This is a genomic window from Bacteroides caccae, from assembly GCF_002222615.2.
Classification (GTDB): domain Bacteria; phylum Bacteroidota; class Bacteroidia; order Bacteroidales; family Bacteroidaceae; genus Bacteroides; species Bacteroides caccae.
This window is the reverse complement of record NZ_CP022412.2, coordinates 3051486-3109156: the sequence shown is the minus strand read 5'-3', so window position 1 is coordinate 3109156 and position 57671 is coordinate 3051486. Positions and strand designations below refer to the sequence as shown.

45 protein-coding genes and 6 tRNA genes (1 of these 51 only partly in view) are annotated in these 57671 nt (G+C 42.9%); 12 read left to right on the top strand and 39 right to left on the bottom strand.

The features are described from left to right. The 12 genes from atpA to CGC64_RS12570 all read right to left on the bottom strand — a co-directional run. Window positions 1-368: the 5' portion of a F0F1 ATP synthase subunit alpha gene (gene atpA, locus CGC64_RS12625; RefSeq protein WP_005676087.1), read on the bottom strand. The gene continues 1216 nt to the left of window position 1, outside the view; only the first 368 of its 1584 coding nucleotides appear in the window; it begins with the start codon at window positions 366-368; its stop codon lies beyond the left edge, outside the window. Beyond that, the gene (locus CGC64_RS12620; protein WP_005676089.1) at window positions 368-928 is read right to left on the bottom strand and encodes a F0F1 ATP synthase subunit delta; all 561 of its coding nucleotides are present in this window, start codon (window positions 926-928) and stop codon (window positions 368-370) included. The genes atpA and CGC64_RS12620 overlap by 1 nt, the downstream gene beginning before the upstream one ends. Before the next feature lie 5 nt (window positions 929-933). Continuing rightward, window positions 934-1437, bottom strand: a complete 504-nt coding sequence (gene atpF, locus CGC64_RS12615; RefSeq protein ID WP_005676090.1) for a F0F1 ATP synthase subunit B — start codon at window positions 1435-1437, stop codon at window positions 934-936. Window positions 1438-1493: 56 nt separating this feature from the next. Continuing rightward, window positions 1494-1751, bottom strand: coding sequence for an ATP synthase F0 subunit C (gene atpE / locus CGC64_RS12610; protein WP_004295758.1), 258 nt, complete (start codon window positions 1749-1751; stop codon window positions 1494-1496). Window positions 1752-1808: 57 nt separating this feature from the next. Then, a complete protein-coding gene (gene atpB / locus CGC64_RS12605) occupies window positions 1809-2942 on the bottom strand; it encodes a F0F1 ATP synthase subunit A (RefSeq protein ID WP_005676093.1) in 1134 nt (377 codons plus the stop codon). Further along, window positions 2926-3360 carry a hypothetical protein gene (locus tag CGC64_RS12600; RefSeq protein WP_005676095.1) on the bottom strand — a complete coding sequence of 145 codons (435 nt, stop codon included), beginning with the start codon at window positions 3358-3360 and terminating at the stop codon, window positions 2926-2928. The genes atpB and CGC64_RS12600 overlap by 17 nt, the downstream gene beginning before the upstream one ends. A 71-nt stretch (window positions 3361-3431) precedes the next feature. Further along, entirely contained in the window at window positions 3432-3677 is a 246-nt protein-coding gene (gene atpC, locus CGC64_RS12595) for an ATP synthase F1 subunit epsilon (protein WP_005676097.1), read from the bottom strand. A gap of 11 nt (window positions 3678-3688) precedes the next feature. Beyond that, the gene (atpD, locus tag CGC64_RS12590; protein ID WP_005676098.1) at window positions 3689-5206 is read right to left on the bottom strand and encodes a F0F1 ATP synthase subunit beta; all 1518 of its coding nucleotides are present in this window, start codon (window positions 5204-5206) and stop codon (window positions 3689-3691) included. Between the two features lie 546 nt (window positions 5207-5752). After that, on the bottom strand, window positions 5753-6919 hold the full coding sequence (gene purT / locus CGC64_RS12585) for a formate-dependent phosphoribosylglycinamide formyltransferase (RefSeq protein WP_005676099.1): 1167 nt from the start codon (window positions 6917-6919) through the stop codon (window positions 5753-5755). Between the two features lie 61 nt (window positions 6920-6980). Continuing rightward, window positions 6981-8294 carry an acyloxyacyl hydrolase gene (locus CGC64_RS12580; RefSeq protein WP_005676100.1) on the bottom strand — a complete coding sequence of 438 codons (1314 nt, stop codon included), beginning with the start codon at window positions 8292-8294 and terminating at the stop codon, window positions 6981-6983. Window positions 8295-8330: 36 nt separating this feature from the next. Further along, window positions 8331-8954, bottom strand: coding sequence for a chloramphenicol acetyltransferase (locus CGC64_RS12575; RefSeq protein ID WP_005676101.1), 624 nt, complete (start codon window positions 8952-8954; stop codon window positions 8331-8333). Between the two features lie 123 nt (window positions 8955-9077). Next, window positions 9078-10595, bottom strand: coding sequence for a DUF4301 family protein (locus tag CGC64_RS12570; protein ID WP_005676102.1), 1518 nt, complete (start codon window positions 10593-10595; stop codon window positions 9078-9080). Between the two features lie 106 nt (window positions 10596-10701). Here CGC64_RS12570 and CGC64_RS12565 point away from each other — a divergent pair, with 106 nt between their 5' ends. Continuing rightward, window positions 10702-12918, top strand: coding sequence for a RelA/SpoT family protein (locus CGC64_RS12565; RefSeq protein ID WP_005676103.1), 2217 nt, complete (start codon window positions 10702-10704; stop codon window positions 12916-12918). Between the two features lie 96 nt (window positions 12919-13014). Here CGC64_RS12565 and CGC64_RS12560 read toward each other — a convergent pair whose 3' ends face one another. The 3 genes from CGC64_RS12560 to CGC64_RS12550 all read right to left on the bottom strand — a co-directional run bounded on the left by CGC64_RS12560 (window position 13015) and on the right by CGC64_RS12550 (window position 15834). After that, entirely contained in the window at window positions 13015-14172 is a 1158-nt protein-coding gene (locus tag CGC64_RS12560) for an MFS transporter (protein WP_005676104.1), read from the bottom strand. Window positions 14173-14180: 8 nt separating this feature from the next. Beyond that, entirely contained in the window at window positions 14181-15002 is an 822-nt protein-coding gene (panB, locus tag CGC64_RS12555) for a 3-methyl-2-oxobutanoate hydroxymethyltransferase (RefSeq protein WP_005676105.1), read from the bottom strand. A 184-nt stretch (window positions 15003-15186) separates the two neighbouring features. Further along, entirely contained in the window at window positions 15187-15834 is a 648-nt protein-coding gene (locus CGC64_RS12550; RefSeq protein ID WP_005676106.1) for an HAD family hydrolase, read from the bottom strand. A 154-nt stretch (window positions 15835-15988) separates the two neighbouring features. Here CGC64_RS12550 and CGC64_RS12545 point away from each other — a divergent pair, with 154 nt between their 5' ends. Further along, window positions 15989-17347, top strand: a complete 1359-nt coding sequence (locus CGC64_RS12545; protein ID WP_005676107.1) for an MATE family efflux transporter — start codon at window positions 15989-15991, stop codon at window positions 17345-17347. A 31-nt stretch (window positions 17348-17378) separates the two neighbouring features. On the opposite strand, the gene CGC64_RS12540 is transcribed toward CGC64_RS12545, so the two are convergent. The 3 genes from CGC64_RS12540 to CGC64_RS12530 are packed head-to-tail and all read right to left on the bottom strand — an operon-like array spanning window position 17379 to window position 22711. Then, on the bottom strand, window positions 17379-19703 hold the full coding sequence (locus CGC64_RS12540) for an ABC transporter permease (protein WP_032854976.1): 2325 nt from the start codon (window positions 19701-19703) through the stop codon (window positions 17379-17381). A gap of 14 nt (window positions 19704-19717) precedes the next feature. Then, window positions 19718-20392 carry an ABC transporter ATP-binding protein gene (locus CGC64_RS12535; RefSeq protein ID WP_005676109.1) on the bottom strand — a complete coding sequence of 225 codons (675 nt, stop codon included), beginning with the start codon at window positions 20390-20392 and terminating at the stop codon, window positions 19718-19720. A 36-nt stretch (window positions 20393-20428) separates the two neighbouring features. Further along, a complete protein-coding gene (locus CGC64_RS12530) occupies window positions 20429-22711 on the bottom strand; it encodes an ABC transporter permease (RefSeq protein WP_005676110.1) in 2283 nt (760 codons plus the stop codon). A 297-nt stretch (window positions 22712-23008) separates the two neighbouring features. Here CGC64_RS12530 and CGC64_RS12525 point away from each other — a divergent pair, with 297 nt between their 5' ends. The 3 genes from CGC64_RS12525 to CGC64_RS12515 all read left to right on the top strand — a co-directional run bounded on the left by CGC64_RS12525 (window position 23009) and on the right by CGC64_RS12515 (window position 25526). Continuing rightward, on the top strand, window positions 23009-23812 hold the full coding sequence (locus tag CGC64_RS12525) for a metallophosphoesterase family protein (protein ID WP_005676111.1): 804 nt from the start codon (window positions 23009-23011) through the stop codon (window positions 23810-23812). Beyond that, window positions 23793-24596 carry a hypothetical protein gene (locus tag CGC64_RS12520; protein WP_032838089.1) on the top strand — a complete coding sequence of 268 codons (804 nt, stop codon included), beginning with the start codon at window positions 23793-23795 and terminating at the stop codon, window positions 24594-24596. The genes CGC64_RS12525 and CGC64_RS12520 overlap by 20 nt, the downstream gene beginning before the upstream one ends. Window positions 24597-24746: 150 nt before the next feature. Then, entirely contained in the window at window positions 24747-25526 is a 780-nt protein-coding gene (locus tag CGC64_RS12515; protein ID WP_005676113.1) for a Cof-type HAD-IIB family hydrolase, read from the top strand. Window positions 25527-25573: 47 nt separating this feature from the next. Here CGC64_RS12515 and CGC64_RS19340 read toward each other — a convergent pair whose 3' ends face one another. Beyond that, a complete protein-coding gene (locus tag CGC64_RS19340; protein ID WP_005676116.1) occupies window positions 25574-25792 on the bottom strand; it encodes a flavodoxin in 219 nt (72 codons plus the stop codon). Here CGC64_RS19340 and CGC64_RS12505 point away from each other — a divergent pair. The 4 genes from CGC64_RS12505 (at window position 25774) to hcp (ending at window position 30861) form a co-directional block, all read left to right on the top strand. Beyond that, complete coding sequence (locus tag CGC64_RS12505; protein WP_005676115.1) at window positions 25774-27117, top strand: sigma-54-dependent transcriptional regulator; 1344 nt, start codon at window positions 25774-25776, stop codon at window positions 27115-27117. The genes CGC64_RS19340 and CGC64_RS12505 overlap by 19 nt on opposite strands. Further along, entirely contained in the window at window positions 27114-28430 is a 1317-nt protein-coding gene (locus tag CGC64_RS12500; RefSeq protein WP_032854977.1) for a sensor histidine kinase, read from the top strand. Before CGC64_RS12505 ends, CGC64_RS12500 begins: the two co-directional genes overlap by 4 nt. An 11-nt stretch (window positions 28431-28441) precedes the next feature. Continuing rightward, on the top strand, window positions 28442-29110 hold the full coding sequence (locus CGC64_RS12495) for a Crp/Fnr family transcriptional regulator (protein WP_005676118.1): 669 nt from the start codon (window positions 28442-28444) through the stop codon (window positions 29108-29110). A gap of 119 nt (window positions 29111-29229) precedes the next feature. Beyond that, a complete protein-coding gene (gene hcp / locus CGC64_RS12490) occupies window positions 29230-30861 on the top strand; it encodes a hydroxylamine reductase (protein WP_022041436.1) in 1632 nt (543 codons plus the stop codon). Between the two features lie 98 nt (window positions 30862-30959). Here the strand turns inward: hcp and CGC64_RS12485 are convergent, their stop codons facing one another. Then, entirely contained in the window at window positions 30960-32144 is a 1185-nt protein-coding gene (locus CGC64_RS12485; RefSeq protein ID WP_005676120.1) for a uracil-xanthine permease family protein, read from the bottom strand. A 167-nt stretch (window positions 32145-32311) separates the two neighbouring features. Between CGC64_RS12485 and CGC64_RS12480 the strand changes: the two genes are divergently transcribed. Together CGC64_RS12480 and CGC64_RS12475 are read left to right on the top strand one after the other, a co-directional pair. After that, window positions 32312-33778: a potassium/proton antiporter gene (locus CGC64_RS12480; RefSeq protein ID WP_005676121.1), complete on the top strand. Its 1467-nt coding sequence runs from the start codon at window positions 32312-32314 to the stop codon at window positions 33776-33778. Window positions 33779-33901: 123 nt separating this feature from the next. After that, on the top strand, window positions 33902-35566 hold the full coding sequence (locus CGC64_RS12475) for a long-chain fatty acid--CoA ligase (protein ID WP_005676122.1): 1665 nt from the start codon (window positions 33902-33904) through the stop codon (window positions 35564-35566). Window positions 35567-35752: 186 nt separating this feature from the next. Here CGC64_RS12475 and CGC64_RS12470 read toward each other — a convergent pair whose 3' ends face one another. The 10 genes from CGC64_RS12470 to nspC all read right to left on the bottom strand — a co-directional run bounded on the left by CGC64_RS12470 (window position 35753) and on the right by nspC (window position 42372). Next, window positions 35753-37762: a glycoside hydrolase family 97 protein gene (locus tag CGC64_RS12470; protein WP_005676123.1), complete on the bottom strand. Its 2010-nt coding sequence runs from the start codon at window positions 37760-37762 to the stop codon at window positions 35753-35755. Between the two features lie 181 nt (window positions 37763-37943). Then, window positions 37944-39116, bottom strand: a complete 1173-nt coding sequence (gene nagA / locus CGC64_RS12465; RefSeq protein WP_005676125.1) for an N-acetylglucosamine-6-phosphate deacetylase — start codon at window positions 39114-39116, stop codon at window positions 37944-37946. A gap of 21 nt (window positions 39117-39137) precedes the next feature. Continuing rightward, window positions 39138-40304 (bottom strand): N-acetylglucosamine-6-phosphate deacetylase, encoded by a 1167-nt coding sequence (nagA, locus tag CGC64_RS12460; RefSeq protein WP_005676127.1) that lies wholly within the window; start codon window positions 40302-40304, stop codon window positions 39138-39140. 189 nt (window positions 40305-40493) lie between these two features. Beyond that, window positions 40494-40569 (bottom strand) — tRNA-Gly (locus CGC64_RS12455). 37 nt (window positions 40570-40606) lie between these two features. Continuing rightward, window positions 40607-40691: transfer RNA gene (locus tag CGC64_RS12450), tRNA-Leu, on the bottom strand. 32 nt (window positions 40692-40723) lie between these two features. Beyond that, window positions 40724-40796 (bottom strand) — tRNA-Gly (locus tag CGC64_RS12445). 20 nt (window positions 40797-40816) lie between these two features. Then, window positions 40817-40900: transfer RNA gene (locus CGC64_RS12440), tRNA-Leu, on the bottom strand. Window positions 40901-40924: 24 nt separating this feature from the next. Beyond that, window positions 40925-41006: transfer RNA gene (locus CGC64_RS12435), tRNA-Leu, on the bottom strand. Window positions 41007-41040: 34 nt separating this feature from the next. Continuing rightward, a tRNA-Gly gene (locus tag CGC64_RS12430) sits at window positions 41041-41113 on the bottom strand. 119 nt (window positions 41114-41232) lie between these two features. Next, window positions 41233-42372, bottom strand: coding sequence for a carboxynorspermidine decarboxylase (gene nspC, locus CGC64_RS12420; protein WP_032854978.1), 1140 nt, complete (start codon window positions 42370-42372; stop codon window positions 41233-41235). A 178-nt stretch (window positions 42373-42550) separates the two neighbouring features. Between nspC and CGC64_RS12415 the strand changes: the two genes are divergently transcribed. Further along, window positions 42551-43108 (top strand): NAD(P)H-dependent oxidoreductase, encoded by a 558-nt coding sequence (locus tag CGC64_RS12415; RefSeq protein WP_005676129.1) that lies wholly within the window; start codon window positions 42551-42553, stop codon window positions 43106-43108. A 50-nt stretch (window positions 43109-43158) separates the two neighbouring features. Here CGC64_RS12415 and CGC64_RS12410 read toward each other — a convergent pair whose 3' ends face one another. The 9 genes from CGC64_RS12410 to CGC64_RS12370 all read right to left on the bottom strand — a co-directional run bounded on the left by CGC64_RS12410 (window position 43159) and on the right by CGC64_RS12370 (window position 57444). After that, a complete protein-coding gene (locus CGC64_RS12410; protein ID WP_032855042.1) occupies window positions 43159-46404 on the bottom strand; it encodes an efflux RND transporter permease subunit in 3246 nt (1081 codons plus the stop codon). A 102-nt stretch (window positions 46405-46506) separates the two neighbouring features. Then, complete coding sequence (locus tag CGC64_RS12405; RefSeq protein ID WP_394798204.1) at window positions 46507-48066, bottom strand: TolC family protein; 1560 nt, start codon at window positions 48064-48066, stop codon at window positions 46507-46509. Between the two features lie 17 nt (window positions 48067-48083). After that, on the bottom strand, window positions 48084-51170 hold the full coding sequence (locus CGC64_RS12400) for an efflux RND transporter permease subunit (RefSeq protein WP_005676133.1): 3087 nt from the start codon (window positions 51168-51170) through the stop codon (window positions 48084-48086). A 31-nt stretch (window positions 51171-51201) separates the two neighbouring features. Then, entirely contained in the window at window positions 51202-52302 is a 1101-nt protein-coding gene (locus CGC64_RS12395) for an efflux RND transporter periplasmic adaptor subunit (RefSeq protein WP_005680902.1), read from the bottom strand. A gap of 59 nt (window positions 52303-52361) precedes the next feature. Further along, complete coding sequence (locus tag CGC64_RS12390; RefSeq protein WP_005680901.1) at window positions 52362-52685, bottom strand: hypothetical protein; 324 nt, start codon at window positions 52683-52685, stop codon at window positions 52362-52364. Between the two features lie 85 nt (window positions 52686-52770). After that, a complete protein-coding gene (locus CGC64_RS12385; protein WP_229030956.1) occupies window positions 52771-53970 on the bottom strand; it encodes a 6-bladed beta-propeller in 1200 nt (399 codons plus the stop codon). A 65-nt stretch (window positions 53971-54035) separates the two neighbouring features. After that, window positions 54036-54920: a signal peptidase I gene (gene lepB / locus CGC64_RS12380; RefSeq protein WP_005676137.1), complete on the bottom strand. Its 885-nt coding sequence runs from the start codon at window positions 54918-54920 to the stop codon at window positions 54036-54038. Further along, a complete protein-coding gene (locus CGC64_RS12375) occupies window positions 54917-56563 on the bottom strand; it encodes an O-antigen ligase family protein (protein ID WP_005676138.1) in 1647 nt (548 codons plus the stop codon). The genes lepB and CGC64_RS12375 overlap by 4 nt, the downstream gene beginning before the upstream one ends. Before the next feature lie 14 nt (window positions 56564-56577). Then, complete coding sequence (locus CGC64_RS12370) at window positions 56578-57444, bottom strand: DUF1573 domain-containing protein (protein WP_005676139.1); 867 nt, start codon at window positions 57442-57444, stop codon at window positions 56578-56580. Window positions 57445-57671: the final 227 nt, after the last annotated feature.

The following is a 57671-nucleotide window of genomic DNA, read 5'->3' as shown; positions in this document are numbered from 1 at the left end:
ATTAAGCCTTTACCGTCGAGCGGTTCACCCAGCGGGTCAATGACACGCCCCAACATACTTTCTCCTACGCGGATAGAAGCAATATGCTTGGTACGCTTCACAATAAAGCCTTCCTTGATTCTGTCAGTCGGTCCCAACAACACAGCACCCACGTTGTCCTCTTCAAGGTTCATCACGATAGCCTTAATGCCGTTGTCAAACTCCAGTAACTCGTTAGCCTCGGCATTCCGCAGTCCATAGATACGCACCACACCATCGCTCACCTGAAGCACCGTACCGATTTCGTCAAGCTGCACATGGGTATTAATACCTTCGAGCTGTTTACGCAATATATCGGAAACCTCGCTTACTTTAATATTTTCAGACATTATACAATTCTCCTATTCTTATCAATAAACTGTTGTTTTACTCGCTTCAACTGCGTAGCAATGCTTGCATCCAGTCGATAATCATTAATATCGAAGATGAATCCGCCCTCGATAGACGGATCTACCACAGTCTCCAGTTCCATTTGCGCATGCAGGATATGCGCTGCTGCGGAGCGGATACGGTCTTCCGTCTCCTTGTCCACAGGAACAGCCGTAATCAGTTTGCCTACCCCGATATGCTTTAGTTTCCGGTAAAGATCCAGATACATCAGGCTGATAAACTGTAAATATCCCTCACGCCTGTTTCGCAGTACCAAAGTAATAAAATGGACAAACTCTCTGGTGGATTTACCGTTGCCATCGGCAGCCGTACATACCAGCGCCAATTTCTCTTTGGTTGAGATAACAGGGTTATCCAGTGCTTCGCGCAAACCCGGTTGGGCGCAAAAGCAATAAGACAGTGTGAGGAACTCTTGGTAGAGCTTGTCCTCCACTCCTTTCTCCTGTGCGTATTCAATCATCGCTTTGGCATATCGCATTGAGAGTATTCCGACTTCCATTTTCCTTAGTTCTTATTAGGGGTTAATACTTCATCCAGCATACGGTCAATCATGCCCATTTGAGCTTCTTTGTCCTGAAGACTCTTACGGAGCACTTTTTCGGCAATATCGACAGAAAGCACAGCCACCTGACGACGGATGTCGCGGATAGCTTCGTCTTTCTCCACCTGGATTTGTTGTCTCACCGCATCCAGTTCCTTCTGTGCGGCTATCTCGGCTTGCTTACGGGCCTCGTGAACAATCTTGTCACGTTCTTCCATTGCTTCCTTCAAGATGCGTCCTTGTTCCTTGTTGGCGGCAGCCACAAGCGCATCGCCCTCCTGCTTTAGTTTGGAGAGCTGTGCGTTGGCTTCTCTTGCCACCTCCAAAGACTGGTCGATATAGACTTTACGGTCTTCCACCATCCTAATGATGATAGGGAAACCGTATTTTGCCAATATCACAAACACAATCCCGAATGCGACAAACATCCAGAACAACAGGCCACTATCAGGTAATAGTAATGACATTTCTTGTAATTTAGAATGATGAATATTGATTTACAGTTTGTCGGTATTCCACCTGCTTAGAGGAAGAACACCAACAGACATACTACTACCGCCAACAAGGCTACACCTTCAATCAAGGCTGCCGCGATAATCATATTCATACGAATGTCACCTGATGCTTCCGGCTGCCGCGCAATAGCTTCCATAGCCGAACCACCAATCTTACCAATACCCAAACCTGCTCCGATTACTGCAAGACCTGCACCGATAGCTGCACCTAATTTACTTACTCCTACTGCTGCTGCAGTGGCTTGTAACAATACTGATAGTAACATAATTTTCAGTTTTAAAATGGTTTATATTTTTTATTTGCTCTCTTATCTAATTCTCTTTTATTTTTCTTCCGCCTTCACCTTCGCGCCTTCTTGTGCCAGTCCGATAAACACTGCCGAAAGCATTGTAAACACGTATGCCTGGATGAAAGCTACCAACAGTTCAAGCGCATTCATAAAGATATTGAACAGTACGGAAGCCACGGTCAGTGTGCCGTTCAGTGCGGGCCCCATACTTGCAGAGATGAAAATCAGGCAAGTAAGCACCAGCATTGCCATGTGTCCTGCCAACATATTGGCGAAAAGACGAATCATCAATGCAAACGGTTTCGTGAAGATCCCGAAAAACTCGATGAAAGGCATCATCGGCACAGGAACTTTCAGCCACCAGGGTACATCCGGCCAGAAAATATCTTTCCAATAATGTTTGGTTCCGAAAATATTAACCGCAAGGAACGTACAGATAGCCAGTACCATTGTGATCGCAATATTTCCCGTCACATTCGCCCCACCGGGAAAGAATGGGATCAATCCCATTATATTGTTGACAAAGATGAAAAAAAACGCTGTCAGCAGATATGGAGCGAATTTCCGATAATTGGGACCGACACAACTCTTGATGATATCATCGTTCACCATCATAATAAACATCTCCATGAATCCGATGAACCCTCCCGGTGCCAACGCTCCGCGAGGACGTTTTCGATACCAGTGGGCTACACTCAATACAATCACCAGCAACAGCACACTGTTGAACAGCAAAGCAAATGTCACCTTTGTGATAGAAATGTCCCACGGACGCACTTGCTCTCCGGCTGCATTATACTCTACCAGTTTACCTTCGTATTTACTTCCTTCGGGAGCGATGGAAAGCCCTTCATAACTACCCCCGTTCTCTTCAAGACGCGAAGATAGAAAAGTATGCCAACCTGTAGTGCTACTATAAACAATAATAGGTAATGGTATAGTAATGTGTGTTTTACCCCACGTCGTAATATGCCATTCGTATGAGTCACCGATATGCCCGAACACGATCTCTTTCACATCAACCGTATTCTCTTTTTCTTCTTTAGAAGTCATCTCATCCTGCATCTTCGGAGCCGCTTCTTCCTGTTCCTGTGCAAAAACAGGGAAGCCGGCTGCCAACAGACAGAGCAGCACCAACGGGGTTAATATGTTACGCAACTGTTTCATTTTTATTCTTATTTTTCTTTTTCCGTTTCAGGTTCACTTCAAACGAGAAGAAGAACCATGTTTCGTATATCAGATACAGCAAATAGAACGAGATAAACGTCAGCAAGAAAGCTTTAGCTTCTTCACGCACGGCAAGGCAATAAATCAAGACTAGAATTATCGAAAGAATCATCTTTACCATTTTTATTGCCAAATACAGCAGTAACATCTTTTGCGGAGCATGCTGCCGACACGCATCGAACATATAGATACTGAACAAACCAAACAGATAGAAATATGTCGGAATAAACGGATATCCTCCGAAATAATGTCCCGGTAGGGCAACGTGTAAAATCACTGCACCGACTCCTGCACTTAGAATTGCAAATAAAGTGTTCAAGCCGATAAAATTCCGTTTAGTTTTACTAATGTTCATCATGTCACTGTGTTTTTCTACTGTATTTTCTAAATCTCGTTTTTTCCAATTCAACTATATTTCAGGAGGTCCGCCTACGAAACGCAGGCAGAAACCGTCCCGTCACTCAATTCCACAAAACCACCCTGAATATCAAGTGTATGCTCCTCCCCGTCCAGCGTGGTATAACTTAATGTTCCCGCTTTCAATGACGAGACGATAGGCGCATGTCCCGGCAGAATGGAAAACGACCCGATCGTACCCGGCAATGTGACTATCTTCACATCTCCGTCGAATACGCTCTTTTCAGGCGACACTATACTCAAATGCAGTTCTTTCATCGCAACGTTTTTTATTTCTTCGCTTGTTCCAACAATTTCTTACCTTTCTCCATAGCTTCCTCAATCGTACCTACATTCAAGAACGCCTGTTCGGGAAGATTATCCACCTCACCATCCAGAATCATTCTAAATCCCTTGATTGTATCCTCAATGGAAACCATTACTCCCGGAACACCCGTGAACTGTTCGGCAACGGCAAACGGCTGCGAAAGGAAACGCTGCACACGGCGGGCACGGTTCACCACCGTCTTATCCTCCTCCGAAAGCTCCTCCATACCAAGAATAGAAATGATATCTTGTAATTCCTTGTTACGTTGTAGAATCTGCTTCACACGCTGCGCCGTATCATAGTGTTCCTGCCCAACGATGTGTGGATCAAGAATACGAGAAGTAGACGCCAACGGGTCCACAGCCGGATAGATTCCCAACTCCGTAATCTTACGGTCAAGTACAGTAGTCGCATCCAAGTGGCTGAAAGTAGTTGCAGGAGCCGGGTCAGTCAAGTCGTCGGCAGGCACATACACCGCCTGTACGGAAGTGATAGATCCTTTCCGGGTGGAAGTGATACGTTCTTGCATCGCACCCATTTCCGTAGCAAGAGTAGGTTGATAACCCACGGCGGAAGGCATACGCCCCAACAATGCCGAGACTTCCGAACCCGCTTGCGTGAAACGGAAGATATTGTCAATAAAGAACAAAATATCGCGTTTTTCACCTTCACTTCCGGCATCACGGAAAGATTCCGCAACCGTCAGTCCGGACAATGCCACAGAGGCACGTGCACCCGGAGGCTCGTTCATCTGGCCAAATATCAGAGATACCTGCGACTTTTCCAATTCGTTATAATCAACTTTGGAAAGGTCCCAATCCCCTTTCTCCATACTTTCTTTGAATGCTTCGCCATAGCGAATAACACCCGACTCAATCATTTCACGAAGCAAGTCGTTACCTTCACGCGTACGCTCACCTACTCCGGCAAATACAGAGAATCCATTATGTTTCTTGGCAATGTTATTGATAAGTTCCTGAATCAATACGGTTTTTCCGACTCCCGCACCACCGAACAGACCGATCTTACCACCTTTGGCATACGGTTCGAGCAAGTCGATCACCTTGATACCCGTAAAGAGTACCTCCTGCACGGTAGTTAAATCTTCGAATTTGGGAGGATCGCGGTGAATGGAATATGCACCTTTCCGGTCGAGTTCCTTCATACCGTCAATAGAATCGCCGACCACATTCATCAGTCGCCCTTTAATTTGTTCACCAATCGGCATTGTTATCGGACCTCCGGTAGGGCGCACTTTCATGCCTCTCTGAAGTCCGTCGGTACTATCCATAGCCACGGTGCGAACCGTATTTTCACCAATGTGTTGCTGTACTTCTACAATCAGTATTTTGCCGTTTGGCCTTTTTATCTCCAGTGCATCATGTATACTTGGTAACATCACTTCTGCATCTGTACCTTCAAAGTACACATCGACCACAGGGCCGATCACCTGGGATATATGTCCGATAATCTGTGACATAAGCAATCTTTTTTATATTATTCTTTTTCTTTCCTATTGAATCTTAAATAGTATGACAAGGAACGAATGCTTCGCGCTTTATCTGTTTTTACTATTATAATAACAGCTAAGTTCCACTTTTGTTCATCTATATTTTATTTCTGATAAACTATCACCTAAAGAAATAGTTATATAAACAACTGCGCAAATGTAGAAACAAATCCGTGAGATTGTTCTTTCTTTTTTAAAATTTGTCGTTCGATAACACTTGTTAGGCCAATAAAGACTACAAATAGACCAAAATAGAGTTTATAATATTACAAATAGTCAGCAAAAAGTTTCTGTTACTTATAAAATAACAACTGTATATGTTTGATTCTAATAAGTTTTCAGACTCATTGTTTATAATCAGAACATTAGCAAAAAAACAAAATAGTAGCACCGGCAACTAGTTTTGTGTTCGGACACATCCGAAGATACCTACCGATTTAAAAATAAAAGCTCCAACTCGCCGGAATTTATAAATCCGGTGAGTTGGAGCTTTTATATTAAATATCGATCGGATATTTAATATACTTCCACCTTTTCAGCTATTCTCTTTGCCTTATCGCGCAAAGCGTCCAGATCGGAGTCGAGCGGAGCATAACACAGTACCACTCCCATACGACGGTTGACGCGGGTAAACGGCTTACCGAATATACGCAGGTAAGTATCTTCCTCTTTAGTGACTTCTTCCATTCCGCGGTATTGAGGACGTTCTTGGCTGGCTATCGGAGAAAGGATAACGGCACTCGCTCCTATCCTCTCTTGCTTAATGCCCGGAATAGGAAGTCCAAGCACAGCACGCAAATGAAGTTCGAACTCATTCAAATTCTGCGTTCCTGCCAATGTCACCATACCGGTGTCATGCGGACGGGGGGAAAGTTCGGAGAAGTAAACGCCATTCTCATGGCTCAAGAAGAATTCAACTCCCCAAAGTCCGGCTCCCGTCAAAGCGCGGGTCACTTTCTCTGCCATTTCCTCCGCTTCTTTCAGGTGAGCAGGGTCAATGTGCGCAGGCTGGAAACTTTCACGGTAATCGCCTCCTTTCTGCACGTGGCCGATAGGCGGACAGAACAACGTGGGACCGTTCTTTTGAGTAACCGTCAATAGTGTTATTTCACTGTCGAACTTAATAAATTCCTCAATAATGAGCTCGCGGATATCACCACGGCTACCACTGCATCCATACTCCCAAGCGTGTTCAAGTTCGTCGGCATTTTTCACAAGTGACTGTCCTTTACCGGAAGAAGACATCAACGGTTTCACCACACAAGGGAAACCTATTTTAGCAGCGGCAGCTTTCAGTTCGTCTAATGTCTTAGCGTAAAAATATCTGGCAGTTTTCAGTCCGAGTTCTTTAGCAGCAAGATCACGAATGGCTTTACGATTCATCGTGAAGTTAACGGCACGGGCACTGGGAACCACCTGGATACCTTCCTTTTCAAAATCATACAGACGTTCCGTACGGATTGCTTCAATCTCCGGAACGATAATGTCCGGCTGATGTTTCTTAACGATACGCTCCAGTTCTTCGCCGTTCAGCATATCGAATACTTCACATTCGTCGGCTACTTGCATAGCAGGCGCTCCGGCATACGAGTCACAAGCAATAATGTGCTGACCTTTACGCTGGGCAGAAATTACAAACTCTTTTCCTAATTCCCCGGAACCGAGCAACAATATTTTCTTCATTATTTTGAGTGTTTTATGTTAATGATGCAAAATTAGTACATTTCGATGAAATATGGCTTTTTTAGTGACGTACTTTTGGATATTTATTGTGAAAACGGAAACCTAAGCCGAGCATCAGATAATTAGGGGTCTGGAAGTTCTGAAGATTATAACCGATGTGGAGGAAAGTACTGCGGGTAATTCCTATTTTCAGGGCTAATATCTGATAAAGTCCCCGCAAGTCACCACGGCCGAGCACATTGGCTCCGATGCCTACGCCGATTGTAAAATATGGCATCACATACTCTGCACGTCCCGACACGCCGAGTGATAGTTGATGCTGGATGCCCGGTTTCAGAAATTGACGTGGAGGAGGCGTGCCGTTTCCATTCGAATCGACAATATAATCTTCCATATAGGTATATACATTGGCACTACCGTCGTAAACTCCGTCGAGCGAGGCACCAACACGAAATTTATAACCGAGGTTGTACATCGGCGCGAAGTTGAATCCTGCCACCGGATAACTACCGGGCGAGGCAATCTGTCTCCCGTCTCCTATATATACCCCCTTTCGCCGCCATGAGCCGAATAATACCAGATCATAACTTATGTGACGCGGAAAGCGGGGAATAGCCGGCCGAAGCAGAGACTTTGTAAGTTCTTCTTCTGTACGGTTAAAGTTATACACCAATCCGATTTTGGCTCCGGTGGTATTTACCCCTGCATTCGGGAATTTGGTATTGCCATTAGAGAAATGAGTGAAATCACCGCCAATGATTAAGTCGAAATAACGGGAAAATGCCCAGTTCAGATAGATACCGGCATTAATATAGGCATTCATTCGCGAACCGACTGCACCATTATAGGAATTATAATCATTATCATACGGTTTCCAACCGGCGGACAGACCGAAGTTCCATTCGTAGTTGAGCGAAAGACAGGGATTAAACCGGGCAATCCGCGCCCCCTGAAACACATAAAATGAGATAGGATCTCCAAGTTGTTTTTTATCTCCGAAGGTAGTGGCGGACAAGCCGAATCCCTGATAAGCACCACCATAAATACGGTCGGCACAGGTGTTGGGACGGAATTGGAATGAATATTTCAAATGAGCGGCAAAAGAGGTCTGAATGGGTTGCCAGCGTTCGTTTTCTCCCTGCAAGAAGGGATTGGTAGGAAACACATATTGCGGACGGACTTCCACCCCCAGACGATGAATAAAGCGATGAGGAGTATGCACAGAGAGCGTATCAAATCCATACCTCGAGAAACTGCTTTGCCGGATTTCATAAATATCATCCTGCCGAACCTCCTGTGCATTCAAGGAAATCCCCGGAAAAAATAGTATTACGCAAAGAATGATGACCTCCCACTTTAATACCTTTGGTCTCATATATGGTTTGTTTAGTCTTTATAAATTGGTGCGAACCTACAAATCAAGAGATTCGATGAATTTTGCCACATGATAACCGTCCATTAACCCATGGTGACAAGTGACGGAAATAGGTAACATCAACTTCTCCCCTTCCCGAAAGTATTTTCCTGTGGATATTTTCGGTACGCTGTCACCCGAACGCATGTTCGTGGGGTGCTTCATGTCTGTAAAGGTGAGCCAGGGCACTGCCGAATAATGAATGGCATTGGGATGAAAAGTTCCTTCCTTATTCAATCCGGTAGTAGTTTGCAGTCGTTCCATTTCAGCTTTCGCTTTGAGGATAAAGGTCAGTTCATCGGGATCGTATTCAAAGGAAGCGAATGAGAATGTATGGTCGGCACGACCTACGGTAGCTTCGGGCAGGAGACTGTCATAACATACAACTTTTTCTCCTTCGATACGATAACGGAACTCTTCTACTTTGGCGGCAGCCGTGATGATACGATGCAGGAGCAAAAGGGAAAAGGAAACGCCTTTATTTTTGGCTTCCCGGTAAGCACGGGTACAGTCTACATTGACCGTTACACCGAAAAAAGGATCGTCAAAGGCACTAAAATGTTCAAAATGTTCTTTTCTGTTCCAAGTAGCAATATCAATAATCTTCTCAATCTGATTCATCTAAACACTCTTTTTATAGGTCTGTGACATATAAACGACCGCTCAATCCTAAATTATCAAGCGGTCGCTTTCTCTAATATCTATAATTGGCTGTAATTATCATCTTGTTTTTTCAACATCTGATTACTGGTGTTGCTCACGCAACAAGTCATTTACAGTCTTTACCGGATTAAAGGTAGTAAGCGGTACTTCTACGAATACCGTATTCCAGTCACTCATGGCACCATTCCATAAGCCGGGAAGCTCAAGAGCCTTCAAGTCTTTACCATTCTTCGATTTATATGAAATGAAACCGGTTGCTTTATCTACAAATCTCACTAAGTCAAACTTATGTCCTTTGTAATCACGAACAGCACAAACCAAGTCTACCGGATTGAAGTGAGTTCCCTTCTCAAACATTTCCTTTTTTGCAGGGTCATTCATGTCAATCTGAGAACTTTCGAGGATTTGCAGGGAGATTGTTCCGTCGCTATTGTATGCCAGGAACGGACCACCACCCGGTTCGCCTACGTTCTTCACCATACCGCAGACACGCATCGGACGGTTCAACTTCTGTTTCAGATAGATCACCAACTCGGCGTCTTCGAGGTTTTTCACTTCGGGATTCTTGCAGAAAAGTTGTTTTTGCAGGAACTGAAGAATTTCCATAACTTGCTCATGCGTATATTTTCCACTATCAAGCAACTCAAGATACTCGAAAGCTTTTTTCTGCAAAGTTACCAGTACACCGGCAATCAGTTTCTTATAAGTCACTGTGTCAGCTTTCAGTTTATCGGGCACTACATTGTCGATATTCTTGATAAAGATAATATCGGCGTCAAGGTCATTGAGGTTCTCGATTAGCGCACCGTGTCCTCCCGGGCGGAACAACAGTTTACCGTTATCGCGGAACGGTTGGTTGTCCATATCGGCTGCAATAGTGTCCGTGCTCGGTTTCTGCTCGGAGAAGGTGATGTAGTAATCCACTCCGTAGCGTTTCGCAAATTCTCCGGTCTTCTCTTCCACTAGTTTCTTGAATAGTTCGCGATGTTCCGTAGATACAGTGAAATGTACATTGACCTTGCCACTTTTTCCGGCAGCATACATAGCACCTTCAGCAAGATGTTCTTCGAGCGGGGTACGCGGGCCTTCGGGATATTTGTGGAATTTGAGCAGCCCTTTCGGAAGTGCGCCGTAATTCAATCCGGCCGTTTCGAGCAATGCGGCTACCACAGCTTTATAGTTGCCTTCTTCCAGTAGTCCCGGTATGTCTTTTCCGGCAGTACGCTGGCAGGCTACATTCAAATCGTCATAGAAAGCAAAATTCCTGATACCGTCAAAAAATGCCTGTTCGAACTTTGTAGTGGGCTTGTCATATTCGGCAGACAGAAACTCGAACAAGTTCTTGAACATACGACTCGCAGCACCCGAGGCAGGAACGAATTTCACAATAGTCTTATCTGTGTTCTTATATGCGTCCCAAGCAGCTAAATAAGCTTTTTGTTCTTCTGCATCGGGAGCTAAGATACCTTTCTCTATGGAAGCAGCCGCATCCAGTTTCAAAAAAGGGAAACCCGTCTGGAAGCATGCTAGTTGCTCTGCTATTTGCGCTTCCGTGATGCCTTTTTTGGCAAGCAACTCTTTGTCCTGTGTCGTTATCATACTATCTATTTTAATTAATTGATGCCCAAAAATACAAAATGTTATTTACTTCTTACCGAATAACCAAGAAAAAAAGTAATTTTACGTCGAATTAACAAGATTGAATATGGACGACTTTTTTACATCAGAGGAAAAAAAGGAGCTTTTTTCACTCTACCGGCATTTAATGCAATCCGCCGGAGACAGTATTTCCTGGAGGGATTGCCAAAAGTTAAAGAAACATCTAATCAAAGCCGCCCAATGTAACGGGTTGCAACGCAATAACTTCGGGATGAATCCCGTCATCAGAGATTTACAAACGGCTGTTATCGTAGCCGAGGAAATCGGAATGAAAGGTTCGTGCCTTATCGGAATCATGCTGCATGAAATTGTGAAAGCACATATCCTGAGCATTGAGGACGTGAACACCGAATACGGGGAAGATGTAGGCAGTATCATCAAAGGACTAGTGAAAACGAATGAACTGTACTCCAAGAGTCCGGCTATCGAATCGGAGAATTTCCGCAACCTTCTCCTGTCATTTGCCGAAGATATGCGTGTGATCCTGATTATGATTGCCGACCGTGTGAACGTAATGCGCCAGATTAAGGATACCGGAAACGAGGAAGACCGCGTCAAGGTTGCGAATGAGGCAGCATACCTATATGCTCCACTGGCACACAAGCTGGGGCTTTACAAGCTAAAGTCGGAGCTGGAAGACTTATCATTGAAGTACACCCAACGGGAAACGTATTATTATATAAAGGAGAAGCTGAACGAGACGAAAGCTTCCCGCGACAAATATATTGCCGCCTTCATCGAACCGATAAAAAAGAAGGTCGCGGAAGCCGGACTGACGTTCGACATTAAGGGACGCACCAAGTCGATACATTCTATATGGAACAAGATTCAGAAGCAGAAGACTCCGTTTGAAGGGATTTATGACTTGTTCGCTATTCGTATTATCCTGGATTCCGATCCGGAACCCGCTAAGGAAAAGCAGGAGTGCTGGCAGGTGTATTCTATTGTGACGGATATGTACCAACCGAACCCGAAGCGTCTGCGCGACTGGCTCTCGATTCCGAAAAGTAATGGTTATGAGTCGTTGCACATCACCGTCATGGGGCCGGAAGGAAAATGGGTGGAGGTACAGATCCGTACCCGCCGAATGGACGAAATCGCAGAGCGGGGTTTGGCCGCCCACTGGAGATATAAAGGTATCAAAGGCGAGACGGGACTGGACGAATGGCTGACTTCCGTCAGGGAGGCACTGGAAAACGCCGACAACGATTCGATGAAGGTTATGGACCAGTTTAAAATGGACCTTTACGAAGACGAGGTATTTGTATTTACCCCGAAAGGGGATTTATTCAAACTTGCCAAAGGAGCTACTGTACTCGATTTTGCATTTCATATTCACAGTAAGCTGGGATGCAAATGCATCGGCGCCAAAGTGAACGGCAAAAATGTACAGTTGAAACAGAAGCTTAACAGCGGCGACCAGGTGGAAATCATGACATCGAACACCCAGACACCAAAACAGGACTGGCTGAACATCGTGACGACCTCTAAAGCACGCACCAAGATACGGCAGGCACTCAAAGAAATGGTGGCACGCCAGCACGCTTTCGCTAAAGAGACGCTGGAACGAAAGTTCAAAAACCGCAAACTGGAATATGATGAAGCGACAATGATGCGCCTTATCAAGCGTCTGGGATTCAAAAATGTGACGGAGTTTTATCAGAAAATAGCGGACGGAGCGCTGGATGTCAACGAGACGCTGGATAAATATGTCGAACAGCAGAAACGGGATAACGACACGCATGATGAAATTATTTACCGTAGCGCCGAGGGTTACAATTTGCAAGCCGCACAGGAGGAATCAACATCCAAAGAGGATGTGCTTGTGATCGACCAGAACCTGAAAGGACTGGAATTTAAACTGGCAAAATGTTGTAATCCTATTTACGGAGATGATGTGTTCGGATTCGTGACAGTGAGCGGAGGTATCAAGATTCACCGGGCAGACTGTCCGAATGCTACGCAAATGCGCGAGCGTTTCGGCTACCGGATTGTGAAAGCACGTTGGGCGGGTAAGTCGGTAGGTACGCAATATCCTATTACGCTGCGTGTTGTAGGGCATGATGATATCGGTATCGTAACAAATATCACTTCTATCATTTCCAAAGAGAATGGTATCACGCTGCGTTCTATCGGGATTGATTCCAACGACGGGTTGTTCTCCGGAACGTTGACTGTCATGGTAGGTGACACCGGACATCTGGAAGCTCTTATCAAGAAGCTACGGACGGTAAAGGGAGTAAAACAAGTAAGCCGGAATTAAGAACCGAATCTATATAAAAATAGTGACGCTATCCGCAAGTAATAGCGTCACTATTTTTATATCATAGCGTCATAATGCCGTAGGGATAATGACGCCTTATCTCACTTTCTTTTTGATATAATATGGATACGTTATCAGCACAAAGAACAATAAGGCGACCGAAGCAACGATTTGTCCTATGTAAAACATTTGATCGGTATCCGTATCCATATAGCACGCAACAGCAATTCCAAGTGTAATGCCGACTTCACCAGCCAGCAGATGAGTTGTATTGGCTGTACCCCGTTGACAATGGTGAGACAGTTTTACGAACATCACCAGAAATTCCGGCATTATCAGTCCTAATCCCAATCCCAGCAGAACGGAAGAAATACCGCTAGAATAACCTGCTTTCAACAGGCAGATTGCCAGTATCTCCAATCCGAGTCCCATAATCACCAACCTCAGCGTTTTCTCTTTCAGGATAAACAAGCGAGCGATAACCAGGGAAGCCAGATAGCCCATTCCCACTCCGGCGAAAAAGGGCATAGATACACCCGTATCTCCCAGTACGATATCGTTGAGGGAAGGATGTACAAGCGGAATCAGTAACCCCGGTATAAACGTTATCAGGATCAGGTTTATGGCAGGAACCCACCCGCGAAGCAGCAGAAAGCGGTCGAATGAATACAGCTTAGTGACAAACGGTGCACGAAAGGGAACATAAACACCGGCTACTGTCAGAATCCCCAAAGCACCAGTGGTAACGGATACCGTTAGCAAAGTCTTAAATGCATAGTGTTGGTCGAACCAGACGCCGAGGATAATTCCGAGAATCATTCCCAGTCGTGCTATCCATGAAAAACTGACGTTTCCGGCACTACGAAGCGTAGAGTTCGTAATGTCAATGGCTAGCGTAATTCCTGCGGTAGTAGCGATACCGAATGCCAGTCCCTGCACGGTGCTCAGCAGGATAAGTTCCGTAATGTTCGTCACAAAAGCATAACCTACCGTTGCCGCTACCATAAGGGCAAAAGAAAACAGGCATACATTCTTACGTTTGTATGCATCTACCAGATAGGCATGGAAAGGACCGATAAGGAACATTCCCAGCGTGAAAAAGAGAAAGATAACCCCTGTCTCCGTCACCGGCAATCCGAGACGTTCCGACATTTCAATGGGAAGCACCGGAAACAACACGTACAAGGATATAAACAACAGCAAATTAGCTACACATATCCGCATAAAATGTACTGTCCACAATTTAACTGCCATATATTATCTTAATATTGTTCCTTCTCGTTGGGGAAGTAGCAATTCTTCACGTCGGATACGTAACGACTGATCGCGTCGGTCATTACCGTGTATAAATCGGCATAACGGCGAAGGAAACGCGGACGGAATCCGTTGTTCATCCCAAGCATATCCTGAATAACCAATACCTGACCGTCTACATGACCACCGGCACCAATACCGATAATAGGGATTGTCAGTTCGGCAGCTACACGTTCGGCAAGAGTAGCGGGAATCTTTTCGAGAACAATGGCGAAGCAACCCGCTTCTTCAAGCAGATGAGCGTCACGAATCAGTTTGTCCGCTTCAGCATCGTCCTTGGCACGCACAGTATAGGTTCCGTATTTATTGATTGACTGCGGCATTAGTCCCAAGTGTCCCATGACCGGAATGCCTGCACTGATAATACGTTTCACCGTGTCGATGATTTCTTCTCCACCTTCCAGTTTCAATGCGTCTGCATGGCTTTCTTTCATAATACGGATAGCAGAAGCAAGGCCTTCCATTTCATTTCCCTGATAGGAACCGAAAGGCATATCGACTACCACCATAGCACGTTTTACTCCGCGAACCACGGATTTAGCATGATAAATCATCTGGTCGAGAGTGATAGGCAATGTAGTCACATTACCCGCCATTACATTAGAAGCAGAGTCGCCTACAAGGATTACATCCATTCCCGCACCGTCTACAATTTGTGCCATAGTGTAATCATACGCAGTAAGCATAGATATTTTTTCGCCTCTCTGTTTCATTTCAACCAGGCGATGAGTAGTCACTTTTCTTGTATCATCTGATATATAACCAGCCATGTCTTTTAAATTTTAAATTAAAAACTAAAGTACCATAATAGCGTCGGATGCTATCAAAAATTGTGGCAAAGTTATAACATTTAATTCATAACTGGGAAAGAAAAACAAGAAATCCTTTCAATCGTTCTCTAAAATTGCCTTGCAACGATTGAAAGGATAAACTGAAATATTGTAGGAAATAGCGTTAACGTTGCATCGTAAGCAATTTTTCGTAGGTCATTTCCGCAAAGTCATCTATTATATAGTGTGCTTTTCCGGTAATGGCCTTTCGTGTGTTAGTAGTGGCGAGACCGATAACGGTAGCACCGGATGTCATTCCGGCTTGCAACCCGTGGAAAGAGTCTTCAAATACGTAGGTGTTTTCGGGAGTCGCACTGAATACTTCCATACCCAACAGGAAACAATCGGGAGCAGGCTTGGAATGGGCGAACATCTCGCCGGTCAGAATTCGGTCTACCATTCCTTTAAATTCGGGGTGAGCGTTATAAACATTCTGCATCTTATCTTCATTGGAACTGGTCACCACCGCTATCTTTGCACCATGACGGCGAAGGTCAGCGATAAAAGCTTCTACACCGGGAATATATTCGTAGGACATCGCTTTCTCAAAGAGATTGAGGCGGGCGGTTATTTCTTCCTGAGCTTCCAGTTTGTCCGAGAAATATTTCTCATAGATTTGTGTCAATGTTTGCCCTTTAATACAGCGGCCGAAGTCTTCTTCCCCTAGGTACTTATGCCCTTGCTCGTTCCAAAAGACAGTATACTGGGTTTCGGTGTCCATAATCACACCGTCAAAATCGAATAATACTGCAATTATTTTTGTTGTATCCATAGCTAAACTTTCTTTTTACCTTAAACGTTAAACCTTGTGTATTGACTTGTGCAAAGTTCCGAATAATCATCGAATCAGGCAAATTATTCGTACCTTTGCACTACTTAAAAAAACGTAACTTTCGTTTTTCATCCAACATTAAAGATTCAGGCGCATGAGTAAAAACGACCCGCATATATTAGGAAAAGAGAGTATCGGCAAACTGCTGTTGCAGTATTCTATCCCTGCCATTATCGGGATGACAATTACTTCTATCTACAATATTATTGACAGCATATTCATCGGGCACGGTGTAGGCGCCATGGCTATCGCCGGACTGGCGGTGAGTTTCCCTCTGATGAATCTGGTGGTTGCCTTCTGTACACTTGTTTCTGCCGGAGGTTCCACGCTCGCATCTATCCGGCTAGGGCAGAAAGATATGAAAGGGGCTACGGAAATCCTGTCGCACACGTTAATGCTTTGTATCACCAATTCTTTCTTTTTCGGAATATTGTCTTTTATCTTCCTCGATGATATACTAGTCTTTTTCGGTGCCAGCGCAGATACGCTTCCTTATGCCCGCAGCTTTATGCAGGTTATTTTATTGGGAACACCGATCACGTATACGATGATCGGGCTGAATAACGTGATGCGTGCCACCGGATATCCGAAGAAGGCTATGATTACTTCCATGGCAACGGTGCTCTCCAACATCATCCTCGCTCCTATCTTTATCTTTCACTTTGAATGGGGAATGCGAGGAGCTGCCACGGCAACAGTCATTTCACAGTTGATCGGTATGGTGTGGGTAGTGAGCCATTTCTTCAAGCAGGACAGTACGGTACATTTTGAAGGGAAGGTATGGAAGATGAAGCGTAGAATCGTCGGCAATATCTTCGCTATCGGCATGTCGTCGTTCCTGATGAATGTATGTGCTTGTGTCATAGTAATCATTATCAATAACAGTCTACAAAATCATGGAGGCGATATGGCTATCGGGGCATATGGTATTATCAACCGGTTGCTAACGCTTTATGTAATGATTGTGCTCGGATTAACTATGGGAATGCAGCCTATTGTAGGCTACAACTTCGGAGCACAGAAGATAGACCGGGTGAAACAGACGTTGAAACTGGGAATTGTTTCGGGGGTGGTTATCACCAGTAGCGGATTCTTTATCTGTGAACTTTTTCCCCATGCAGTATCGGCCATTTTCACAGACAGCGATCATTTGATCGATCTTGCCGTCGACGGGCTTCGCATCACGGTGATTATGTTCCCATTCGTAGGAGCACAAATTGTTATCGGTAACTTCTTCCAAAGCATCGGCAAGGCTAAAATAAGTATTTTCCTGTCGTTGACACGGCAGTTGCTTTATTTGTTGCCTTGTTTGTTACTTTTCCCTAACTGGTGGGGATTGAAGGGGATCTGGATTAGTATGCCGGTGTCGGATGCGTTGGCATTTATCACGGCGGTAGTCAGTTTAATAATCTATATCAAGAAGGTTTCCAAACAACATCCGATAGCAGAATAAGGTAGTATCTACCCTATTCTGCCTATTATTTCTATTCGTTTTTGATACTCTTTACCGGATTTTCATTGGCAATATACCATGCTTTGAGTACCACACAAAGTATAATCAGCAATTGAACAAATAAGGCTGTACCTATAAAAAGTAACGGATTCAAATCAATCTGTTCTGCAAACTGGTCGAGCCATGCCCGTCCTGCAAAATAAGACACAGCCGTACCTATCAGGATAGAAATGGCGGAAACGCAAAGAATATCGCGTGTCAGTAACCTCAAGATGTGTGAGGCTTCAGCTCCGTTCACCTTCCGGATAGCTATCTCTTTGCTCCGGCGTTGAGTTTCATCGTTCACATAGCCAATCAGTCCCATGATGACAATCAGCAGAATGAAAGCAGAAGTAATCCAGACGGAATTGCGGAAACGATACACATCTTTATATACACCTTTTATTATATCATCAACCAAGACAAAGCGTAAAGCGACATTCGGGAATGTATTTTCCATAAACTTATTCAGACGTTTCAGATTTTCACTATAAGGTTCTTTCAGGCGAACATTGAATGCATGATTCGCATGATACTTCTCATCTCCGATCAGCGCAATGGGAGACTGGGGTGAATAAAAGCTAGTGTTACGGATATCCCGGAAAACACCTACAATCGTTCCCGGAACGTCATTCAACCGCTTCCCCACTGCACCGTCGGTCCACTTCATCAGGCGCACCACTTCTTCATTTACCAGCAGATCGTCCTGCTTTTTCAAATCAGTTCCTTCTATTATTTTGATGCCCATTACTTCAGGATAATTATAATGGCAATAGTTGAAATTGAGTGTAGTAATCCGTTTACCCTCATTATTTATCAGCCCTCGTGTCCAATACTCGCCAAGCACACTATTCGCTGCAACCGTTACTCCTTCTACCATGGGTTGGCGGCGCAATTCATCCTTTATATGCGCTACCGTCTCTCCGGGAAGCCAACTTTCGGCTTGAGTCAAACCAGGCACAACGATCCCCATATCTCGGTTCATAAGATGACTGTACTGTAATAAAGTGACCAATAGTAACCCCAAAACGAAAGATACTCCTGTAAATTGCACAAATAGCAGAGAGCGTTTCCAACCTTTCTTTCCGTCGGTATACCGACGGAACACTTGCGTGACAGGAATACGTGAAAATAGTCGTCCCGGCATGCCGCCCGCCACGATGAAAAGTACAAGGATAGTGAGTAACGGCACCCATAATGTTTCCCATGTAAAAAGCGAGGAAAGCCGGACAGAAAGTAAATCTTCAATCAAACCACGTGTATTGAAAATCAGTAAGAAGCTAAGTAATACGGAGATAATGACAAGGACTCCTGTCTCTACCAGAAACATATTGAAGATATTGGTCGAACTAGCTCCATTACATTTATGTACACCTACTCCTTTCGCACGGCGGCTCAAAGTGGCAATGGATATCAACATATAATTCATGATTGCTACAAAGAAAACAGCAAAGCCGAGGAATCCGTAAATAGCCAGCCGTTTCTGTACTTCAGGAGAGGACAAATGACGCTTCACCAGTGGGATAGCACTAAATTCAACTTTCCAGCCGTCCAAATCCAAAGACGTATATTTTTTAATCACTCGCTGAATATTACTGTTCACCTTATCAATATCCGAAGCATCGCGTAAACGGAGAAAAGCATAAAAGACATCATTTCCTCTCCAACCTGCTCCTCCCTGATAACCACCGTTCCGATGAACAGACACAACAAAGTCGTGAACGAGCATCGTATTTTCCGGTACGTCCTTATATATGCCACGAATGATAAAGTCATGTCGTTTATCTGCCGAAAGCACCTTTCCTATAGGATTTTCATCCCCAAATATTCTACGGGCAAAGCTTTGAGATACAAAAACGCTTCCGGGCATAATCATATCTTTGGGGGTTCCTTTCAGTACCGGTATGCCGAAGGTCTGAAAGAAACAAGTGTCTCCGTAGATGTAATTTATATCAGATAGCAGTTTATCTTCATAATAAATACTAAAACCTGTTTGAGGAAGTACACAACTGGCTGTTTCTATTTCATCGGGCATATCTTGCGCCAAAGTAGCTGCCACCACATCAAAGACGGTATAATCATAGCTATTTTCTCCATCATCCCCTCTTGTCTCTCCTGTACTGGCATTTGTCATCTGACACCGCACAAGAGCCAGACGTTCCGCTTCCGGATAGCATTGTTCATAGCTCAGTTCAAAGGCTATTTGTGAGAAAAGCAGCACACCAATGGTAAGACCTAAAGAGAGGGATATTACTCTTATGATATTCGACCCGCATTCGCGTAACAATGTGCATAAAGTATAGTAGATTTGTCTCATTGTCGATTTTTCATTTAGGCTGTTACACTCGCTACAATACTTCCATCGAACAAATGTACAGTGCGATGAGCAAAACTCGCATCATGCTGTGAGTGAGTCACCATAATAATTGTAGTTCCTTCCTTATTCAGTTCTGTCAGCAGGTTCATTACTTCGGCACCATTCTTTGAATCAAGGTTACCCGTAGGCTCATCGGCAAGAATTAGTTTAGGATTGGTGACAACCGCACGGGCGATTGCCACACGTTGTTGCTGCCCGCCGGAGAGTTGTTGCGGGAAGTGTTTGGCACGGTGGCTGATGTTCATCCGTTTCAGAATATCTTCTACCATTCGGCGACGTTCGGAAGATTTTAGTCCCAGATAAGTAAGCGGAAGTTCTACGTTTTCATAAACATTCAATTCGTCTATCAGATTGAAACTCTGAAATACAAAACCTAACTTACCCTTACGCATATGAGTACGTTCTTTCTCTTTCAGCCCGGCAACTTCCTGCCCCATTAACTGATAGGAGCCTTCGGTAGGATTATCCAAAAGTCCGAGGATATTCAACAAAGTGGATTTACCACAGCCCGAGGGTCCCATAATAGCTACGAACTCTCCTTCTTTTACTTCTAGATTTACATGATTCAATGCAACCGTCTCCACTTCGGAAGTACGGAATACTTTACTGATGTTTTCGATTTGTATCATTTTTCTCAATTATATTTTAAATTCATTATATTTCAATTATTCATTCGCTATGCTGTTCACCGGATTCTCATTAGCAACTTCCCATGCTTTAAGTATTACACAAACTAGTATCACAACTAATACAAACGCTATGACTCCGGCAAATAACCAAATACTCAGATTGACGGATTCACTAAATTGTTCCAACCATTTCATACCTATCCAATAGGCCAGTCCTGCACCGATAAGCACCGCCGGAAGGGCTGTCCACAATACGTTTGCGGAAAACAATTTCAATATGCCACAAGTATCCGCACCATTCACTTTTCGGATAGCAATCTCTTTCCTGCAAAAACGAATCTCGTCACCGACATATCCCAACAATCCCATTAAGGCTATAAAGAAAATAGAGATTGACGCCAAAAGTACTGCATTCCGAAAACGTGTAATATCCGTATATTGCTCATCCAGCTTTTGAGTCAGCGAATAAAAGACAACGTCTTCTGTTGGAAAAGTTTCTGCCATTAATGCATTCAGTTTCTTCAGGTTCTCATCAAAAGGCTCTTTCAATCGTACGTAATGAAGTCCCGGGTTAGAATCACTACCGCTTCCCAACAGTAATACCGGATACTGAGGATGATATACACTTTGAACAGAGAAATTCTTCATTACGCCAACGATTGTAACTTCCTTTCCCCATATAGACAACTGTTTCCCTATCGGCTCATCCGTCCATCCGGCCCGACGTACAAACTCTTCATTCACTAAGGCCTCTTTTGGAGATGTTACATTTTTGCCATGTAATATCTGTATTTTCATCATAGGTACAAAATCATCTCCGATCCACTCAAACCGGCCTTTGATAGTCCGTCCTTCCCCCACATTGAACACCTCTCCCGACCAACTTCTCCAGATGGCCTGCTGACCTACCCCATGTTCCTCAACCATAGGCAAATTCATAAAAAAACTCTTGGCATTTTGCCGGTTACTGCCCAGCTTCTTCCAACCCATTACCACGCGTTCGGGATTATATCCCAAATCTTTGTTCATCGCCATGTGATATTGGCAGAATACAACCATAAGAAAACCTAAAATAAAAGTCATACCGGCAAATTGGATAAACAACAACGGACGTTTCCAAGATGTCTTACGTTCTGCATAACGTCGAAAAACTTGCGTTACAGGAATTGATGCGAATATGCTTGCCGGTATGGCGCCCGCCAAGATAAAAACAACCAAAAGTACGGTCAACGGTACCCAAAGTGTCTGCCACGTAAAAAGTGAACTTAAACGTATACCGGCAATTTCTTCCACAAACTCCCGAAACTGAAAAATGAGCAACATCGTCAGCAATACTGAAATGAAAAGAACAAGAGCTGTCTCTGTCAGAAACATTCTAAAAATACTGTTATCTGTTGCACCACAACATTTGTGTACTCCGATAGACTTTGCCCTCCTGGCTAAAGATGAAACGGCAATGAGCACATAATCAAAAGCTGCAATCAACAAGATTGCAATCCCCAGCACGGACATCATTAATATCATAAGCCGTACTGTCGGATCTGCCGTATGATATTCTAATAAAGGACGGAAAGAAAAACGATGAGATTTCTTTTTATTCGAGGAGTCAGCCATGTATTTCTTAAGCATATCAGGTATTCGTGCTTCCACCGCCTTTATATCTTTAGCAGGATCGCGAAAACGAATAATCGACATATAACTGATATCATATCCCCAGCCCCCACGAGCCAGATTCCACAACTTGCTCATCGGTACCACTACATCAAAATGTATATCTGCGTTTTCACCCATATCTTCAAAGACACCACGTATGCTCATCGGCTCTTTGCGGTCAACGGATAAAGTCTTGCCTATAACACTTTCCAAACTGTTCCCTTCTCTTATTTTTTCCGCCAACGAACGGGATATGAATAAAACATCAGGACGGGTTAGTTCTTCTGCCTTACCGATTAACAGTTTTAAACCCAATGTGGAAAACAAATGCTCGTCAGCATATATCGTAGACTCCGTTAGGCGAACATTTCCATTATAAAAAACATTTGTTCCCATGTCCCTCAATATGGTGGCATCCTCCACTTCTTTCGGGAAGTTCTCACGCATAGCCGCTGAAAAAGGACTATAAGTAAAAGGTCCATCCATATATGTGACATATAACTGCTCCGACTGAGGACAAAAATTATAGTAACTCAACTGGAAAGCAACACAGGAAAACAATAAGATACCAACAAATATCCCCAATGTCATTGAGATAATCTTGATAATATTCACGCCTCGTTCATGGAGCAACGTTTGAATCGTATAATAAAAGTGTCTCATCATTAATTTATTTTGTTATATCTTCAATTTGAAAAACAGAAAGTATGCCAAAGTCATCTTTTCACTCATTATCAACCAGTTATACCATTCAACATCAGATAGTTTTTGTCTAATAATTAGACAGTGATGTCTAATTATTAGACAAAGATCAATAGTTCAGTTCTTTCTCATAAAGAATCGAAAGTAGATATTTCCGCCTCTTTATTGTTCTTTTTTTCCTATTTATCATAAGTAATCATCGTTATCTCATTTGAAAACTCTATCTTCGCATCAAGTTTTCAATAACTAAATGTTTTATTTATGTTAAACAAGAATTTATTCACTCTTCTGTCCTGTCTGCTTCTGACCGGGTGTGGTATGATCGACTATCATCCCTATGATGTGCGTATCAGTGGAGAGACAGATGTAAACGCTCATAACATTGAACAAATAGAAGCTGACTGTAAAGGTAAAAAGACAATCCGCTTTGTCACTATGGGCGACTCACAACGGTGGTACGATGAAACGGAGGATTTCGTAAAAGCAATCAATAAGAGAAATGATATCGACTTCGTTATTCATGGCGGAGATATGAGTGACTTCGGAGTTACTAAAGAATTTCTTTGGCAACGGGATATTATGAACGGATTGAGTGTTCCCTATGTAACCCTCATAGGAAACCATGATTGTCTGGGTACGGGGGCAGAAACGTACAAAGCGATATTCGGTCCTACCAACTTCTCCTTTATTGCCGGTGATGTGAAATTCGTTTGTCTCAATACGAATGCATTGGAATATGATTACTCAGAACCTGTACCGGATTTCACCTTTATGGAAAATGAACTGACAAACAGGACAGATGAATTTAACAAAACAGTCATAAGTATGCATGCACGACCGTATACAGACGTATTCAATGACAATGTAGTAAAAATGTTCCAGCATTATGTCAAACAATATCCCGGAATTCAGTTTTGCACTGCCGCCCATACTCATCACTATCGGGATGATGTGATTTTTGATGACGGCATACACTATGTTACCAGTGACAGCATGGACAAGCGTACTTACCTGGTATTTACCATAACCTCGGAGAAATATGAATATGAACTGGTTAAATATTAAATACATCGGACGGGCAGGACTGATAATTATCCTGTTATTCTTTACCTGTCCAAGTTCAGCTACTTGTAAAACAGATACAGTTATCAATACATATAAGCGCGATTCATTATATTTTGCAGTAAAAGCTGACTCAATTATCGCCTTTCATACAGGAGACTCTTTGTTTACTATCATCAAGGCAGACACTGTGCTACCCGTTATACCCAAAGCTGTAAAGAGAACCGGTTATGACAATCGGGTACATCGCTTCCGCAAAAACTGGGAACGGATTATCCCGACTCATGCTAAAATCCAATATGCCGGAAACATGGGATTGCTCTCCTTCGGTACAGGGTGGGATTACGGAAAACGGAATCAATGGGAAACAGATATATTGCTCGGATTCATCCCGAAATATTCGTCGAAAAAGACAAAAGTGACAATGACACTGAAACAGAACTATATGCCCTGGAGTATTAATATAGGAAAAGGATTCTCGACGGAACCTCTTGCCTGCGGACTCTACCTGAACACAGTCTTCGGAGATCAGTTCTGGGTAAACGAACCGGACCGTTATCCTAAAGGGTATTATGGATTTTCGAGCAAAGTACGTATTCATATTTATATGGGACAACGACTGACTTATGACATTGACCCGCAACGCAGATTTTTAGCTAAGTCGGTTACTTTTTTCTATGAAATAAGTACTTGTGACCTTTATCTGGTTAGTGCCGTACAAAATAGTTATCTCCGCCCCCGTGATTATTTGAGCTTATCTTTCGGATTAAAGTTCCAATGGCTATAAAATATTTTTCGTAAATTTGGAAAATTTTTCAAACCTCCTAAAACAAAGGAGGTTTGAAAGAAAGGCTAAAATCGAGGTAACGCAGTCAAACCATTTTGATTCTTGACTGCCAAATCTGTAGTATCACAATAAAAAAAGAAAGGACGTAAAATGAAGACTAAAGCGATTTTTCTTGATGTGGACGGAACTCTAATCAGTTTCAAAACACATAAAATACCACAAACAACGATTGATGCCCTAAATCAGGTACATAACAATGGCATTAAGATTATTATAGCAACAGGCAGAGTGGCGACAGACCTTGGCGAACTGGACGCCATCCCGTATGATGCGGTCGTCTCACTGAACGGTTCCCATTGCCTGCTCCGTGACGGCACTGAAATCACTTCCCGCCAAATCAGTCATGAAGATTTCAGAATAGTCCGTAATCTTGCAGAAAAATATAGTTTCCCTTTGGCATTGGAAGTAGATAAAGGAATACTTGTCAATTATGTAAATGATACCGTTATAGCACTTTCCGAACTTACCAATCATCCGATTCCTCTGGTTGTGGACATAGACAAGGAATTTAATGCGTGTAAGTGTCGCCAACTTTGCATTTATTGTGGTGAAGATGTAGAGAAGGAAATTATGACGCAACTTCCCAACTTGACTGTTTCGCGTTGGAATCCGTATTTCGCAGATGTGAATGTTGCCGATACGAACAAGGCTTCAGGAATGGCTGATATGGCAGATTATTTAGGTTTTTCTTTGGATGAAAGCATGGCATTCGGAGACGGTGGCAACGATATACCCATGCTCCGTGCGGCAGGAACCGGTATTGCGATGGGCGGCGCATCGGATTTGATCAAGAACTATGCCGACTATGTTACAGACGATGTGGACGAGGACGGCATTTATAATGCCCTAGCTCATTTTGGGATAATTTAGGTCAAATATTTATTTAACCATGACAACACAGTTTTTCTGGCCTGTTCCTATGATTTTTGTGCTATTGTTCCCCGTATTGCCAATCCTTTCAATATAGTAGCTCCGCTACATGCTTCTTTCAGATGATTTTCTGTGTCGGACAGGCCACTTCCTTCATGGGTATAAAAAGGAATTACTATTTGTCCCTTCTCATTCGGCTTTTCCAGAGATTTTTTCGTAAGTTTGTACCTGATAAACTTAATCGAATATGAGTAAATCGGGAACAATCATCATTGTAGACGACAACAAAGGAGTACTGACTGCCGTAGAGATCTTGCTGAAAAGTTATTTTTCAAAGGTCGTCACACTTTCTTCACCTGTCACCCTCATCACTGTGATGCAGGAAGAAATGCCGGAAGTGATATTGTTGGATATGAACTTCACTTCGGGAATCAATACCGGTAATGAAGGTTTGTTCTGGTTGCACGAGATAAAGAAAGTACGTCCGGAACTTCCCATCGTACTCTTTACTGCATACGCCGACATTGAACTCGCTATCCGGGGAATCAAGGAAGGAGCGACGGATTTCATCGTGAAACCCTGGAACAACCAAAAACTGGTAGAGACTTTACAAACCGCCGCACAGTCTGTGAGAAACGAAAAAAAAGGAGGAGCAAGAAAGGAATCCGCCGGTGTCCAGCCGATATATTGGGGAGAAAGTAAAGCCATGCAACAACTCCGAATGTTGATTGAAAAGGTTGCCGTTACAGATGCCAACATCCTGATTACAGGTGAAAACGGAACAGGGAAAGAAATTCTGGCACGAGAAATCCATGCGCTTTCCAATCGACGACAAAAGGAAATGATTGCCGTAGATATGGGAGCTATCACTGAGTCACTATTCGAAAGTGAACTTTTCGGCCATGTGAAAGGGTCTTTCACAGATGCGCATACCGACCGGACAGGTAAGTTCGAAGCCGCAGATAAAAGTACGTTATTCCTTGACGAGATAGGAAACTTGCCCTATCATCTGCAAGCCAAACTGCTGACTGCCATTCAACGAAGAAGCATCGTGCGAGTGGGAAGCAATAGCCCGATGCCGATCGACATCCGCCTGATTTGTGCCACCAACCGTAATTTGCAAGAAATGGTAGATAACGGAGAATTCCGGGAAGATTTGCTCTATCGTATCAATACAATCCATATAGAGATACCTTCACTCCGGGAACGGAAAGAAGATATTATTCCTCTTGCCGAAAGGTTCATGATCCGCTTCTGCAAGCAATACGACAAAGAGCCGATGAAATTCAGTTCTGCGGCAAAAGAAAAACTGTCAATACATCCTTGGTACGGAAATATCCGTGAGCTGGAGCACGTTATTGAGAAAGTTGTCATCATTAACGATGAGCCGCTGATTCCTGCTGAGATCCTTCAATTATCTTCCCGGAAAATAGAATCTCCGGAAAGAAACATTTCCACTTTAGAAGATATGGAGAAACAAATGATACGGAAAGCATTGGAGGCTTGTGCCGGAAATTTGTCGGCAGTAGCCACCCAGTTAGGAATTACCCGGCAGACACTTTATAACAAGATGAAAAAATTCGGATTATGAACCGGTATCTTCAATATATAACACGGCAGTACTGGTTCAGAGTCGTATTGACAGTACTCGTTTGTACAGTCACCGCCCGTTTCGGTATCCTTCAATCTTATACATGGTTTGGAGTCTGTATTTGCCTTTTAATCCTATGCATATTATGGCAAATCCGACTTTACCGTACCCACGTCAAACAGGTACTTTTTATGATTGATGCATTGGAAAATAATGATAATTCCTTTCACTTCCCTGAGGAATACGGTACTCCGGAAAGCAGGCAGATCAATCAGGCACTCAACCGGGTGGGACACATTTTATACAATGTAAAAGCAGAAACAGCCCAACAAGAGAAGTATTACGAATTGATACTCGACTTCGTGAGTACGGGATTATTAGTGCTCAATGACAATGGAGCTGTATATCAGAAGAATAAAGAAGCACTCCGGCTTCTGGGACTCAACATATTCACACATATCCGCCAGTTAAGTAAAGTAGACGCTACACTCATGGAAAAAATGGAAAACTGCCGCCCGGGGGATAAACTACAAGTCATGTTTCATAACGAACGGGGAACAGTCAATCTATCCATACGTGTTTCGGAAATTAATGTTCATAAAGAGCATTTGCGTATCCTGGCTCTGAATGATATCAACATCGAACTGGATGAAAAAGAGATCGATTCATGGATTCGGTTAACTCGTGTACTCACCCATGAAATTATGAACTCCGTCACTCCTATCACCTCGTTAAGTGATACACTTTTGTCCATGGTGAAAGATAAAGACGAAGAAATCAGCCATGGCTTGCAGACTATCAGTACCACCGGCAAAGGCTTGCTTTCTTTTGTCGAATCTTACCGAAAATTCACACGTATCCCGACTCCGGAGCCTTCTTTGTTTTATTTGAAAGCATTCATCGAACGAATGGTCGAACTGACCCGGCACCAGAATCCGTGTAATCATATTACTTTCCATACAGAGGTTATTCCCGCCGACCTGATCCTCCATGCAGACGAGAATCTCATTTCACAAGTCGTTATCAATCTTCTGAAAAACGCAGTGCAGGCAATCGGCAATCAGCCCGGCGGACGCATTGCGATACAGGCTCATTGCAACGACGCGGAAGAAGTACTGATTGAGATAAAAAACAATGGCCCTGCTATCCCTCCTGAATTTGCGGAACATATATTCATCCCTTTCTTTACGACCAAAGAAAGAGGAAGCGGAATCGGACTAAGCATCTCCCGCCAGATTATGAGGCTTTCGGGTGGTAGCCTAACATTGATTCCGGATGATAAAGAGACTAAGTTCATATTAAAATTCAAATAACAGAGTAGCCTATGATACCCGTACTTATCAATAATCCGTTATTCCGGGGAATAACTCCGGAAAAACTATCCGCCAATCTGGAAGAAATAAGTTTCCACACCCGTTCTTATAAGAAAGGGGAAATTCTGGCACGGCAGGGGGATGTATGCAACCGCCTCGTCATTCTGACCAAAGGCAGTGTTCGCGGAGAAATGATAGACTATTCCGGAAGATTAATAAAGGTAGAAGATATTGCCGCCCCCAGAGCGATTGCCCCGCTTTTTCTGTTTGGCGAAGAAAATCGTTATCCGGTGGAGGTGACAGCCAACGAACCGACAGAGGTTATAGAAATTCCTAAAACAAGTGTTCTGGAATTGTTCCGCAAGAACGAGCAGTTTCTCGAAAATTATATGAACCTTTCTGCCAACTACGCACGGACTTTATCCGACAAGCTCTTTTTCATGTCTTTCAAGACTATCAGGCAGAAGATTGCTTCTTATTTACTTCGCCTATATAAGCAGCAACAACAGTTACATATCACCCTCGACCGATCGCAACAGGAATTAAGTGATTATTTCGGAGTATCCCGTCCTTCGTTGGCACGCGAATTGGCACACATGCAGGAAGACGGATTACTCACTGCCGACCGGAAACAGATCACTATCCTTCAAAAAGAAGAGCTTGTCCGGCTTATCCAATAGAGTTTGCCGGTATCCACAAAAAAATATTCATTGTTGTAACATTAGTTACAGAACTGCCCGCAACCTTTGCGCTACATTTGCGTTCATTAATCAAGAAGACTAATTAAAACGTAAATGTTATGAGTATGTTCTGTTATCAATGTCAAGAAACCGCAATGGGTACAGGTTGTACCTTAAAAGGAGTATGCGGTAAAACATCCGAAGTGGCTAACCTGCAAGACCTGTTACTCTTTGTAATACGTGGAATTGCCGTGTACAACGAACACCTGCGTAAAGAAGGACATTCCTCCGAAGAAGCGGACAAATTTATCTATGATTCTCTCTTTATCACTATTACCAATGCCAACTTTGACAAAGCAGCCATTATTGGGAAAATAAAGGAAGGACTACGCTTGAAAAAAGAACTGGGCGGTAAGGTTTCTATCAAAAACGCTCCCGACGAATGTCTTTGGAACGGCAATGAAGATGAATTTGAAGAAAAGGCTAAAACAGTGGGGGTGCTTCGCACACCAGACGAAGACATCCGTTCGTTAAAAGAACTGGTGCACTACGGACTGAAAGGAATGGCAGCCTATGTAGAGCACGCACATAACCTGGGTTACCAGTCACCGGAAATCTTCGCCTTCATGCAACATGCATTAGCTGAACTGACCCGCAATGATATAACTATGGAAGAACTGGTTCAACTTACACTGGAGACAGGTCAACATGGGGTGTCTGCCATGGCACAACTGGATACTGCCAATACAAGCAGTTACGGCAATCCCGAAATTACCGAAGTCAATATCGGTGTACGCAACAATCCGGGTATCCTTATCAGCGGGCATGACCTGAAAGACCTCGAAGAACTGCTGGAACAAACGGAAGGTACGGGAATAGACATCTATACTCACAGCGAAATGCTTCCGGCCCATTACTATCCCCAACTAAAGAAATACAAACATCTGGCAGGAAACTACGGGAATGCCTGGTGGAAACAAAAGGAGGAGTTTGAAAGTTTCAACGGGCCGATTCTGTTTACAAGCAACTGCATTGTTCCTCCACGTTCCAACGCCAGCTACAAGGATCGTATCTATGTCACCGGTGCTTGCGGACTGGAAGGAGCACATTATATCCCGGAACGTAAGGACGGAAAACCAAAAGATTTCTCTGCACTGATTGCCCACGCCAAGCAATGCCAGCCACCGGTAGCAATAGAAAACGGTACTCTTATCGGCGGGTTTGCCCATGCGCAAGTGACGGCTTTGGCAGACAAAGTAGTAGAAGCTGTAAAGAGCGGTGCGATTCGTAAGTTCTTTGTCATGGCAGGATGCGACGGACGTATGAAGAGTCGTGAATATTACACAGAGTTTGCCCGGAAACTTCCGAACGATACGGTTATCCTGACAGCCGGATGTGCAAAATACAGATACAACAAGTTGTCTTTAGGTGATATCAACGGTATTCCCCGTGTACTGGATGCAGGACAGTGTAACGACAGTTATTCACTAGCCGTCATTGCCCTGAAACTGAAAGAAATCTTCGGTTTGGATGATGTAAACAAGTTGCCTATTGTATATAACATTGCTTGGTATGAACAGAAAGCCGTTATCGTATTGCTGGCCTTATTAGCTTTGGGAGTGAAAAACATTCATCTGGGTCCTACCCTCCCCGCTTTCCTTTCTCCGAACGTAAAAAATGTGTTGATAGACCAATTCGGAATCGGTGGTATCAGTTCGGTAGATGAAGATATTATGAAATTTCTGTCATAACTAATAGAACCTGAATCTTACATAAAGGCACGGACAATGCAATGTTTTTGTATCGTCCGCGCCTGAAATTTATAGTAGAATCAACTTATTCTTTCCGGTCAGTCATTTCTCGGCAAAATCAAATTAAGGAGTACGCCTACCAAAGCTGCCAGTCCGATACCGGATAAAGAAAATTCCCCCCAGGTAAAAACAGCTCCGCCGATACCGACAGTCAATGTTAAAGATACGATGATAATATTCCTTGTACGACTCAAGTCAATACAATTATTTACCAGATTGGCTATACCCGCACAGGCTATTGTACCGAAGAGTAAAAGCATAATTCCACCCAACACTGCACTCGGAATTGATTTCAACAATGCACTGATCTTACCTATAACAGAAAATAAGATAGCAGAAAACGCGGCAATCCGGATTACCTGCGGATTAGTGATCTTCGTCAGAGACATGGCACCCGTTACTTCGGAATAAGTAGTTACAGGAGGGCCGCCTACCAGTCCGGCAAAAAAACAAGCCAGACCGTCTCCCAATAAAGTACGATGCAGACCGGGGTCTTTCACAAAATCTTTTCCGGCAACAGTGTTGACCACATATACATCACCAATATGCTCTATCACCGGAGCAATCGCTACCGGAATCATAAACAGCACCGGTTCCCACGAAAACTTAGGGAAAACAAATTGAGGCAAACCAATCCATGCCGCATCTCTGACACCGGATAAATCCAAATCATAGAAAAGCCATGCGGCCAGATAACCTACTATAATCCCACAAAAGATAGGTATCAGTTTTAAAAGTCCTTTCGCTTTCATCGAAACAATAACCGCAGTAACCAACGACAACAAGGCCAGCACCCAGTTTTCTTTTGCCATATTCACACCGGTTCCCGCCAGAGACAGTCCAATCAGAATAATGACCGGACCTATGACAACCGGAGGAAACAATTTCTCAATTACCCTTATCCCCTGCCACTTGACAAGCGCACTCATTACAAAATAAACAAGCGCAACCCCTACCATGCCCGATAAAGTGCCGGGTAATCCGTAAAGTTCCGTCGCTTTTATGATAGGAGCAATAAAAGCAAAACTACTTCCCAAGAAAATAGGAACCTTCCCACGAGTGACAGCGTGAAAGATAAGAGTACCGATTCCGGCGGTAAATAAAGCAGTGGAAGGGTCGAGCCCGACCAATAACGGTACAAGGACCGTAGCTCCAAAGGCTACAAACAGGAATTGTACTCCCACTATCCCTTTCCTTAAAGGAGTAAGATTATTTGAATCCATAAGTATGATGTAGATTAATTGAGTGCAAAATTAATCTTTTTAGACAATTTAACTACCTTTTTTCACAAAAATACATCCAAAAAGCCCTTTAATTTGTTGTTAATAATGTGTAACTTCGCACGGTGAGAACGAATACGACAATTTTATAACTTAATAATATATTGCCTATGATATTTACAGCAGAAAACACCTTACTTATTGGTTCTATCTTACTTTTCGTCAGCATTGTTGTTGGAAAAACCGGATACCGCTTCGGAGTGCCCACTTTATTACTATTCCTTGTAGTAGGAATGCTATTCGGAAGTGACGGGCTCGGACTCCAGTTCCATGACGCCAAAGATGCACAATTCATTGGTATGGTTGCATTAAGCATCATCTTGTTTTCGGGAGGTATGGATACGAAGTTCAAAGAAATCAAACCCATTTTAGGACCAGGTATCGTGCTTTCTACCGTCGGAGTTTTACTCACTGCCCTTTTCACCGGATTGTTTATCTGGTGGCTATCCGGCATGAGTTGGACAAATATTTATCTGCCTATCACGACTTCATTGTTATTGGCAGCTACTATGTCGTCTACCGACTCGGCCTCCGTATTCGCTATCCTGCGTTCGCAGAAAATGAATCTGAAACATAACCTCCGTCCCATGTTGGAATTGGAAAGTGGTAGTAATGACCCTATGGCGTATATGCTGACCATTGTGCTGATACAGTTTATCCAATCGGCAGGTATGGGAGTCGGTGCTATTGTCGGTTCATTTGTCATTCAGTTTATGGTAGGTGCAGGTGCCGGATATGTACTCGGAAAGCTGGCTATCCGTATGCTGAACAAACTCAATATTGACAACCAGGCATTGTATCCGATATTATTGCTGGCTTTTGTATTCTTCACCTTTTCTATCACCGACTTGCTGAAAGGTAACGGTTACCTTGCCGTATACATCGCAGGTATCATGGTAGGAAACAATAAAATCATGCACCGCAAGGACATCTACACATTTATGGACGGATTGACCTGGCTGTTCCAAATCATCATGTTCCTTTGCCTCGGACTTCTCGTCAATCCGCACGAAATGCTGGAAGTAGCAGTAGTAGCCTTGTTGATCGGTGTCTTTATGATTCTCATCGGGCGTCCGTTAAGCGTGTTCCTCTGCCTGCTCCCTTTCCGGAAGATTACCATGAAATCACGGTTGTTCGTATCATGGGTAGGACTACGCGGTGCCGTACCTATCATCTTTGCCACCTATCCGGTAGTTGCAGGCGTGGAAGGTTCGAATATCATCTTTAATATCGTATTCTTCATTACCATTGTCTCGTTGGTTGTGCAGGGAACAACGATTTCTTTCGTTGCCCGCATGCTGAACCTCTCCAAACCACTGGAGAAAACAGGGAATGACTTTGGAGTGGAGCTGCCGGAAGAAATAGACTCCGACCTTAGCGACATGACCATTACCACGGAAATGCTGGAAGAAGCAGATACCTTGAAGGATATGAATCTTCCCAAAGGAACATTGGTTATGATAGTGAAACGCGGAGATGAGTTTTTAATTCCTAACGGAACACTGAAACTTCATGTAGGAGACAAGTTGCTCCTTATCTCCGAAAAATCAAAAGAGGAAGTGAACGAATCCGAATAAGGCGGGGGACGAAATATGTTCAAACATCCCCCGTTAATTAACCGTAAAACTTAATTGTAAAATTCGGGTTACATTAATGAAGTATTAATTTTGCGCAGTTTTAAACTAAATGTGCAAAAACGAATGGAACAAGAACATCAGTTCATCGACTATATTGAACAAAGCATTATCAAGAACTGGGATAAAGACTCTTTGACTGACTACAAAGGAATTACCCTCCAATATAAAGATGTGGCTCGTAAAATAGCTAAATTCCACATTGTTTTAGAAAGTGCCGGTATTCAGCCGGGAGACAAGATAGCAGTCTGCGGACGTAACAGTGCCCATTGGGCTGTCACTTTTCTGGCTACTATCACTTACGGAGCCGTAATTGTTCCTATTCTCCATGAATTTAAAGCGGATAATATCCATAATATTGTCAACCACTCCGAAGCCAAACTGCTTTTTGTCGGCGACCAGGCATGGGAAAACCTGAATGAAGACGCCATGCCCCTGTTGGAAGGAATCGCGTCACTCACCGATTTCTCATCATTGGTATCACGCAATGAAAAACTGACATATGCTTTCGAACACCGGAATGCGATATACGGTCAACGTTACCCGAAGAATTTCCGCCCGGAGCATATCTGTTACCGGAAAGACAGGCCCGAGGAACTGGCTATTATCAACTATACTTCAGGAACCACAGGCTATTCAAAAGGTGTCATGCTCCCCTATCGCAGTATCTGGTCGAATGTGGCCTATTGTTTTGAAATGCTTCCCGTCAAACCGGGCGACCATATCGTTTCCATGCTTCCTATGGGACACGTTTTCGGTATGGTATACGATTTCTTATATGGCTTCTCCGCAGGTGCGCATATCTATTTCCTGACACGTATGCCGTCTCCGAAAATCATCTCACAATCTTTCTCGGAGATTAAGCCCAGAGTTATCTCTTGCGTACCTTTGATTGTAGAAAAGATTATCAAGAAAGATATCCTCCCTAAAGTGGATAGCAAAATCGGAAAGTTATTGCTCAAAGTACCTATCGTCAATGACAAAATCAAATCGTTGGCCCGCCAGGCAGCTATGGAAATCTTCGGAGGTAATTTCGACGAAATCATTATCGGCGGCGCTCCTTTCAATGCCGAAGTAGAAGCTTTTCTCAAAAAGATAGGTTTCCCCTACACCATTGCTTATGGCATGACAGAATGTGGTCCGATTATCTGCTCCAGCCGTTGGGATACATTGAAACTTGCTTCCTGCGGAAAGGCCACCACCCGAATGGAAGTCCGCATTGATTCCCCGGATCCTAAAACTCATGCCGGAGAGATTGTTTGCAGGGGAGCGAATATGATGCTCGGATATTATAAGAATCCGGAAGCTACCGCACAAATCATTGATGTAAACGGGTGGTTGCATACAGGAGATCTGGGCGTTATGGATGAAGAAGGTTATGTAACTGTTCGCGGACGTAGCAAGAATATGCTTCTCACTTCCAGCGGACAGAATATCTATCCGGAAGAGATAGAAAGCAAACTGAATAATATGCCGTATGTGGCGGAATCATTAATCGTATTGCAACACGACAAACTGGTGGCGCTTATCTATCCGGATTTTGACGATGCATTTGCTCACGGATTGCAGCAAAACGATATCCAGAAAGCTATGGAAGTCAACCGTGTCGAACTGAATCAACAATTGCCTAACTACTGCCAGATCAGCAAGATTAAAATTCATTTCGAGGAATTTGAAAAGACAGCGAAGAAATCAATCAAACGTTTCATGTATCAGGAAGCAAAAGGATAAGATCTTTTTCGTATACAAAAGACAAGATAAATAAAAACGGTGAACAAACCCCTGTGCTTGTTCACCGTTTTTTCTAACCTAACCAACTTTATTTCCTTAATCTATCATCATTCAACAATCTTTTACCTTAAAACCAAACCTATCCCTAACACAATAAACCTCTATTAAATCTTAACCTATTTTTTCTTAAAGTTGTATGAACGAAATAGCCTGTCCTCCTCCGGCAGCCATACGTACAGTCAGCGTATTTTCAGCTGTGACAGTTTGTTCCGTAATCTGATAATCTGCCGGATTCGTTTTCCAGTCCGCCTTCTCACCGTCGGCATAGATAACAGCTTTATATTGTTTGCCCGGTTTCAGGAAGTCCAGTTTTATTTCCAGTGTTCGGGGAGCCTCATTGGTAGCTGCTCCGAAGAAATAATTATTTTTCGCTTTACGTACAACAGCTACAAACTCTCCCGGTTCTCCTGCCAATGCCTTGGATTCGTCACAATCCGGGTCGAAATCGCGGAAGAACCGGAAAGCAGGATGTCCTTCATAATGCTCAATCATATCAGAAGCCATTTGCAAGGGAGAATATAGAATCACCCAATTGGCAATCTGCTTCGCCAATGTTGTGTTGACACGGCTGTTCCCCTTATCCTGGTCATTCCATTTCCGACGACGGGGAGAGTCTTTGGTTTGCTGGAACAAAATATCAAAAGTTCCCGGAGTGTAGTCCATTGGACCGGACAGCAAGCGGGTAAACGGCAACATTACATGATGAGACGGCGGATTTCCTTCACTCCATGCATTCCATTCCATACCTCTGGCTCCTTCGCGCGTCATCATGTTAGGCCATGTACGGCGGATACCGGTATCCTTAATCGGTTCGTGTGCATCCAATGTCATTCTATGCTCCGCAGCTGTTTCCACTACCTTCTGATAATGGTTGACTCCATATTGTCCATGATGTGAAAGCCCGTTCGGGAAAGCTCCTGCATAACCTGTTTTCAGGATGTGGATGCTGTGGTCGGTATACCATTGCATTGCATGAACCATTTGCCGTTCATAGTTCGGGATATTTCCTCCTGTTTCATGGTGTCCAATGATTTCGATTCCTTTTTCCTTGGCATAACGTACTATTTCATCTATGTCAAAGTCAGCGTAAGGTTTCGTAAAATCAAAATTCTGCATACCGCCCCAACTTTCCCAACCTTCATTCCAGCCTTCAAACAATACCGCTTCTATATTATTGGCAGCAGCGAAGTCGATATATTTTTTGGCATTGACAGTGGTAGCACCGTGGCGTTCATCCATTTTCCAAGTCTCTACACCCAGATGCATCCCCCACCATACACCGATATATTTCAAAGGACGAATCCAATCAGTAGTTTCCAACACACAAGGGTCATTCAGGTTCAGGATCAGGGAAGAATTGATTAATCCGACAGCTTCCGGAGCAATCTGGATAGTACGCCAGGAAGTTGTAAAATGGTTGCTTTTGCGTACCTTGATACCGTCCGGCCAGGGAGTAAGTTCCGCCTTCAAAGTGTAATCTCCGATTTGTTTCAGCGTCATTTCGGAGAAATCATACAATGCCGCTTCATGGATACTTCCGTAAACACCATCCGCCGTCTTAAAGGTAAAAGGAGTATTGGCTGTCTCCACTTCGGAAATAGGCTGCTGCTTATAAAGCAATTCATAAGTCTCGGCACTCGCAGGAATCGACCATGAGGTACCGTCCTGACGGAAGTGGAAAGTAGTCAGTTCATCAGTTATCATCAGAGAATCCACATTGGGAACATTATATTCATAACGGAACCCTACTCCGTCATTGAAAACCCGGAAACGAAGGGTCAACTGCACCTGATCCTCATTAATCAGATTGACAGCCATTTCATTATAATGGTTCCGGTTGGTTTTATTTTCTCCCCACGGCTGCGTCCATGTTTCATCTTTGCTGTCGAATGTGGTTTTCTCTATCCGGAAGCCTCCTCCCAGAATAACACCGTTTCCCTCCACAAAACCCATTTTTGAATTTTCTATCAGCAATGAATCATTTACCGACACATTATAAAACGGAGTACCATTCTCATCTACCGTCAACGTCATCTTGATGTGACCGTCCGGTGATTTTACTTCTGTTTTCGGACTGCTACACGCACAACATCCCAGCATACACAGAAAAGCTACAACTAAATGCTTTACTTTCATAGTACAATTATCTGTTTATATATAATACAATCCATAAAGAAGAAACACTTAATTGTATGCGACTTTTCTTTATAAAGAAAGTCCGAATCTGATTTGCTTTGCAGGCAAACCTCAGATTCGGACTTTTATTTTCATTAAAACACCGGATGTTATCTATCAAACATCGCTCATCCGGCAATTATTATTTATGCAGAAGAACATCAGTACCCGGAACAATCTTTCCCATTGACCACACACAACGTACATTCAACTCCTTATCGAGAATCACAATATCTGCATCCAGCCCTTTAGCCAATGCCCCTTTCCGGTCACTGACTCCAATCAAACGGGCGGGAGTCTCGGAAGCCATGCGCACTGCATCCTCCAAAGGAATATTTGCTTTCTTTACCATTGTACGCACCAACACATCCATTGTAGCCAAACTACCGGCCAGCGCGGAATGGTCTGCCATTTTACACACTCCATCTTCAATAATATAACGCGAGTCAATCGGTTCATGTCCTTCGTAAGCAGCGTAAGCCAGCGCATCAGTCACCAGACACGTATTCTCCACTCCTTTCAGTTTATAAACCAGTTTCAGAATAGTGGCAGGCAAATGAATGCCGTCCGCAATAACTTCTACCGTCATTCCGTCTGTCAGATATACACTCTCCACCGTCCCTTCATATTTATATTCACGGCGTTTGTGGAAACCCGGCATTGCATTGTAAAAATGAGCAGCATGTGAGAAGCCCACCGCATACGCCGCTTTAATCTCATCATATTCGGCTTCTGTATGTGTAACTGCCGTCATTATTCCCTTTGAACGGGTATATTTGGCGAAATCATGCGCTCCACGTAATTCCGGGCTGATATCCCAACGCTTGATACAAGTAGTATGTTCCAATAACGGAATATATTCATTCTCATCAGGAGTTTTCAGAAAACCTTCATACTGGCTTCCTGCCATTTTCGGATTCAAATAAGGTCCCTCAATATGCAGACCGAGAATTGGAGAATCCGGTTCCTGCATCAATCCCTCACACACATCGACAGCCTGATAAAGTTTTTCAAACGATGTGGATGACAAAGTAGGAAACATACTGGTGGCGCCATGCTTCAAATGCGCGGTAGTTGCCATGCGGAATGCTTCTTCCGTAGCTTCGGTAAAATCATGTCCGCCACCTCCGTGCGCGTGCATACTGACAAATCCCGGTACGATTGTCATTCCCCGGGCGTCAATAACCGTTGCACCGATAACTGCCAGGTCACTGTTGGTCACCTCTAATATTTTTCCGTCACAAATCAATACCGAACCGTCTTTCAGCCAGCCTTGCGGGGTAAGTATTCTACCGTTAATTATCTGAGTTAACATAGTCTTCTTTATTTATTAGATTTAAAACAGTTTATTGGTACCTTCCACTAATTGCCCCATTGCCCATACGGCTCTCACATTCAAGTCTCTGTCGAGGGCAATAATATCGGCATCCTTACCACGTTCAAGCGTTCCTTTGCGGTCAAGTACTCCCATTATGCGGGCAGGCGTTTCGGATACCATGCGTATCACATCCGCCAAAGGTATTTCCGCTTTCTGCACCATGGTACGAATCAAGCGGTCCATAGTAGCCACACTTCCTGCCAAAGCAGAACGGTCGGCCAGCTTGCATACTCCGTCTTCAATAATCACGCGCGGGTCAAAAGCAGTCTGGCTGTCACTGGCCGCACAAGCCAGTGCATCCGTTATCAGGCAGGTACGCTCCACTCCTTTTATCTTATAAACAAGACGCAGAATAGTAGGTGGTACATGAATACCGTCAGCCACCACTTCGACCGTCATGTCGTCAATCAGGTAAATACTTTCTACCGTACCTTCGTATTTATATTCTTTCCGTTTATGGAATCCCGGCATTGCATTATAGAAATGAGTAGCATGGGTATATCCGGCTTCATAGGCAGTCTGTATGTCCTCAAACTCCGCCTGCGTATGTCCTACGGAAGCCAACACTCCTTTCGCCGTGATGTATTTACCGAATTGCATGGCTCCCGGAAGCTCCGGCGCAGCATCCCAACGCTTGATACAACGAGTTTCCTCCAGTAACGGGATATATTCTTCCGGATCGGGGTTTTTGATATTTTCGGGAATCTGTCCGCCTGCCATAGCCATATTGAAATAATGTCCTTCCAGATGAAGTCCTAATACAGGGCTGTCCGGTTCCGCCATCATCTTCTCGGTAGTCTCTGCGGCTGCACGAATCATAGGAATGGTAGAAGAAGAAAGAGTGGGGAAAATACTGGTCGTACCATGCTGCATGTGAGCTTTGACAGCTACCCGGAAAGCTTCTTCCGTGCCTTCCATGAAGTCTCTTCCACCGCCGCCATGAACGTGGATTTCCACTCCTCCGGGAACGATATACATTCCTTTGGCGTCGATAAGTTTAGCTCCAATAATTGCAAGGTCACAATTGGTTACTTCCAGAATTTTGTTGTCGCGAATAAGCACTGATCCATCTTTCAGCCAACCTTGAGGCGTCAGGATGCGTGCATTAATGATTTGTGTTAACATATCGCTATTATTAAATTAATTATAGGCCTGTGTGAATCAATGACACTCTTTTTGGGGGAAGTACACTGATTTTTTCAATTGCAAAATTACGCTTTTCTATTCAATCTATCGATAAAATAGTCCGGTAAACTTCCGATATAATACAAAAAAAAGGTTGTCAATCTTATCGACTGACAACCTTGTTCTATTTGGAGCGGAAAACGAGACTCGAACTCGCGACCCTAACCTTGGCAAGGTTATGCTCTACCAACTGAGCTATTTCCGCAAACTAAATTTCTTCATCCAGTAGTAATCTGAAAGATTGGTGCCCAGAACAGGACTCGAACCTGCATGCCTCTCGACACACGCACCTGAAACGTGCGCGTCTACCAATTCCGCCACCTGGGCAAAACTTAGTTCCATCATTTCAAAGAAACAAGAGCGGAAAACGAGACTCGAACTCGCGACCCTAACCTTGGCAAGGTTATGCTCTACCAACTGAGCTATTTCCGCAAATAACCTTTCATGAACTGTGAAGAGAAGGAGACTCGAACTCCCACGACATAACTGTCACTACCCCCTCAAAGTAGCGCGTCTACCAATTCCGCCACCTCTCCAGAATTCTAAAAGTATAATCTCTGTGCCCAGAACAGGACTCGAACCTGCATGCCTCTCGACACACGCACCTGAAACGTGCGCGTCTACCAATTCCGCCACCTGGGCAAAGATTATTGTTCCAACATTTCAAAGAAACATGAGCGGAAAACGAGACTCGAACTCGCGACCCTAACCTTGGCAAGGTTATGCTCTACCAACTGAGCTATTTCCGCATTTTTTCGTTTGCGGTTGCAAAGGTAGGGATTTTCCGTAAACCTGCAAACATTCTGCACACTTTTTTTCACAGAAATCTCTGCACTTTGCCTCCACCGCCAAACAATCTTTTTGATTATCAACTCATTCGGTCACGATAATCTTCATAAGAAAATTGTTTGTATATTTCAGCCTTCCCTTCTTTCGTCCACAAAGCAATGGCAGGATGATGAATTCCGTTAAACATATTCGTCTTTACCATGGTGTAATGAATCATATCTTCAAACACGATCCGTTCTCCGATTTGCAGTTCATGATCGAAACTCCACAGCCCCATATAGTCACCGCTCAAACAGGAGTTTCCTCCTAAACGATAAATATATTTTCCTTCATTTCCCATTTCCGCACCGCGAACGGCAGGCTGATAAGGCATTTCCAGACAGTCGGGCATGTGGCAGGTGAAGCTGACATTCAATATGGCAGTTTTAATACCACGGCTTTCTACAATATCCACGACTTCAGAAGTCAGCACACCCGTCTGCCAGGTAAAGGCCGAACCGGGTTCAAGAATAATACGTAAATGAGGATAACGGGCTTTCAGTCCCTGCAATAATTTTATCAGATGTTCCGTATCATAATCTTTACGTGTCATCAGATGTCCGCCGCCCAGATTCAACCATTTCAGTTGCGGAAACCAACGGGAAAACTTTTCTTCGAGATGTTCCAACGTTCGTTCCAACTCAAAAGAAGAAGACTCGCAATGGCAATGGCAATGAAAGCCTTCGATACCTTGTGGCAACGTATCCGGCAATAAATCGGCAGTAATTCCGAAACGCGTACCGGGAGCGCAAGGATTGTAAAGTTCCGTTTCTACCTCCGAATATTCAGGGTTCACACGGATACCACAAGAGATACCGCCTCCTTTTGCTACGGTCATCGGATAGAAACGTTCGAACTGTGCCATAGAATTAAAAGTAATATGGCTACTGCAACGCATGATTTCCGGGAAATCCTGTTCTGTATATGCAGGTGAATAAGTATGTGCCTTACTTCCGAACTCTTCCAGCGCCAAACGTGCCTCATAGACCGAGCTTGCTGTAGAATGGTCTATGTATTCACGGAATATAGGGAAAGAGCGCCACATAGCAAACGACTTGAAAGCAAGAATAATCTCCACTCCCGCCCTGTCGGCTACGCTTTTTATCAAACTCAAGTTCTTTCTTAAAAGTTCTTCTTCCATGATGTAGCAGGGAGAAGGAAACTGGGTAAAATCTATCATATACAATATTGTTATCTAAAGTAACGTCTTACAAATACGGATGCAAAAATACAAATTCAAAAGCAAAGAGGGATTGTTTTATTTTTAATTAAGATATTGCTTTTCGAGAACTTTTTCTTATTTTTAGACCTTATTATATAAGACGTGTAATTGTTTCATCCCAAATACTTGACTGATTATGAATAAAGACTTAAGAAAAGTAGTGATTCTGCTGGCACACCCCAACATCAAAGGATCACAGGCAAACAAAGCATTAATCGATGCTGTCAGTGACATTGAAGGAGTGGCGGTGTTCAACCTTTACGAACTGTCAGAGGACATTGCTTTCAATGTGGACGAATGGAGTAAAATCATCTCCGACGCTTCGGCCGTTATCTACCAGTTTCCTTTCTACTGGATGTCTGCCCCGTCATTACTAAAAAAATGGCAGGACGAAGTGTTCACTCACTTGTCCAAGACTCCGGCTGTCGCGGGCAAACCGTTAATGATAGTAACGACAACCGGCTCCGAATACGACGCTTATCGTAGTGGCGGGCGAAACAGATTCACAACCGATGAACTTCTACGTCCGTATCAAGGCAGTGCTATTCATTCGGGTATGGCGTGGCAGACACCTATTGTCGTTTACGGAATGGGAACTGCAGATGCAGGAAAAAATATTGCCGAAGGAGCGAATTCATATAAGCAACGGATAGAAATGCTTATCAATAGCAGTAACGCAGGGAATAATTGGTAAAACAATAAAAAGCGTAGCTTTATCCGTCCTAAAGCTACGCTTTAGCATCCCTAAAGCACTGCTTTAGACCTCGTAAACCACTTCTTCTTCAGCGTCAATACCGGCAGGAAAATAAAAACTCCAATTACCGACATAACCAATCCCCCAATCGTACCTGCCGCCAACGGAAACCAGAAACCTTCTTTCTCCGCACCTATCATGAAAGGAATAAATCCCAGAATAGTGGAAACCACCGTCAGGAAAATAGGAATCACTTTCGTGTTCCAGGCTTTCACGTATGCCCGGAGCGGCGAGAGACGCGGGTAACGTTGACGAATAGAATTATATTCGTTCAGGATATAGATACTAGCATTTACTGTGATACCGCAAAGCAGAACAAAAGAAGCAAAACCTCCCTGATCAAAATTCAGTTTGAACCAGTAGAATGTAAGAAACACTCCGATATAAGACACCGGAATCACAAAAATAATCGCTAACGGCTGTTTCAAAGAATTGAACAGAATACTCGTAATAAAGAAAATGATAGCAATCACAATAAGCAACAGACGATATTGCTTATTGTCCTTTCCTCCCCACGACCAGTTATTGTCCTCCGATTTGGCAGTATATCCCATTGGAAGAATCTCATTAAATTCCTCCAGATCTTTCTTCAACAGCTTATGCCCCTGTTCCGAAGAACCGATATACTCATATTGCAGGCACAGCCGGTACTGCTGGTTTTCCTTGGCTACTTCCTGCGGCATCTGCCCTTTTTCCACTGTTGCCAGTTCCGACAGTTTATATTCTTTTCCGCCTGCCGAAAAAGGATAATACTGCATTGCCCACACATCCCTTTCTTCCGACTGGCGGGAAGACAATTTTATTTTTTCCGTACCTTCTTCCGTCGTCACCGAACCAATCTCCATATTCCGTCCATATATCGGTCGGATAGCGGAAAACAATCTTCCGGCTCCGATATTTTCCTCCGCCATTCGGAGCTTGTCCAGACTGAAATAAAATTCCATATAATCATCCTTCCACCACGAGAAGTCGGAACCGATCGTCACTTCCTTGATGCGGCGGTGAGACAAGAACTTCTCTTTCAGTTGTTCCGCCCGGTCATACAGTTCGTCATAATTATACCCATACATTTTCACCCGGAATGAACCCGCACTCTCACGCACATTATTACTGAATCCTTGGTCCTGCAATCCGTAAATACTCCAATCTCCTCCACCCAATTGAAGTGCCTTGTTTATCATATTAGCTTTCAGCGTATACGGGAAACCGCTCTTTTGGTGCTCTTTCGTGAAATAAATATGAATAGATGCCCTGCGTGCACTTTCCACAGACGTCTGGAACTGCTTGATTTCTTTAAATTCGCTCAAGTAAGTTTCCATTCGCTTAATCAACGTATTCATCTGCTCCAGCGTACTCCCATTCGGCAAATTGGCATTGGCATGAAGCACCACTTCTTCATTACGCGTAAAATAACTTCCTTCATATACTTTCTGTACAAAAAGTCTTAAAGCTCCTCCCAATGCTTTATCCACTACCGGTTTTACCTTCTCTTTATACGTAGAAGTACCCAGTGTCTTATTATAAAATTCCGCCCATTTATCTTCCCCCTTCATCTTTTCCGGCAACAGAAATACCGGTAATCCGAAAGCCAGCAACAATAAAATGCAGACCGCCACCCTCCACCGGCAAAGAATCCGTATCAGCCAACTGTAAAAACGGCTGAAATATACTGGGAAACGACGCATTTTAGAACGTATCCACATAAAGAAACGTATATTTCCCGACTTCCACTTCGCATCTGAAAGCGAAAATTTTTTCCTCCGCTTCAATCCGGTTTTGTCGATCAGGGAAGGAACAAAAAACAGGGCAACCAGCAGTGATACCCCAAGATTAATAATCACTACCGCAGCAAAATCCTGCAAGTTCAGGCGTATCTTCTCATCGAGGAAAAAGATAATGACCAAAGCCCCCATTGTAGTCAACGTAGCCGCCAGTACGGACATAAAAGCCTTCCGGTTTCCACGCCGCAGATAATGGTCGCTCATCACAATCGTATTGTCAATCACCAGGTTTAGAGAAACCGTGATACCAGCCAGAGAATACAACTGCATTTCAAGTCCGAATGCATAATAGAAGATAACGGCTATCGCTACATTAACTGCCAGACTGGTTACAATCAGAAACAAATACTTCGGACTAAAGGTAATCAATAGCACAAACAGAAGCAGAATCGCTACCGTCACCCCCGTTCGCAGATAAATCTTCCCCAGTTCTTCCTGAATAAACTCCGTTGCATCATAGCTGGTATGAATCTCGTATCCCGCCGGAAGAAGTAACCGGATATCATCCATATATGCTTTCACTTCCTTGCTCAATGCCAACTGATTGGCCGTTTCCTCCGCCACGACAGACAGATAGATAGAGTTCAGACCGTTAATTCGGTAGTAACTTTGCGGCTGTTCCTCCACACGGGAAACTTTTACCAATTCATTCAGACCAATGATTTTGCCATCTTTCATCTTCACCTGTATCCGTTCCGCATCAAAGTCCCGGTTATTATATTCGGGAACCAGCGCCAGACGGATCCATTGCCTGCCCGAACTCCCCTGTTCCATATCGTATGTACCCAGAAACTCTTTTTGGTAATGCAACCGGACAGCCTGACGGATATCATCCGTACTTATCCCAAGCGTATGTAACTGTTCGGAGTCATATTCCAACCGCCATTCCATTGGAGTAGCCCCGCCAAGATTAATCTTATAAATTCCCGGAAGTTGTGCCAAACGTGTCTTAATATGTTCTTCCGCATACTGTTGTATCAGAATGGGAATAGCAGGCGCATTAATCGTAAATGCCATAAAAGGGCCCTGGTTGTTCTGCCCCGGACTCTGCATCTGAATATACGGATAGCTCACCCCGTCCGGCAGTTCCGGCCATGTCTGACGAATGATGGTGGACGCTTCAAAACGTGCAACTGCAACATCCACATGTTTATCCAGATTCACGCTGATACTGCCCCACCCGTTTCCTGAAGTAGAATAGATACCCCGAATCCCTTTCACGCGGGCAAGCATCGCCTCCAGTTTGCTGGTAGCTGTCATTTCCACCACGCGTGCCGAAGTGCCGGGCATACTGAAACGCACCGTGAAGCCGGGTAATGTCCGTGAGGGGTTCAGTTTGACCGGAAGCAACGGCACAAGCGCCAGCCCAACCAATGCCACGCAGACAAAAGCCACAATCAGGGTGAAAGCGGAAGCCTTCGAGGACTTTTTTATTTCAAGACTTATATTTTGCATTACCATTATTTATGTAAATAGAAATCTCTGTCATATAAGCGACAGCATCTCTGTTTATGATAGACTTAATGGAGATACTACCGAGAATAAACGCCGCAATTATCATTTGATCAGCTTGCCTCCGTTAAAATCGAACCTGTCCGAAAGTGAAAGTTTTGTAGCAAAATCAAACAACGTAAGCCGTCGTATCTTGTAATAATTCAACCAGTAATTCTGCAAAGCAGAGATAAAGTTACGCTGTGCCTGCTGCTGCCTGTTCAGAGAAAGAGTCAGGCTGTTTATATCCGCTTTGCCGATGATAAAACGCTGCTTTGTCTCATTATAAGCGAGTATGGACAAATCCAAAGCTTCTTCCGCACTGGCAATCAATTGTTGCTGGATATTAAAATCACTCACTGTCATTATCACTTCCTCCTCAATACTTATCTCGTCCTGGCGTGCCGAAATCTTCACCACATTCAGGTTATTCCGTGCCATATTATACTTTCCTTTGCGGACGCCCCAGTCCAGCAACGGAATAGAGACACTGACCGCCACCAAATCCTGCTGCATGGGCTTATGATAGACATCCCCGAAATTGTCCGCCACCTGATTAAAACCGATACTGGCATTCACACTTGCATTAAAGCGCGACTCCTTTTTAGTCTTATCTACATTACGCTCCGCTTCCAGCACATTCTGTTTCAATTCCAACAATTGCGGGTTGTTGCTCCTTCCCCACCTCAAAGCCTCATCTATCGGAATCTCCAGCATTCCCGGACGGGAAGGAAGTTCCAGTTCGATCTGCGTATTCTTATCCAGATTGAGAAAAGAAGCCAATGAGAACATAGCCCGCTTCAAATCGCTTGCTTTATTCTGCAATGTGTTCTGCGCATTCACCCGATCCAGCTTCAGAGTCAACAGGTCGGCTTGCGAGATAGCTGCGATCCGGTGCCGTTGTTGCCCGATGCGGTACAACGTATCCGTAGAAGCCAGATTTTCTTTTGCCAGGTTATATTCCGCTTGTGCCATAGCCAGAGAGAAGAAATAACTCGTTGCCGTTTCCGAAACTTTCTCCACATTATAAAGAAATTCCTTTTTCACACGTTCATATTTCAAAGGCTCTATCTTCCGTTCCCATTTGAATGGATTATACCCTACCAAACTTTGCGAATACCCAATCCTTATCGGGACACTGGTCATCTGTGTCGCACTATTATCCCCGAAATTACGCATATAGGCAAGATTCGATTCCAGATAAAATGTACCTCCGGTCAGGTCAAGATTCTGCCGGACACTTAACCCTCCATAAGCATAATAAGACTGTTGCGTACGGTACACATCCAAATCCTGTCCCGAATCGTAACGTTTCGTAATATCCCGGTTATATTGCGCTGGAGTAAGAGCCAGCGTCAGACTGGGCAGGCGGTTTGCCTTATATGTCCTGTACTCCCAATAACCGGACAAGTACATATTCTGTGTACGGAATGACTCCAATGAACTGTCATTGGCAAGAGCGATTGTCCGGTTCAAATCCAGTACCAGACGTTTCTGTGCATGAAGCAGGGATTCACCACAGAGGACACCAAGAATACAGAGAAATGCCCATATCCTTTTCTTTGCTGAAAAGAATAACTTTGTCTCCTCCGTGGTAAAATTTAATAATCCATTCATAACTCTCATATTTGAACTATTCGTTATTACTTGCTACTTATTTCTTCTTTCTTTCTGTAAATAAACCAGTAAAGCAATGGTATGATGAACAGACTCACTGCCGTACCGACCGACATTGTCCCTATCATGGCGATAGACAATGGTTTCTGTAATTCCGAACCCATATCCGATGAAAACAGTAACGGTACCATTGCAAAGATAGTAGTCAGCGAAGTCATGATAATCGGGCGCAAACGCCTGCGTCCTGCTTCATGGATAGCCTCCAACAACGGAACACCCGCTTTGCGCAGTTCATTGATAGCGTCCAGTTTCAGGATAGAGTCATTGATTACAATACCACAGGTGACAATAAGTCCGATAGCAGACATCAGATTCAGTGTATGCCCGCAAAGCCAAAGCAGTAATAACGCAAAGGCCACATCTATCGGTATCTCCGCCAGAACAAGCAAAGGTTGCAGGAAACTTTCAAACTGCGAGGCAAGAATAAAGTACATCAGCAACAACGAAATAAACAGGATTACCACCAGCTCGTCCAACATCTCCCTGTTGGAAAAGAAACTTCCGGAGAAGCCTGTATCCCATTCTTTCGTTTCCTCCGCTACCTGCTTCACTTCCCGCATCAACTTGTCCCCGTTCTGCACGTCATAAAAATTAAAGGGGACATATTCACCATTACGCCCCGAAGTAATACTTTTCAGATCCTCAGCAGGAGCTATCGTAACCAGCTCCCGAAGAGGGATATATTCTATGTTTCCTTTATTATCCGGTTCAGTCTGTATCAACGTCTCCTGCAATATTTCATTCACAGTCTTTTCGCTGCCGGCAACGCTGATCGGAAGATATTGTTGGTAAGAATGCAACATTGTCACACTATTCTCACGAAAAGCAGTTTTCAGGATACGGTAGAGCTCATTATAGGAAACACGGTAAAGCAACAGTTTCTCTTTGCTAATACTTAGATTCAGTTGATTCTCGAAAGCGATACCCGTAGGGGCGATTCCCGTCTTCCGTGCCAAGTCCTTCTCCACGCGCCGGATGGTTTCCGCTTCCGGTGCTTTTGCCTTATTACGGGTATAAAACTCGGCTATGATATCCGGTTCGCCTGTGACAAAGAGTTTCTCAAACACAGTCTCCGGCGGAGAGAAAGAAATGACAGAAAGCGGATAACGCTCTTTCAGTCTGCGATAAATTTCTTGCTGTAAAGGAGAAATAGTTTCGGGTGTCTCCGTACGGAAGTAAAGTTCAGCCTCGGAAGAAGAAAGCTCCCTTTCACGGTTCAGAAGGAAATCCTGCCTGCCAATGGACGCCGTGTGCTCGGCTACCGGTTCTTCCAGTTCTTTAAAAAGTTCGTCCACACGCCTCCTGTTTTCATCCACATGAATATTCTCATTCCACTCAATCCTGGCAATCAACTCATTCTCCTCAATATCGGGCATACGCTGCTTGTCGATAAAGAAAAAGAAAAATACACAAAGCGGAATGGAAATAGCACAGAACAAAACACTGAACGTTTTATGACTGAATACCCAGTCCACCCCCGCATCATAAAAACGGTCTAATGTATGATCTTTTATCGGGTTATTGAATTTAAAGGAAAGCCACTTCCATTTCCGGGTATGGATACCGGTCCGGTAGACCAGCAGATAAAGTACGGGAAGCAACATGATACCCGTAAAATAAGAAACCATAAGTCCCACTGTAACTGAAAAAGCCTGATCGTAAAAGATAGCTCCGGCAATACCACTCATAAAAATCAACGGTGCAAACACGGCAATGGTCGTTAAGGAGGAACTCAACATGGGAGTCACCACTTCGCTTGTTCCCGTGATACAGGCACGGCGCAACGAATATCCCCGTTCCCGGTATTGCGATATATTCTCAGTTACAATAATCGAACTGTCAATCATCATACCCAATGCCAGAATCAATCCGGCGAGTGAAATGATATTCAGGGACATATTGCACAGATAGAAGAAAACGAAACTGATTACGATAGAAACCACCATGCTAAGTCCGATAACCAACGGAGATTTTACATCCCCCAGAAACAAGACCGCTACCAGGCAGATAAAGAGAAAACCTAAAGACAGATTCTGTTGCAGATTCGAAATTGTGTAGTCCAGCAATTCCGTCTGATTACGGCTGATACTGAAATCAATATCCGGATATACCCGTTGGAAGTACTCCATCGTCTCTACCAGAGATTTCTTCATCTTATCCATATTCTCATCCGCCTGCTTGATAACAGCCAGCGTCACTGCCCTTTTCCCGTTAGATACAGATACCCCTTTTTCTTTTACGGGCACGATATTCACCCGGCAGAAATCCTTTAACTGCACAATCCGGTCTCCTTTACGCAGATAAATATTTTCTACATCTTCCGCAGTACGCAGGAGGGTGGAAAACTTTATGTTATATTCATAATATCCGTCACGTACCGTCATACTACCCGGTTCCACATTATTGGCAGCCAGAGTCGATTCTATATCCTCAATAGAAATTCCCAACATGGAGAGCATATCCTCATCGGGCACAATCTGCACCTGACGTTCCACCAATCCGGTCACATCTACCATAGCCACTTCTTCAAGCTGCTCTATCCTACGTTTAATGACCGATTCCGCAAATTCACACAGATCCAGAAAGGACTGTTGTCCCGTAATGCTATAAGCACTGTCATTCTTCAAAGTCAGATTCAGGTAAAAAACAGGTATATCCGTTGCGCTCGCCTTAATGACTTTCGGACGTTCCGTTTCCTTCGGGAGATAGTTCATTGCAGCGTCTATCTTTTCATTTACCTCGATAAAGGCCAGGTCCGTATTAGTACCGAAATCAAAAGACAAGCGGATAATACCGGCGCCGTCTCTAGACTCACTGTGAATATCTTTCAATGTAGAAACCTGTATCAACTGGCTGCGCAAAGGTTTCACAATCGTATTTTCCAGTTCGCGGGCAGATGTATTGGCAGCAGACACCTGTATAGTGATCTCCGGAATAGCGATATTCGGAAGCAGAGATATCGGAAGTGTAGAATAAGTCACCAGCCCGATTATAAAACAGGCGGTGAAAGCCATCAGCACGGCAATAGGACGCTGGATTAAAAATTTTATCATGCTTTTCTCTGTATTTATCGTTTGCAGTCAATCATTCACCGCTTATAGTCACCTCCGTTTCATGCGCTAAATTCAAGTTCCCGGTGACAATAACCGTATCTCCTTCCAAGAGGCCATCTTCAACACCTCCCTGAGATTTATCCGAGACAACATATTCCGTAGCATTCTCCAATCCCGTATGTACATAATTCCACATTGCCTTGCCTTCTTTTAAGGTAAACACAACCTGTTTGCCGGAACGCAGCACCACAGCCGTTTTAGGAATGACCAACTGCTCCCCTAAACTCCGCTTGACGCTTACCCTTACGTTCATGCCGCTAAACAACTTCCCCTGTCCGTTTACCGCAGCTTTTACTTTTACCATTCCGTTCGCATCCACCAGCGGATTGATTTCAGATACACTACCTTCATAAGAACCTCCGCCGGCATAAGGAGTAATCATTACTTTGTCACCGGTTTTAATAAAAGCCAGTTCGTTCTCCAACACGGTGAAATCAGTTTCCATCCCACGAGTGTCAATGACAGTACAAAATGCCTCGGACGTATTAGCGAGATTATAAGGTTTTGAAAACAGATTAGCTACTATCCCGTCAAAGGGGGCAACAAGTGTAGCATGTTCCGTTTCTCTTTTCGTAAGTTCATACTGGGACTTCGACTGTTCATAGCCGCTCTTTACTTTCGCAAGTTTCATGGTTTCTTCAGGCACCTTGCTAAAATCATCCGGCGTATATCCCTGCCCGATAAGTACATCTTTCAGTTCAAGCTCCGCTTTCAACAAAGCATCTTCCGCCTGTGATAATTTCTGTTCCAGACGGAATTTATCCAGCTCGGCCAACTTCTGCCCCTTACGAACACGATCACCGTTTTTCACATAGACATGAGCAATAACCTCATTCGTTTCAAAACGAAGATCAGCCTGCCCGCGGGCACTTACCTTACCGTTACTGACTAGTTCGTGATGAAAATCACACCTCTTTAGAATTTGAACGGTGACTTCATTCTTTGAATCCGGAAGAACGGTAGAAACACCTTTATCCTGCTCGTCTGCATCACTTTTCTTGCCAGAGCAAGATGTCATTCCACCATAAGCTAAACAACATAGCAGCATCCATATACAACTGTATTTTCTCATAATATATTTATTGCTATCGATTATGCATTATAAATTAATCCCTCTATTGGACTCAGACTTTATTTATGCCCGACAATCTTATTCTTGTTATTCTTTTGTATTTTTTCCTTCAAATGATTTAAATATAATCGTGTTATATCCTGTTGATTTTTACTAGGAAAATAAAATGAGGTCATTCGCCCCTGGTTATTTACATATGCAAAAAATCGTTGACTCAATCCTGTTGTTCGGCTACTTGGAAACTCCAGAAATTCCTCGGATATATTTGTGAATCTAAAATTACTCAATTTATTTTTTAAAAGCATCATATTATAACGATTATTTTCATAAGCCGGCAATATTAGTATTTTATTTTTCCCCAAACTCTTTTGTATATTATTCATATCCCTTCTATTTATTTCCGTCTTTTCACTTATATAAAAAGAAATAGCAGAAACAGACATAACTGAAATACAAACAGTTATGAAATTATTTAAATTCATAATAGAGTATCAATGGATTAGATTCATCTCTTAATTTTCTTATACTTTCTTTATTCTTTAGTTTATCAGATATATAATTCTCTTTCTCAAAATACTGCAACTCAGAAAAACATTCAGGAGTAACATAAAAATATACACCCAACGAATCACTACAAAGAAATATCGGAATATGAGAATAGTCAGGCTTAATAGTAAACAATATATCATTTAGTGTTTTCTCATAAACAAGTGTTCTCCCACTTTTAATATCATGCTGAACCTGTTGATTAGACTTTCTCATACATTCAAAAAATAGCTGGTCTTTATATTTATAAATATGGGAAATATGCTGTATTTTACCTTGTTTGTTAAGCCTATTTATTAGAGAAAGAATATTTCGACTTCTTACCCGAGGATCAAGAGTCAGAAGCTTTTCATCTTCTAATATATCTTTTTTTAAAACTATCCCCTCACTTTGAATAGCCATATATGGAGAAATTCTCTGTTCTTTAATAGACATAATAGTATCCATTAAACCCATGATAAACAAATCTTCATTCTTGCCAATATTATAAAAAACATTGCCATGAATAAGTTCATCATTCCACCCTTTATTATACTCTGATGCATCCATCCATTGTGCAATTCTTTCCCCTGACTTGACATCTACTTGCTGTAGTAAATAGTATCTATCTTCTTTTGAAGGTTGAAAAAAAGTCTGTGCTCCATATAAGCATCCACTATTATAAGCAATGTAATTAAAATGAATATTCTTATCCATAAGAATTCCTCCTTTAAACTTACCTGAAGAAATATCATACCTATATATCTTATTCTGTAAAGAATCAAAGATATACAGTTCATTATCATCTATATTAATCGTAAAATCATCACAAGATACATATTCATCAGGTGCCAATCCTATATTGCCAATTTTTCTCATAAAAGTGCCTTTTCTATCAAATATATAAACTCCTTTTGTAGAACGGCTATCCAAAACAAACAATTGACTCTTGTAAATCTGCATTTTATCTATTCCTCCCAGCAGTGCGTCTTTTTCATCCAGCTCAATTGCAGTCACTGATTTGAAAATATCCGAATACCTAAATTCTGACACTTTGGTACTATCCAAATTCACAATTAATACAGGGCTGCTTCTATCTATTATTTTGTTCTCAGACAGACAAGAAATAGCTATATAGCTCATTGCTATAGCACAACATATATAGCATATCTTCATTATAAATATCCTAATATTATTCATACTCGTCATTATGTTATTGATTTGAATATTCGTTTCCAACGTATTTTCCCTTCATTATCAGTAGATTTCCAAATAAAAGATGCCCTTCCAACAATATATTCTTCCGGCAACAATCCCCAATAACGAGAATCTTGAGAGTTAAACACCCGATCTCCTGCCATAAAATAATAGTTTGTACGAAAACGATAGCTAGTAATACGATGATGATCCAAATAAGCTTTTTCTCCTTTCCATTGAAGTTTCTTCTGCTGTTCCCATTCGATAAGATGACGATAAAGAAGGTAATTCTTCCGGTTCATCACAATGACATCATTCATTCGAGGTATATAAAGTGGACCAAAATTACAAACGTTCCAGTGAATAGAATCGTTCCACGGATAGGTTTGGAAAGAATATCGTTTTCGAGCATTCTCCGGTAATTGTTGTAGACGTTCTTTCATACTGTCCTGAGATTTTATATTACCCAAATCTTTCTCATAGCCTGCCACACAATAATGATAGTTATGAATAGAAATAGAGTCACCGGGTAATGCAACACAACGTTTCACATAATATTTTAAAATATCAAATCCAATACTATCCCGATGTTGAGGATAAGGAAAATTGAAAACAAGAACATCATTTCGTTTTATGCCCCCCAAAGCAGGCAACCGATAGACAACAAAACGTTCCTGACGGAAAGCTGCAGACAAATTAAAAAGTCGGGCACCCATCGGAAGTTTGTTCACAATAATGTTATCACCAGGTAACAAAGCAGGCACCATTGAATCCGTAGGTACTTTGAAGGAGGCAAACAAAACTGTTTGTAGTAGTATCCAACCAAGGAACAAGATTGTAATTCCCCAAATGCACCCTTTCATCAAACGCATCAATAGTAATAACAGCTTTTTCATCGACTTATCAATTTTTTTACTTCATCTCTCATTTCACGAATAGCAGACGATTGTATTTTCGGTTCTTTCGTCAACACAATTTCGACCATTTGTTCCAATTTATCAGGTTTTCGAAAATCCGGTTCAGCATAGAGTTTTGCTAACAGATAATATGGATAAATACGTCCCGGTAAACGATGAGTAGAGCGCAGAAACCAATGTTCAGCTTCTTCATATCTCTTTAACGCCTTATAGTTTTTGCCAATGACATTAAGTATCATCGGATCGCAACTGATTCGTTCCGCTTCTTGTAATATCCGATTAGAAGCATTGTATTCTTTCAAGTTATGCAGACAACGTCCATACTCAAAAAGAAAACGGGGACGGCCATTCAGAAGCGGATATAGTCTTCCATATTCTTCTTTCGCTTTACCATATGCCTGAATACTATACAACATTTTACATTGTGACCACTCCCGACAAGCGTCATACGCATTATTCCGTACCAACCATACACCTACACTGCCGATCACAAACGTAAATAGAAGCATCAACTTATGTGAATAGTCCAAGAAGCATGCAATTAAAAGAAGAATAAATGCAATGATAAAACAAGGATACGTCATTGGATAAGAAGAAAAAGAGAAAAAAAGTAATGAAATTAATCCTCCGCAGATACCGATACGTTTCTTTTTAATTCCCCGATACAAGCAACCACCTATTATCGTTAACACAAGTACCAAAACCGGAATACCACACTCTACTGCTATTCGTAGATATTCATTGAAAGCATACTCCGGGCTACCAGCTACACGTTCCTCATCTTCATCATAACTACCTTTTGCAAAATATTTCTCCTGCTCTTGTCCATAAGCATAAACAAAGTTCCCAATACCATACGCAGAAATGGGCTTCTTAACCACAGCCAAACTACTTATTTTCCACATAAACAGTCGTCCTTTAGCTGAATCAGCCTTCAAATGATAGATTCCAATACCTCCTGTTATCAAAATAACGGAAAGCAAAAGTAAAGCAACTACCGCTTTTCCATGATACTCCTCCCAAGCTTTTTTCAACCAATTTCTCCATGGATAGTGTACACTACATACAAATACTCCCGAAAAGATGGACGCCAGCCATGCCGAACGGCTCATTCCTGCCGGAAGTACACAAACGAGTAATAACAGCACCCCAAAAGATAAATAATACCCTACCGATTCTTCCCAAGTACGTTGCTTTATAGCATTTAATCGTAACCATTCGTACAAACATACAGGAAATACCAATGCCAAATAGCCGGAATATGGTCCAGGATTATAAAAAGAGCCTGTCACAGCATATAATGAATGATTAGAAGTAGCGAAACCGTAAATCTGACGCAATCCCCAGACTGCTTCAATACCACCCATTAAAATAAGCCCCCAAATCACTGAATGATAGAAAAAATGTACTCCTTTTGCTGATAACCCTACCGCTAATAATACACATACAGTAAATATTATAGAAACCCACCCACACCACAGCCATTGATAAGCAGTATCCCCGGCAGGAATATAGGAAGAATAGGCACAAACGGTACTTAGTAATCCGATTACTCCTATTGAAATCAAAGCGATAGAAGCCTGTGTTTTTATCCGCAAAAATTGTATTCTCGTCATCTTCATTGATCTAGTAAATTTTATTTTTCTGCATTTCCCTTTATTTTAATAAGTATTGGAGATGAAGTCGTATTACAATATATACTAATCGTTTTGTTAAAATGCCCAGGATGCTCAGCTTGATAACTGATATGCAATGTATCGCTCTTACCTGGTAATATTGGTTGTTTTGGGTAATCTACCACAGTACAACCACAGGATGTAGTCACATCATTAATCACCAAAGGAATACTCCCCGTATTTTGGATGCTCAGACTCTTTGTTTGCTTTTCTTCCCACAAGAAAGACTGCATATCCAAAACCATTTGATCTATTTTCAGAGAAGTTTGTCGTCCTTCATTATTATTTTCTAAAGATTTATTCTTCGAAAGAATTTTCAGATATAAATCTCTTACCTTATTATTATAAATAGGATTACCAACAGCTACAACCTTATTATTCTCATTTAAAAGAAAAGTCTGAAAATCCATTCTCTGTAGAAAGTGGTTCAGTATATTAAGACTATCTTGCTTATCTATGCATACCGGATTATTAAATAAAGCCATTTTTAAAGTATGGTGGAGCTCCATACCTTTCTTCGGAAAGAAGAAAAAAAGGAACTGAACGGAATCAGCACTAGTTGAATCAACCTGTTGCATAAACTTCTTCCAATCAGCGAGCCTCAATCTACATCCAGTACATCCAGTAGAATCGGTATATACCAAAACTTTGTATTGGTCTTTTATACAAAAATCAACAGTGTCTTTACCTTGAATAGTAAAAACTGTATGTGAAGGAAATATAATTTCTTTTTGTTCCCATTCTTTTAATAACGCAGCTAGTTGCTGCTTATTTCCCTTACAGGAAATAAACAATAATGCTAAAAATCCTAAAAAGCAATACTTCATTACTAGAATTTATTTAGTTCATACAACAATACAAGCAATAGTTCCTTCACTTGTCGATAAAACATACAGTTCCCAATCGTGCACTATAGAATGATTACCCAAATAACTTTTTTATTATCTATAGCAATCATGATATTTCATTTTTGATCCTATCTCTCCAACTCTTTCAACGAATTGACCAATAACCTCACCTGCGGAAAAAAACTGTTTAAACATAGAACAACCTG

What these genes read in the sequence shown, in the direction of transcription:
- CGC64_RS12620 (WP_005676089.1), bottom strand. Translation starts at nt 928, where the DNA reads ATGGAAGTCGGAATACTCTCAATGCGATATGCCAAAGCGATGATTGAA.
- atpF (WP_005676090.1), bottom strand. Translation starts at nt 1,437, where the DNA reads ATGTCATTACTATTACCTGATAGTGGCCTGTTGTTCTGGATGTTTGTC.
- atpE (WP_004295758.1), bottom strand. Translation starts at nt 1,751, where the DNA reads ATGTTACTATCAGTATTGTTACAAGCCACTGCAGCAGCAGTAGGAGTA.
- atpB (WP_005676093.1), bottom strand. Translation starts at nt 2,942, where the DNA reads ATGAAACAGTTGCGTAACATATTAACCCCGTTGGTGCTGCTCTGTCTG.
- CGC64_RS12600 (WP_005676095.1), bottom strand. Translation starts at nt 3,360, where the DNA reads ATGATGAACATTAGTAAAACTAAACGGAATTTTATCGGCTTGAACACT.
- atpC (WP_005676097.1), bottom strand. Translation starts at nt 3,677, where the DNA reads ATGAAAGAACTGCATTTGAGTATAGTGTCGCCTGAAAAGAGCGTATTC.
- atpD (WP_005676098.1), bottom strand. Translation starts at nt 5,206, where the DNA reads ATGTCACAGATTATCGGACATATATCCCAGGTGATCGGCCCTGTGGTC.
- purT (WP_005676099.1), bottom strand. Translation starts at nt 6,919, where the DNA reads ATGAAGAAAATATTGTTGCTCGGTTCCGGGGAATTAGGAAAAGAGTTT.
- CGC64_RS12580 (WP_005676100.1), bottom strand. Translation starts at nt 8,294, where the DNA reads ATGAGACCAAAGGTATTAAAGTGGGAGGTCATCATTCTTTGCGTAATA.
- CGC64_RS12575 (WP_005676101.1), bottom strand. Translation starts at nt 8,954, where the DNA reads ATGAATCAGATTGAGAAGATTATTGATATTGCTACTTGGAACAGAAAA.
- CGC64_RS12570 (WP_005676102.1), bottom strand. Translation starts at nt 10,595, where the DNA reads ATGATAACGACACAGGACAAAGAGTTGCTTGCCAAAAAAGGCATCACG.
- CGC64_RS12565 (WP_005676103.1), top strand. Translation starts at nt 10,702, where the DNA reads ATGGACGACTTTTTTACATCAGAGGAAAAAAAGGAGCTTTTTTCACTC.
- CGC64_RS12560 (WP_005676104.1), bottom strand. Translation starts at nt 14,172, where the DNA reads ATGGCAGTTAAATTGTGGACAGTACATTTTATGCGGATATGTGTAGCT.
- panB (WP_005676105.1), bottom strand. Translation starts at nt 15,002, where the DNA reads ATGGCTGGTTATATATCAGATGATACAAGAAAAGTGACTACTCATCGC.
- CGC64_RS12550 (WP_005676106.1), bottom strand. Translation starts at nt 15,834, where the DNA reads ATGGATACAACAAAAATAATTGCAGTATTATTCGATTTTGACGGTGTG.
- CGC64_RS12545 (WP_005676107.1), top strand. Translation starts at nt 15,989, where the DNA reads ATGAGTAAAAACGACCCGCATATATTAGGAAAAGAGAGTATCGGCAAA.
- CGC64_RS12540 (WP_032854976.1), bottom strand. Translation starts at nt 19,703, where the DNA reads ATGAGACAAATCTACTATACTTTATGCACATTGTTACGCGAATGCGGG.
- CGC64_RS12535 (WP_005676109.1), bottom strand. Translation starts at nt 20,392, where the DNA reads ATGATACAAATCGAAAACATCAGTAAAGTATTCCGTACTTCCGAAGTG.
- CGC64_RS12530 (WP_005676110.1), bottom strand. Translation starts at nt 22,711, where the DNA reads ATGATGAGACACTTTTATTATACGATTCAAACGTTGCTCCATGAACGA.
- CGC64_RS12525 (WP_005676111.1), top strand. Translation starts at nt 23,009, where the DNA reads ATGTTAAACAAGAATTTATTCACTCTTCTGTCCTGTCTGCTTCTGACC.
- CGC64_RS12520 (WP_032838089.1), top strand. Translation starts at nt 23,793, where the DNA reads ATGAACTGGTTAAATATTAAATACATCGGACGGGCAGGACTGATAATT.
- CGC64_RS12515 (WP_005676113.1), top strand. Translation starts at nt 24,747, where the DNA reads ATGAAGACTAAAGCGATTTTTCTTGATGTGGACGGAACTCTAATCAGT.
- CGC64_RS12505 (WP_005676115.1), top strand. Translation starts at nt 25,774, where the DNA reads ATGAGTAAATCGGGAACAATCATCATTGTAGACGACAACAAAGGAGTA.
- CGC64_RS12500 (WP_032854977.1), top strand. Translation starts at nt 27,114, where the DNA reads ATGAACCGGTATCTTCAATATATAACACGGCAGTACTGGTTCAGAGTC.
- CGC64_RS12495 (WP_005676118.1), top strand. Translation starts at nt 28,442, where the DNA reads ATGATACCCGTACTTATCAATAATCCGTTATTCCGGGGAATAACTCCG.
- hcp (WP_022041436.1), top strand. Translation starts at nt 29,230, where the DNA reads ATGAGTATGTTCTGTTATCAATGTCAAGAAACCGCAATGGGTACAGGT.
- CGC64_RS12485 (WP_005676120.1), bottom strand. Translation starts at nt 32,144, where the DNA reads ATGGATTCAAATAATCTTACTCCTTTAAGGAAAGGGATAGTGGGAGTA.
- CGC64_RS12480 (WP_005676121.1), top strand. Translation starts at nt 32,312, where the DNA reads ATGATATTTACAGCAGAAAACACCTTACTTATTGGTTCTATCTTACTT.
- CGC64_RS12475 (WP_005676122.1), top strand. Translation starts at nt 33,902, where the DNA reads ATGGAACAAGAACATCAGTTCATCGACTATATTGAACAAAGCATTATC.
- CGC64_RS12470 (WP_005676123.1), bottom strand. Translation starts at nt 37,762, where the DNA reads ATGAAAGTAAAGCATTTAGTTGTAGCTTTTCTGTGTATGCTGGGATGT.
- nagA (WP_005676125.1), bottom strand. Translation starts at nt 39,116, where the DNA reads ATGTTAACTCAGATAATTAACGGTAGAATACTTACCCCGCAAGGCTGG.
- nagA (WP_005676127.1), bottom strand. Translation starts at nt 40,304, where the DNA reads ATGTTAACACAAATCATTAATGCACGCATCCTGACGCCTCAAGGTTGG.
- nspC (WP_032854978.1), bottom strand. Translation starts at nt 42,372, where the DNA reads ATGATAGATTTTACCCAGTTTCCTTCTCCCTGCTACATCATGGAAGAA.
- CGC64_RS12415 (WP_005676129.1), top strand. Translation starts at nt 42,551, where the DNA reads ATGAATAAAGACTTAAGAAAAGTAGTGATTCTGCTGGCACACCCCAAC.
- CGC64_RS12410 (WP_032855042.1), bottom strand. Translation starts at nt 46,404, where the DNA reads ATGCAAAATATAAGTCTTGAAATAAAAAAGTCCTCGAAGGCTTCCGCT.
- CGC64_RS12405 (WP_394798204.1), bottom strand. Translation starts at nt 48,066, where the DNA reads ATGAGAGTTATGAATGGATTATTAAATTTTACCACGGAGGAGACAAAG.
- CGC64_RS12400 (WP_005676133.1), bottom strand. Translation starts at nt 51,170, where the DNA reads ATGATAAAATTTTTAATCCAGCGTCCTATTGCCGTGCTGATGGCTTTC.
- CGC64_RS12395 (WP_005680902.1), bottom strand. Translation starts at nt 52,302, where the DNA reads ATGAGAAAATACAGTTGTATATGGATGCTGCTATGTTGTTTAGCTTAT.
- CGC64_RS12390 (WP_005680901.1), bottom strand. Translation starts at nt 52,685, where the DNA reads ATGAATAATATACAAAAGAGTTTGGGGAAAAATAAAATACTAATATTG.
- CGC64_RS12385 (WP_229030956.1), bottom strand. Translation starts at nt 53,970, where the DNA reads ATGAGCTATATAGCTATTTCTTGTCTGTCTGAGAACAAAATAATAGAT.
- lepB (WP_005676137.1), bottom strand. Translation starts at nt 54,920, where the DNA reads ATGAAAAAGCTGTTATTACTATTGATGCGTTTGATGAAAGGGTGCATT.
- CGC64_RS12375 (WP_005676138.1), bottom strand. Translation starts at nt 56,563, where the DNA reads ATGAAGATGACGAGAATACAATTTTTGCGGATAAAAACACAGGCTTCT.
- CGC64_RS12370 (WP_005676139.1), bottom strand. Translation starts at nt 57,444, where the DNA reads ATGAAGTATTGCTTTTTAGGATTTTTAGCATTATTGTTTATTTCCTGT.